The 57671-nt window shown below is 58.1% G+C and carries 48 protein-coding genes (1 of these 48 running past the window's edge); 40 read left to right on the forward strand and 8 right to left on the reverse strand.

What is annotated here, in order from left to right:
* Positions 1-147: 147 nt before the first annotated feature.
* The gene (locus tag JXO48_07575) at positions 148-1389 is read right to left on the reverse strand and encodes a molybdopterin molybdotransferase MoeA (protein ID MBN2283733.1); all 1242 of its coding nucleotides are present in this window, start codon (positions 1387-1389) and stop codon (positions 148-150) included.
* 141 nt (positions 1390-1530) lie between these two features.
* On the opposite strand from JXO48_07575, the gene nadA reads away from it, so the two are divergent.
* From nadA to JXO48_07600, 5 genes are all read left to right on the forward strand, one after another.
* On the forward strand, positions 1531-2442 hold the full coding sequence (nadA, locus tag JXO48_07580) for a quinolinate synthase NadA (GenBank protein ID MBN2283734.1): 912 nt from the start codon (positions 1531-1533) through the stop codon (positions 2440-2442).
* A gap of 74 nt (positions 2443-2516) precedes the next feature.
* Positions 2517-6035 (forward strand): transcription-repair coupling factor, encoded by a 3519-nt coding sequence (gene mfd / locus JXO48_07585; GenBank protein MBN2283735.1) that lies wholly within the window; start codon positions 2517-2519, stop codon positions 6033-6035.
* 153 nt (positions 6036-6188) lie between these two features.
* Positions 6189-7157 (forward strand): SurA N-terminal domain-containing protein, encoded by a 969-nt coding sequence (locus JXO48_07590; GenBank protein MBN2283736.1) that lies wholly within the window; start codon positions 6189-6191, stop codon positions 7155-7157.
* A 38-nt stretch (positions 7158-7195) separates the two neighbouring features.
* Entirely contained in the window at positions 7196-10009 is a 2814-nt protein-coding gene (gene uvrA / locus JXO48_07595) for an excinuclease ABC subunit UvrA (protein MBN2283737.1), read from the forward strand.
* Positions 10010-10093: 84 nt separating this feature from the next.
* The gene (locus tag JXO48_07600) at positions 10094-11524 is read left to right on the forward strand and encodes a CoA-binding protein (protein MBN2283738.1); all 1431 of its coding nucleotides are present in this window, start codon (positions 10094-10096) and stop codon (positions 11522-11524) included.
* Between the two features lie 12 nt (positions 11525-11536).
* Here JXO48_07600 and JXO48_07605 read toward each other — a convergent pair whose 3' ends face one another.
* Complete coding sequence (locus JXO48_07605; GenBank protein MBN2283739.1) at positions 11537-13048, reverse strand: transglutaminase domain-containing protein; 1512 nt, start codon at positions 13046-13048, stop codon at positions 11537-11539.
* A 131-nt stretch (positions 13049-13179) separates the two neighbouring features.
* On the opposite strand from JXO48_07605, the gene JXO48_07610 reads away from it, so the two are divergent.
* The 23 genes from JXO48_07610 to JXO48_07720 all read left to right on the forward strand — a co-directional run bounded on the left by JXO48_07610 (position 13180) and on the right by JXO48_07720 (position 38934).
* On the forward strand, positions 13180-13989 hold the full coding sequence (locus tag JXO48_07610; GenBank protein ID MBN2283740.1) for an NAD-dependent deacylase: 810 nt from the start codon (positions 13180-13182) through the stop codon (positions 13987-13989).
* A gap of 26 nt (positions 13990-14015) precedes the next feature.
* The gene (locus tag JXO48_07615) at positions 14016-14687 is read left to right on the forward strand and encodes a nitroreductase (GenBank protein MBN2283741.1); all 672 of its coding nucleotides are present in this window, start codon (positions 14016-14018) and stop codon (positions 14685-14687) included.
* A gap of 185 nt (positions 14688-14872) precedes the next feature.
* On the forward strand, positions 14873-15985 hold the full coding sequence (locus JXO48_07620) for an ABC transporter substrate-binding protein (GenBank protein ID MBN2283742.1): 1113 nt from the start codon (positions 14873-14875) through the stop codon (positions 15983-15985).
* Positions 15986-16057: 72 nt separating this feature from the next.
* A complete protein-coding gene (locus tag JXO48_07625; GenBank protein ID MBN2283743.1) occupies positions 16058-16930 on the forward strand; it encodes a branched-chain amino acid ABC transporter permease in 873 nt (290 codons plus the stop codon).
* Between the two features lie 3 nt (positions 16931-16933).
* Positions 16934-17806 (forward strand): branched-chain amino acid ABC transporter permease, encoded by an 873-nt coding sequence (locus JXO48_07630; GenBank protein MBN2283744.1) that lies wholly within the window; start codon positions 16934-16936, stop codon positions 17804-17806.
* A gap of 44 nt (positions 17807-17850) precedes the next feature.
* Complete coding sequence (locus tag JXO48_07635; protein ID MBN2283745.1) at positions 17851-18570, forward strand: ABC transporter ATP-binding protein; 720 nt, start codon at positions 17851-17853, stop codon at positions 18568-18570.
* Positions 18563-19267 (forward strand): ABC transporter ATP-binding protein, encoded by a 705-nt coding sequence (locus tag JXO48_07640; GenBank protein MBN2283746.1) that lies wholly within the window; start codon positions 18563-18565, stop codon positions 19265-19267. The genes JXO48_07635 and JXO48_07640 overlap by 8 nt, the downstream gene beginning before the upstream one ends.
* Before the next feature lie 190 nt (positions 19268-19457).
* Positions 19458-21011 carry an ABC transporter substrate-binding protein gene (locus JXO48_07645; GenBank protein ID MBN2283747.1) on the forward strand — a complete coding sequence of 518 codons (1554 nt, stop codon included), beginning with the start codon at positions 19458-19460 and terminating at the stop codon, positions 21009-21011.
* A gap of 127 nt (positions 21012-21138) precedes the next feature.
* Positions 21139-22113, forward strand: a complete 975-nt coding sequence (locus JXO48_07650; GenBank protein ID MBN2283748.1) for an ABC transporter permease — start codon at positions 21139-21141, stop codon at positions 22111-22113.
* Positions 22110-23030: an ABC transporter permease gene (locus JXO48_07655; protein ID MBN2283749.1), complete on the forward strand. Its 921-nt coding sequence runs from the start codon at positions 22110-22112 to the stop codon at positions 23028-23030. Before JXO48_07650 ends, JXO48_07655 begins: the two co-directional genes overlap by 4 nt.
* A 10-nt stretch (positions 23031-23040) precedes the next feature.
* On the forward strand, positions 23041-24033 hold the full coding sequence (locus JXO48_07660; GenBank protein ID MBN2283750.1) for an ABC transporter ATP-binding protein: 993 nt from the start codon (positions 23041-23043) through the stop codon (positions 24031-24033).
* A complete protein-coding gene (locus JXO48_07665) occupies positions 24026-25045 on the forward strand; it encodes an ATP-binding cassette domain-containing protein (protein MBN2283751.1) in 1020 nt (339 codons plus the stop codon). The genes JXO48_07660 and JXO48_07665 overlap by 8 nt, the downstream gene beginning before the upstream one ends.
* A 78-nt stretch (positions 25046-25123) precedes the next feature.
* Complete coding sequence (locus JXO48_07670) at positions 25124-25717, forward strand: flavodoxin family protein (protein ID MBN2283752.1); 594 nt, start codon at positions 25124-25126, stop codon at positions 25715-25717.
* A 267-nt stretch (positions 25718-25984) separates the two neighbouring features.
* A complete protein-coding gene (acs, locus tag JXO48_07675) occupies positions 25985-27958 on the forward strand; it encodes an acetate--CoA ligase (GenBank protein ID MBN2283753.1) in 1974 nt (657 codons plus the stop codon).
* A 247-nt stretch (positions 27959-28205) separates the two neighbouring features.
* A complete protein-coding gene (locus JXO48_07680; GenBank protein MBN2283754.1) occupies positions 28206-28625 on the forward strand; it encodes a prepilin-type N-terminal cleavage/methylation domain-containing protein in 420 nt (139 codons plus the stop codon).
* Between the two features lie 52 nt (positions 28626-28677).
* A complete protein-coding gene (locus JXO48_07685) occupies positions 28678-29307 on the forward strand; it encodes a LysE family translocator (protein MBN2283755.1) in 630 nt (209 codons plus the stop codon).
* Positions 29308-29471: 164 nt separating this feature from the next.
* Positions 29472-30896 (forward strand): diguanylate cyclase, encoded by a 1425-nt coding sequence (locus tag JXO48_07690; protein MBN2283756.1) that lies wholly within the window; start codon positions 29472-29474, stop codon positions 30894-30896.
* An 18-nt stretch (positions 30897-30914) separates the two neighbouring features.
* The gene (locus tag JXO48_07695) at positions 30915-32213 is read left to right on the forward strand and encodes a DUF401 family protein (protein MBN2283757.1); all 1299 of its coding nucleotides are present in this window, start codon (positions 30915-30917) and stop codon (positions 32211-32213) included.
* Between the two features lie 195 nt (positions 32214-32408).
* On the forward strand, positions 32409-33059 hold the full coding sequence (locus tag JXO48_07700) for a TIGR02281 family clan AA aspartic protease (GenBank protein ID MBN2283758.1): 651 nt from the start codon (positions 32409-32411) through the stop codon (positions 33057-33059).
* 161 nt (positions 33060-33220) lie between these two features.
* Positions 33221-34081, forward strand: coding sequence for an RluA family pseudouridine synthase (locus JXO48_07705; protein ID MBN2283759.1), 861 nt, complete (start codon positions 33221-33223; stop codon positions 34079-34081).
* Between the two features lie 143 nt (positions 34082-34224).
* A complete protein-coding gene (locus JXO48_07710; GenBank protein MBN2283760.1) occupies positions 34225-35859 on the forward strand; it encodes a mechanosensitive ion channel family protein in 1635 nt (544 codons plus the stop codon).
* A 305-nt stretch (positions 35860-36164) separates the two neighbouring features.
* Positions 36165-37460 (forward strand): sigma-54-dependent Fis family transcriptional regulator, encoded by a 1296-nt coding sequence (locus JXO48_07715; GenBank protein ID MBN2283761.1) that lies wholly within the window; start codon positions 36165-36167, stop codon positions 37458-37460.
* A gap of 436 nt (positions 37461-37896) precedes the next feature.
* A complete protein-coding gene (locus JXO48_07720) occupies positions 37897-38934 on the forward strand; it encodes a hypothetical protein (protein MBN2283762.1) in 1038 nt (345 codons plus the stop codon).
* 17 nt (positions 38935-38951) lie between these two features.
* Here JXO48_07720 and JXO48_07725 read toward each other — a convergent pair whose 3' ends face one another.
* The 3 genes from JXO48_07725 to JXO48_07735 are packed head-to-tail and all read right to left on the reverse strand — an operon-like array spanning position 38952 to position 44015.
* Positions 38952-40625 (reverse strand): AMP-binding protein, encoded by a 1674-nt coding sequence (locus JXO48_07725; GenBank protein MBN2283763.1) that lies wholly within the window; start codon positions 40623-40625, stop codon positions 38952-38954.
* A gap of 60 nt (positions 40626-40685) precedes the next feature.
* A complete protein-coding gene (locus JXO48_07730) occupies positions 40686-41588 on the reverse strand; it encodes a glycyl-radical enzyme activating protein (protein ID MBN2283764.1) in 903 nt (300 codons plus the stop codon).
* A gap of 27 nt (positions 41589-41615) precedes the next feature.
* On the reverse strand, positions 41616-44015 hold the full coding sequence (locus JXO48_07735) for a hypothetical protein (GenBank protein MBN2283765.1): 2400 nt from the start codon (positions 44013-44015) through the stop codon (positions 41616-41618).
* A 175-nt stretch (positions 44016-44190) separates the two neighbouring features.
* Here JXO48_07735 and JXO48_07740 point away from each other — a divergent pair, with 175 nt between their 5' ends.
* The 9 genes from JXO48_07740 to JXO48_07780 all read left to right on the forward strand — a co-directional run bounded on the left by JXO48_07740 (position 44191) and on the right by JXO48_07780 (position 51772).
* Positions 44191-44829 carry a TetR/AcrR family transcriptional regulator gene (locus JXO48_07740; GenBank protein MBN2283766.1) on the forward strand — a complete coding sequence of 213 codons (639 nt, stop codon included), beginning with the start codon at positions 44191-44193 and terminating at the stop codon, positions 44827-44829.
* Between the two features lie 417 nt (positions 44830-45246).
* Complete coding sequence (locus tag JXO48_07745; GenBank protein ID MBN2283767.1) at positions 45247-45495, forward strand: hypothetical protein; 249 nt, start codon at positions 45247-45249, stop codon at positions 45493-45495.
* Between the two features lie 61 nt (positions 45496-45556).
* Positions 45557-45844 (forward strand): hypothetical protein, encoded by a 288-nt coding sequence (locus tag JXO48_07750; protein ID MBN2283768.1) that lies wholly within the window; start codon positions 45557-45559, stop codon positions 45842-45844.
* 70 nt (positions 45845-45914) lie between these two features.
* On the forward strand, positions 45915-47258 hold the full coding sequence (locus JXO48_07755; GenBank protein ID MBN2283769.1) for a KamA family radical SAM protein: 1344 nt from the start codon (positions 45915-45917) through the stop codon (positions 47256-47258).
* Positions 47255-48247 (forward strand): D-alanine--D-alanine ligase, encoded by a 993-nt coding sequence (locus JXO48_07760; GenBank protein MBN2283770.1) that lies wholly within the window; start codon positions 47255-47257, stop codon positions 48245-48247. Before JXO48_07755 ends, JXO48_07760 begins: the two co-directional genes overlap by 4 nt.
* Before the next feature lie 7 nt (positions 48248-48254).
* On the forward strand, positions 48255-49271 hold the full coding sequence (locus tag JXO48_07765; protein ID MBN2283771.1) for a D-alanine--D-alanine ligase: 1017 nt from the start codon (positions 48255-48257) through the stop codon (positions 49269-49271).
* A complete protein-coding gene (locus JXO48_07770; GenBank protein ID MBN2283772.1) occupies positions 49255-49725 on the forward strand; it encodes a GNAT family N-acetyltransferase in 471 nt (156 codons plus the stop codon). Before JXO48_07765 ends, JXO48_07770 begins: the two co-directional genes overlap by 17 nt.
* 37 nt (positions 49726-49762) lie before the next feature.
* Entirely contained in the window at positions 49763-49972 is a 210-nt protein-coding gene (locus JXO48_07775; protein ID MBN2283773.1) for a zinc-ribbon domain-containing protein, read from the forward strand.
* Between the two features lie 216 nt (positions 49973-50188).
* Complete coding sequence (locus JXO48_07780) at positions 50189-51772, forward strand: AMP-binding protein (protein ID MBN2283774.1); 1584 nt, start codon at positions 50189-50191, stop codon at positions 51770-51772.
* Between the two features lie 8 nt (positions 51773-51780).
* On the opposite strand, the gene JXO48_07785 is transcribed toward JXO48_07780, so the two are convergent.
* Complete coding sequence (locus JXO48_07785; protein ID MBN2283775.1) at positions 51781-52008, reverse strand: hypothetical protein; 228 nt, start codon at positions 52006-52008, stop codon at positions 51781-51783.
* A gap of 361 nt (positions 52009-52369) precedes the next feature.
* On the opposite strand from JXO48_07785, the gene JXO48_07790 reads away from it, so the two are divergent.
* On the forward strand, positions 52370-52618 hold the full coding sequence (locus tag JXO48_07790; protein ID MBN2283776.1) for a hypothetical protein: 249 nt from the start codon (positions 52370-52372) through the stop codon (positions 52616-52618).
* A gap of 13 nt (positions 52619-52631) precedes the next feature.
* Here JXO48_07790 and JXO48_07795 read toward each other — a convergent pair whose 3' ends face one another.
* Both JXO48_07795 and JXO48_07800 read right to left on the reverse strand, forming a co-directional pair.
* Positions 52632-55166, reverse strand: a complete 2535-nt coding sequence (locus JXO48_07795) for a hypothetical protein (protein ID MBN2283777.1) — start codon at positions 55164-55166, stop codon at positions 52632-52634.
* A gap of 64 nt (positions 55167-55230) precedes the next feature.
* The gene (locus JXO48_07800) at positions 55231-56169 is read right to left on the reverse strand and encodes an endonuclease/exonuclease/phosphatase family protein (GenBank protein MBN2283778.1); all 939 of its coding nucleotides are present in this window, start codon (positions 56167-56169) and stop codon (positions 55231-55233) included.
* Between the two features lie 351 nt (positions 56170-56520).
* On the opposite strand from JXO48_07800, the gene JXO48_07805 reads away from it, so the two are divergent.
* Positions 56521-57507 carry a TGS domain-containing protein gene (locus JXO48_07805; GenBank protein MBN2283779.1) on the forward strand — a complete coding sequence of 329 codons (987 nt, stop codon included), beginning with the start codon at positions 56521-56523 and terminating at the stop codon, positions 57505-57507.
* 74 nt (positions 57508-57581) lie between these two features.
* Positions 57582-57671 carry the beginning of an alpha/beta hydrolase gene (locus JXO48_07810; protein MBN2283780.1) on the forward strand. It continues 837 nt past the right edge of the window, so the window shows 90 of its 927 coding nt (coding positions 1-90); its start codon is at positions 57582-57584; its stop codon lies beyond the right edge, outside the window.

Genomic DNA, 57671 nt, shown 5'->3' on the forward strand with positions numbered 1-57671 from the left:
ATGGGAATCGAACCCACCTGGGACGGTTTTAGCGCCCCACACCGGATTTGAAGTCCGGGAGGCCCACCAGTGACCTTGGCACTTCCGCACATGGATGCATAGCTGATTTTCAGGGTGCTGTCAATCGCGCACCATCCGCCGCTTCTCTCACAGGTACGACGGTTCCGCGTCGCAGAAGAGGCTGTTGTCAAGCAGCTGGACGATGACCCTGTCGCCCGCCTTGAGGGCCGTCACCTCTTCGGGGATGACCATGATACCGTTGGCCAGGACCATCGATTTCAGGATGCCCGAGCCCTGTTCCCCCGTCGTCGCCGCCCGGTACTCTCCGTCGGCGTAAGTTACCCGCGCCCGGAAGAAGTAGCGCAGGCCCTTCTTTTTTTCCACGTCCTCCGTCAGGACGGCCGTCACGGTCCGGCGGAAGATGTTCCGGTGCCCCGTCATCTTCAGGATGGCCGGCCTCACGTACTGTTCGAAGGTGATCATGGATGAAACGGGATTGCCCGGCAGGCCGAAGACGAGGGTATTGCCCATTTTTCCGAAGGCCAGCGGTTTGCCCGGGCGCTGCGCCACCTGCCAGAACTCGATGCCGGTCCCTACTTCCTTCATGACGTCCTTGACGAAGTCGTAGTCACCCACGGAAACGCCGCCCGAGGAAAGGATGATGTCGGCCCCGAGGGCAGCTCTGAAATGGGCCAGCAGGTCGTCCCTCGTATCCTTCGCGATTCCCGCGTTCCGGGGAATGCCGCCGCACTCGACGACCTGGGAGTAGAGGGAATAGGTGTTGCTGCTGATGATCTTGCCCTGTTCCGGGTCTTCATCGAGATCGACGATCTCGTCCCCCGTGGCGAGTATGGCCACGACCGGTTTCCGGTACACATAGACGGATGAGCGGCCAACGGAGGCCATCATGCCGATCTCGGCGGGCCGGATGAGTGTCCCCCGTGGGACGACGATCTCTCCCGCCTTCACATCCTCACCCCGGTACCGGACGTGTTCTCCCAGTGGCGCCTCGGCGAAGATCCGGACGACGGAGCCGTCGCTTTCGGTATCCTCCACCTTGACCATCGTATCGGCGCCTTCCGGCAGGGCCGCTCCGGTCATGATACGGGCGGCTTCGCCGGGCCCCACGGCCTTGTCCGACGGGTGGCCGGCGGGGATGTCCTCGGTGACGGTCAGGGCCTTCGGGTTTGCCGCGGACGCGCCGGTGATATCCTCAGCGCGGAGGGCATAGCCGTCCATGGCAGAATTGGTGCGGGGAGGGATATCGCGGGGGGCGCGGACGTCTTCTCCGAGGACCCGGTCCCGCGCGTCGGTGATGGCGGTCTTTTCCAGCCCCAGGAGGGGTACTGTGTTGAGTATATGCTGTAACGCTTCCCGAACGGTTATCATCGGCATGCCGTCCCTTACGAAATGGAGCATGTGTAATATATTAATATTCTTTTGTTGTCAATATTTTACACTTGAATTAAACAGGTCGATGGGATACACATGTCACCTTTGAATGCCGGGTGTGAACGAGACAGTGGCGACATGAGCGACAGGGAAAAACAGGAACGGATCAGGGAGCTTCTGAAGGAGCGCCGGGGTATCCTCCTCGTCCATTACTACCAGCGGGGGGAGATCCAGGATATCGCCGATATCCTGGGGGATTCCCTGGCCCTGAGCATCGAGGCCGCGAAAACCGACGCCGAAGTGATCCTTTTCGCCGGTGTCCGGTTCATGGCCGAAAGCGCCGCGATCCTGTCACCGGATAAAACGGTGCTCCTCCCGTTGCTCGACGCGGGCTGTCCCCTCGCCGACACCATCACGGCCGACGAATTACGGGAGGCGAAGAAGAAATACCCCGATGCCGCCGTGGTGGCCTATGTGAATTCCTCGGCGGAAACAAAGGCCCTCAGCGATATCTGCTGCACCTCGGCGAACGCCGTGCGCATCGTGTCATCGCTGAAAGATGCAAAGCGGATCCTCTTTGTCCCCGACGGGAACCTGGCGCGTTACACGGCCCGGTTCACCGACAAGGAGATCATTCCCTGGAAGGGTTCCTGTTACGTGCACGATACCCTGACCCCGGAGGAAGTGAAGGCGGCGAAAGAGCGGCATCCCGGCGCGGTGGTGGCTGCCCATCCGGAATGCCGGCCCGCGGTGCTCGACCTGGCCGATTTCATCGGAAGCACGGGCGGTATCATCCGGTTCGCCCGTGAGACGGACGCCCGGGAGGTCATCGTCGGCACGGAACTGGGGATCATGCACCAGTTGCGAAAGGAAAACCCTGAAAAAACATTTATCCCTCTCTCCGACACAATGATCTGCCAGGACATGAAAAAGATAACCCTCGATGATGTTCTCGATTCCCTCCTCACCATGCGCCATGTCATACGTGTGCCGGAAGAGATCCGGGTGCCGGCGGGCGAAGCGCTTGAACGGATGCTGAAGGTTTCATGAACAATAAGTCCCGGCCGTGACGGTTCACGCGCGCTTCCGCGGGAGCGAGGCCGGTCGTTATTCCGAATAGTTCCGTGAGAAAGATAACCGAGAAAAAGATACCGTTTCCGGACCCGTCGCTGCGGGCCCTGATCGATGAGGTGCGCCGGGGGGCCCGGCACATCGCGGCCGGCGGCCTTCACGGCGCGGCCCGCCCGCTGATCGCGGCCCTGCTGTCCGAGGCCGTTTCGCGGCCCCTGGTGGTGGTCTGTCCGAGCCCGGATGAGGCGGCCCGGTTCCACGGCGACCTGTCATCTTTTCTTCCCGGCGGCGGTGTGCACCTGTATTCGAGCCGCGAGGCGCTCTGTCCGGAGGACGTGATCGTTCACGACCGTGAGCTCTCCGCCCGGCGGGTCGCCTGCCTGACGGCGCTGATGACCGGGTCCGCGCCGGTCTGCGTCATGTCCCTCGAAGCCCTGGCCCAGGGGGTGCCGCCTGTCCGTATCCCCGGCGATTATCTTGAAACCCTGTCCATGGGCGATTTCCTGGACCGGGACGAATTTCTGGTGAAGCTCGCCGCCGGCGGCTACCGGCGGGTCCCCCTGGTGGAAGAGCAGGGGGAGTTCAGCGTTCGCGGGTACATCATCGACATCTTTCCGCCCACGGCCGCCGTTCCCCTGCGGATGGAGTTCGTGGGGGACGAACTGGAATCCATCAGGGAGTTCGACCTTGCCTCGCAGCGGTCGCGCCGGGAGATAACGGAGTTTCTCCTGTCGCCGGCGATGGAATGCGTCGTCACCGCGGAAGACCGGGCCCGCGCCGTCGCGAACCTGCGTGCCCGCGCCCACGAGCTGGACCTCCAGCGTGCGCACCGCGACGGCCTCATCGACATGCTCGAGAAAGAGCCCGACATCCTGGTGAACCCCCATATTATTCCGCTCCTGTACGGCTCCCCTCACGGCGGCGTGACGGGCAGCGTCTTCGACTATTTCCCCCGCGGCACCGTCATCATGGCCATCGAGTCCCTCGGCATGAAAGGGGGCCTTGAAACCCTCGAGGACCGGACGGCCCGGCTCCTCTACAAGGCCGAGAAAGAGGAGAAGTTCCATCTCGACGGGAGCCGCCTCTACCTCAGTTCCCCGGAGCTGGCGGCCCGGCTGGAGGAATTTCAGCAGGTGTCGGTGGATGAGCTGTTCCCGGAAGGCGACGGGGTCATTCGATTCCATGTGGAGAAGAACGTGGGCCTTCGCCGGGACACCACGCTCCTGGAGCGGGACAGCAGCCTGCTGGCGCCCCTGGCGGAACGCTTGCGCCGGTGGCTCCGTGAGCGGAACCGCATTATCTTCCTGGCCGCCGAGGGCGAGATGCAGCGCGTCGAGTACCTCCTGCGGGGTCACAACTTCCCCGTGATACGGTCCGAGGACTCCTTTCTCACGGAACTGGAACGCCCGGAGAACGGCGGGTTCCTTATCCTCAAGACGGGTGCGCTGTCGGAAGGGTTCACCTACCCGGCTTTGAAGCTGGCCGTCGTCACCGAGGAAGAGATATTCGGCAAGAAGGTTCGCAAGCGCCGGCGCCCCCGTGCCCGCGAGGGGTACTTTCTCAAATCCTTCGGGGAGCTGAAGGAAGGGGACCACGTGGTCCACGTGGACCACGGCATCGGGACCTACCGCGGGCTGAAACGGCTCACGGCGGGCAATATCGAGAACGATTTTCTCCTCATCGAGTATCTCGGCAGTGACAAGCTCTACCTTCCCGTCGACCGCATCGACCAGATCCAGCGCTACATCGGCCCCGACGGCCATGCCCCGCTCCTTGACCGGCTGGGCGGGACCTCCTGGGAAGCGGTCAAGAAAAGGGTGAAGAAGTCGGTCCGGGAAATGGCGGAAGAGCTCGTTTCCGTCTATGCCGCCCGGGAGGTGATGGACGGGCACCGGTTTTCGCCGCCCGACCGGTACTATGAGGAGTTCTGCTCCTTCTTCGAGTTCGAGGAAACCCCCGACCAGGCGCGCGCCATCGAGGAGGTCGACCTCGACCTGGGCGAACCGAAACCGATGGACCGGCTCATCTGCGGCGATGCCGGGTTCGGCAAGACGGAGGTCGCGCTGCGCGCCTCCTTCCGGGTGGCCATGGACGGCAAGCAGGTGGCGATCCTGGTCCCCACGACGATACTGGCGGAGCAGCACTACCAGACGTTCAGAAAACGGTTCGAGAAGTACCCCGTCCGGATCGAGGTCCTCAACCGGTACCGGACGAAGAACCGGCAGAAGGAGATCGTGGAGGACATCGCCCGGGGGCGGGTGGACATCATCATCGGCACCCACCGCCTCCTCCAGAAGGACGTGGTTTTCAAGGACCTTGGCATGCTCATCATCGACGAGGAGCAGCGCTTCGGCGTGACCCACAAGGAGCGACTGAAGAAGCTCCGCGCCCTGGTCGAGGTGATGACCCTCACGGCCACGCCCATCCCCCGGACCCTCCAGCTTTCCCTGGTGGGGCTGCGCGACCTGTCCGTTATCAACACGCCGCCCCAGGAACGGCAGTCCGTGAAGGTCCAGGTCTGCGAGTTCGACGAAGATACCATTCGCGGGGCGCTCCACCGTGAGCTGGAACGCGGAGGCCAGGTGTTTTTCGTGCACGACCGGGTCCGGTCCATTTACAGCATGGCGCGCCTCGTGGAGCGGCTGGCGCCCGACGCGAAGGTTGCCGTGGCCCACGGCCAGATGAAACCCCGCGAGCTGGAAGATGTCATGGTACGCTTCATCAGGAGGGAATTTAACATCCTGGTATGCACCACCATCATCGGTTCCGGCGTGGACATGCCCTCGGTCAACACGATCGTCATCAACCGGGCGGACCGGTTCGGGCTCTCGTCCCTCTATCAGCTCAGGGGCAGGGTGGGGCGGTCCAGCGAAGAGGGGTACGCCTGTCTCCTGATACCGCCGGGCATCACCCTCTCCCGGGACGCGCGGAAGCGGCTGCGCGTCGTACAGGAATTCTCGGAGCCGGGCTCGGGGTTCAAGGTCGCCACCTACGACCTGGAGATCCGGGGGGCCGGGAACCTTCTGGGCTCGTCCCAGTCGGGCCACATATCGGCCGTCGGCTTTGAGCTGTACACGGAACTGATGGAGAAGGCGGTCCGCGACCTGCGTGGCGAGGCGGCGCCGGAAGAGGAGTTCAGCCCCGAGATACGCCTCGGGATACCCGCCTTCATTCCCGACGATTACATCGACGACATGCAGACCCGGCTCATCACCTACAAGAAGATATCGGCGGCCGGGTCCGACGACGACCTGGAAGACCTGCGCAGGGAGCTGCGTGACCGGTACGGTTTTGTCCACGGCAACCTGAAGAACCTGATGGACATCATCGGCGTCCGGAACCTGCTCAGGGAGATGCGGGTAGAAAAGATGGAATACGACGGCAAGCGGATGCTCCTGGTGTTCCACAAGACCGGGTCCATCGACCCGGCACGGATAATGGAGCTGTCACGGAAACGGTACCGGGACCTCAGGCTGACGCCGAAGGGTGAGCTTTTTGTTCCCCTGCCGGGGCTGAAGGAGGAAGACGTGATCGCCGGGGCCCGTGACCTGATAGCCGACCTTAGATCATGAGACCGGGGCAGTTCCATTTCAATGATTGAAGTATGACGGTGAATCTGATAGATTTTAACGCTTGATATCGGTCCTCGGAGCACTTTGTTGCATGGATTCGGGGACATATCCGCGGTGAGACGCGGTGTGATCATGTGGATACAGGGAGCAGGAATGAAATTTCTCAGGCCGTTTATTCTCGTATTGTTCTTTTGTTCAGTCGCCGTCGCGGCGGCACAGACCGATTTCCAGGACCGGATCGTGGCGGTGGTGAACAGCGACGTCATCACCCTCTCGGAGCTGAACGCGCAGACCGAGGAACTGGTCAGGCACATCGATACCATCCCCCCGGGGATGACCAGGGAGGCCGTGGAGGCCCAGACCCGGAAAAACGCCCTCGACCGGCTCATCAACGATTACCTGGTCGAGCAGGAGGCCCGGAAACTGGGCATGGCCGTGACGGATGCCCAGGTGGACCGTTCCATCAACGATCTTCTGGTGGAAAGGCGTATTTCCATGGAGCAGTTCAAACAGGCCCTTGCCCGGGACAGGGACACCCTGGAAGCCTACCGGGACAGTGTCAGGCAGTACCTTCTGAGGGCCCAGCTCATCAATCTGCTGATCCGGCCCAAGGTCACCATCACCGAGGAGGAGATCGGCGACTATTACCGCGCTCACCTGGACCTGTACGAGGGGAAGGAAGCCGTGCGGCTCAGTCAGATACTGCTCCTCTTTCCCCGGGATGCCGGTGAACCGGAAAAAAAGGCCGTCATCGAGAACGCCCGCGCCATCCTGGAACGCCTGAAACGGGGTGAGTCCTTTGAGCTCATGGTGAGCCTCTACTCCCAGGGGCCCGCCGCCCGTGAGGGAGGAGACCTGGGGTTCGTGGAGCGGAACATGATGTTTCCCGCCGTCGATGAGGCCGCCTTCCGGCTCGCCCGGGGGGAGGTCAGCGATGTCATCGTCTCGCCCATCGGCTGCCATATCATCGTGGTCACCGACCGGCGGGGTGCCGGGGTGAAACCCATCGACGCCGTGAGGGACGAGATCATCGCCCGGATACGCGGCACGAAGGTGGAAAGAAAATTCCAGGAATGGCTGGCGGAGGTCCGCGAAAAGGCACATGTGGACATACGGTTGTGATCCGCCGCCGTTCAGAGAGATACCGTGAAACGTGAACCATGGACTATATCAGGGTTCGGGGCGCCTCCCAGCATAACCTGAAGCATATCAACGTCGACATTCCCCGGGACCGGTTCGTCGTCATCACCGGCGTGAGCGGTTCGGGGAAATCATCGCTCGCCTTCAACACCATCTATGCCGAGGGGCAGCGGCGATACGTGGAATCCCTTTCCACGTACGCCCGCCAGTTCATCGGCCAGATGGACAAACCCGAGGTGGAGTCCATCGAGGGATTGTCGCCGGCCATCGCCATCGAACAGCGGACGGCCAGCCAGAATCCACGTTCCACAGTAGGGACCGTGACGGAGATCTATGATTATCTGCGGCTTCTCTTCGCCCGGGTCGGCCTCCCCCACTGCTACCGGTGCGGAAAGGAGATCCGGTCCCAGACCGTGGATTCCATGCTTGACCATATCCTGTCGCTCCCGGAGAAAAGCAAGGTCAACATCCTGTCCCCCATGGCGCGGGGGAAAAAGGGGGAGTACCAGAAAGAACTGAAGAAACTTCGAAAGGACGGCTTTGCCCGCGTCAGGATCGACGGGGAGATGCGCGACCTCGCCGAGGACATCGTTCTCGATAAGAACAAGCGGCACGACATCGATGTGGTCATCGACCGGCTCGTCATCAAGGACGGCATCAGGAAGCGGCTTCGCGATTCCCTGGAAACCGCCCTCGGGCTTTCGGAAGGGATGATCCGGGTGGCGGTGGCCGACGGCGAGGAGACAACCTTCAGCGAGGCCTATGCCTGCCCGGAGTGCGGCATCAGCATGCCGGAGCTGGCCCCCCGGATGTTTTCCTTCAACAGCCCCTACGGTGCCTGCCCGGAATGCGGGGGCCTGGGGACGAAGGTGTATTTCGATGAGAACCTCATCGTGCCCGACCGCGACCTTTCCATTCGGGAGGGTGCCATAGCGCCCTGGGACCGCCGGCACTCGCTCTATTTCTACCAGATGCTCGAGGCGCTTTCGAACCACTACGGCTTCGACATCAATACCCCCTTCAATCAGCTGCCGGAGCGGATCCGCGACGTCCTTCTCTACGGTTCCAACGGCGAGGAGATAGAATTCTATTTTGACCGCCGGGGTCGTCGGTTCTTCTACAAGAAGGCCTTTGAGGGCATCGTTCCCAATATCGACCGCCGCTACCGCGAGGCTGAGTCCAACGAGGCGCGGATGGAACTGATGCGCTACATGAACGTGACCGATTGCCCCGCCTGCGGGGGGGCGCGGTTGCGCAGGGAAAGCCTGTCGGTGACGGTGGGCGGGAAGAACATCCATGAAGTGTCCCAGCTTTCCATCGCCCGGTGCATGGAGTTCTTCACGAGCCTCACCCTGCCGCCGCGTGAGCGGGAGATCGCCGGGCGCGTCATGAAGGAGATCACGGAACGGCTTCAGTTCCTCCTGGATGTGGGCATGAGCTATCTTTCCATCGCCCGGTCGTCGGGCACCCTCTCCGGCGGGGAATGGCAGCGTATCAGGCTGGCGACCCAGATCGGCTCGGGCCTTGTGGGGGTCCTCTACGTCCTGGACGAACCGACCATCGGCCTCCACCCCCGTGACACCCAGCGGCTGATCACGACCCTGAAGCGGCTCCGGGACATGGGGAACACCATCCTCGTCGTCGAGCACGACGCGGAGGTCATCCGGTCCTGTGACGACATCATCGACATGGGCCCCGGCGCCGGGATGCACGGCGGAGAGGTGACCTTCCACGGGACCCCGGCGGACATCTGCACCTCCGAGGTGTCGCTGACGGGGAAGTATCTCTCGGGACGGCTTGCCATTCCCGTTCCCTCGGTCCGCCGCTCCGTGAACAACCGGTATATCGTCATCGAGGGGGCATCGCAGAACAATCTCAAAGACATCGACATCCGAATTCCCGTGGGCCTGCTGACCTGTGTGACGGGCGTGTCCGGTTCCGGCAAGAGCACCATGGTCATCGAGACGCTCTACAAGGTCCTTCGGCGGCGGTTGAACCGCCACAAGGGGAAATCGGGCGCCATTTCACGGGTGAGCGATTTCGGCGGCATCGAGCGGGTGATCGCCATGGACCAGCAGCCCATCGGGCGGACGCCCCGGTCCAACCCGGTCACCTACACGGGGGCCTTCACCCATATCCGGGACCTCTTCGCCCGCCTGCCCGAATCGAGGATGCGGGGCTATAAACCGGGACGGTTCAGCTTCAACGTGAAGGGGGGGCGCTGCGAGTCCTGTCAGGGCGACGGGCTGAAGCGCATCGAGATGCATTTCCTCCCCGATGTGTACATCACCTGCGATGTGTGCCGCGGGAAGCGTTTTAATCCCGATACGCTGGAGATCCGCTACCGGGGGAAGAACATCGCCGACGTCCTCGATATGACCGTCAACCAGGCCCTCGCGTTCTTCGAGGCCATCCCGCTTATCAGGTCAAAGCTGCAGTTGCTCTCCGATGTGGGACTGGGATATATCAGGCTCGGACAGTCGGCCACCACCCTGTCCGGCGGGGAGGCACAGAGAATAAAGCTCGCCCGCGAACTGGGAAAGCGGCAGACCCGTGACACGCTCTACATCCTCGACGAGCCCACCATCGGCCTGCACTTCGATGATATCGAAAAGCTGCTCGGCGTGCTCATGCGGCTCGTCGACATGGGGAACACGGTGGTGGTCATTGAGCACAACCTCGACGTCATCAAGAGCGCCGATTATGTCATCGACCTGGGGCCCGAAGGGGGAGAAGGCGGGGGGTACATCGTGGCGGCGGGGCCGCCCGAGCGGATCGCCGCGGTTGAAAATTCCCTGACGGGCCGGTTTCTGCAGAAGGTGCTGCGGCCCTGAGCGGTTCCGGCACAATGAAAGGAGACTAAACGGCCGCGCGGCCGTCTTTTCCGGTGCATCGAATCTCGTAAGGAGGGAATTGTCGTGAAGCAGGAAGCACATCTGGAACTCTTTCTGAATCCCCGCAGTATCGCCGTTTTCGGAAGCATGACCGAGGAGTGGTTCTTCGGCCCCGGCGTCATTATCAAGGACCTTCTCGCCTGGGATTACACGGGAACGATCTACCCCATTCACCCCGAGGCGGAAAAGGTGTACCGGCTCGATGTCCGCCATGACATCGCCGACATCGGTGAACCCATCGACCTGGCCGTTATCATCACGTCCTGCCGGCGGGTGCCGGAGCTCCTGGAAAAGTGCGGCAGGCAGGGTGTCAGGGCCGCCATTGTCGTGGCCGACGGTTTCGGTGAAACGGGGCCGGAAGGGATGCGGCGGCAGGAGGAACTGCTGCGTATCGCCCGTTCCCACGGCATGCGGCTCATTGGCCCGAATACCCTGGGCACGCTCAATACGGCCGACCGGTTCACGTCCATCCCCTATGAAAAGGGGTACGAGTACGCAAGGACAGGCCCACTTTCTATCATCACCCAGACGGGCATGTACGGGCCCCAGGCGATCGCCCTGAACGAATACGGCTTCGGCGTCAACAAGATCATCGACCTGGGCAACATGTGCGATATCGACGAGGTGGACTGTCTCGAGTACCTGGAGACGGACCCGGGCACGGAGGTCATATCCCTCTACCTGGAGCACACCCGGCGGCCGCGCGAGCTTCTCGAAACGGCACGCCGCGTCTCCCTGCGAAAACCGATCATCTGCCTGAAGGGGGGAAAGACCTCCGCCGCGGCCGAGGCCATGGCTTCTCATACGGGATCGATGGCGGCCGACGACCGCCTCTATGGGGCGCTCTTCAGCCAGAGCGGGATCATCAGGGTGGAGGAATACCGTGACCTCCTCGATCACGCGGCGCCGTTCGTCTTTCAGCCGCTGCCCGGAGGGAACCGCCTGGGCATCATCACCTTTTCCGGGGCCATCGGTATCCAGTGCGTCGATGCCGCCGAAAGTGTCGGCCTTTCCGTGGGCAGCCTGTCCGGGGAAAGCCGGGAAAAACTGCGGGCCACCCATCGCCTGCTCACGGGCCACCCCATTGACCTGGGGCCGGCCTCCGCCGTGGCCGGTCCGGAAGTGTTTTCCTTTTATGAAAAGAGTTTTGAGGTGATGATGGAGGACCAGGGGATCGACTGTGTCTACCTCAATGCCTACGTGAACGAGATCCTCAGGCCCGATTTCTACCGGAACCTTTTGACCCGGATGCGGGACAACAGCGGGAAACCAGTCACCATGTGGGCCTACGGCACCTCGGAACGCCTCATCCATGAGCTGGGGGTTCTTGCCGGGGAGCACGGCATCCCGTTCTTCTCGACCACTCAGAAGGCGATACAGGCCCTGGGAAATCTGAACCGCTACGCCCGGTGGCGGCGCGCGCGGATGGGAGAGGAATCATCCCCGGCACAATGAGAGCCTCCGGGATCAGCAGGGCCCCTCGAAAGTAATGACACGGGCCCTGATGCGCCCAACCACTTTTCCCAGGGTAAGGGTCGATGTCCAGCAGGGCCCCTGGACGAGCTTGATATGGGTGGCGTCGACGCCGACCTGTGCGAGCGTGGGGTCCACGGCGACCCACCCGCCCGCGTAGCACTCCGCCCAGCTGTGATACAGGAACCCCGCGTCCTCCATGTACAGGAGCCCCCCGGCAAGACGGGTGGGGATCCCCGCGGCCCGGGCCAGGGCGGTGAAGAGGAGCGTATGAGCCTGGCACTCGCCGCGCCTGTTTCGCAGCACCTCGAGGGCCGAGAAACTGTCCGTGGCTTCATCGGCCACTTCGTCGGACACCCAGCGTGCCAGTTTTCCTATCTTGTCGAGCGGCTCCGAGGAGTCACCGATGATCTTCTCCGCTGCCGTCCTTATCTCCGGCGCGTCACATTCCATGTGAGAGGTCGCTGCGAGATAGAGGATGCGGTCTCCTTCATCCAGTGTCTCTTCCTGATGGATGAGGGGGCCGGCGGGGTCGCGGGAAAGCCGGAAGCGGGCCGGGGCCGCGGGGTCGTCACCGGAGGCGGTCGCCTCCTGCCCCGGCCCCTGGAGGAGGGGAAGGACGCCCCCGAGCCCCTCCAGTTCGATCTCAAGGACGGTCAGCTCCCGCGGGCAGGGGATGGGCTCTTCCGTCCTGACCAGGCTGAAGTCGAGGACCATGTCCTTTTTGTTAAAGCCCGCCTCGATGAGGTATCGTCGGGCCTGCTCCTCGCTTTCCCGGCAGGTGATAAGGATGCCGCTCATGGCGAGCTCGAAGACGGCCTCGCCCCGCGTGTTGATCCAGGTCGATACCTCCTGGTCATAGAGGCCTGTTCTGATCCGGTATGAGGGCTCGACGACGAGCGCCGTGCTCTCTTCAAAGGACAGGACCGATTGCCGTACCTCCGTGAAAGACTGGGTCTGCGCGTCGAACACGTCGTATCGGTAATCGGCGCCGATCTTCAACCCCTTCATGACGGGATAGAGGTTGATGATACTGGTAGGGTAGAGCGGCGCGTCGAGCCGGTGTTCGATCGTCGTTTCCCGCCTGTCGAGGGTTCGCGTCGCCCGGAACCGTCCCTCCCGCACGCCGCCGTCGATGGTCAGTATTTTTCCGTCGATCACCTGTTCGTAGTGAAAGGAATCCAGGGTCAGGTCCGCGTGGACTATGTCCTCGCTCTTCATGAAAATGTCGCTGCCGGTCCCCAGGAAGAGGATCCTGAGCCGGGCTTCCGATGACAGGGTGTAACGTTCTCCATCGGGAAGGGGGGTGATCCTGAGATAGGTGAAACCGACCTTCTCACCGTTGAATATAAACCCCTGCCACAGTTCCCGGTAGGGGAGCCGATCGAGGCCGTCGATGCGGCAGACCTCGGCCGGCGGTTCCAGGCGGCTGAAATAGAGTGACGCGCAGGCATTACAGAAAAGGAGGCCCAGGCACAGGGCCCCGGTGATGATGTTCCGTTTCATTCCTCGTTCCCCTCACTGCCGCAACTGTAAACGGATTCACGGGAGATTTCAACGGGGAAGTCGCCCTTTTCCGTTGCACTTTTGCCGGCATATTCCTTACAATGATACTCATCAGTGAAAGGATGGGAAACATGGAAGAACAAGACCCGAGGGCTTCGATCGACGCGATAGCCGCCCTGGTCGCCGGCGCGAGCCATGTGGTGGCCTTTACGGGGGCGGGGGTCAGCACCGAGTCGGGCATACCGGATTTCCGGAGCCCCGGCGGCATCTGGGAAAAATTCAACCCCGCCGATTTCACCTTTGACAAATATTGCGTGAACCCCGAGGTGCGGAAACTGACCTGGCTGCGCTACCGCATGATGAAGCTTTCCGACATTGAACCCAACGCCGCCCATTACGCCCTGGCACAGATGGAGCGAATGGGGAAACTCGACTGTGTCATCACCCAGAACATCGACGGCCTGCATCTAAAGGCGGGGAATTCGGCGGAACGGATCATCGAACTGCACGGGACGGCCCGCCTGGTGCGCTGCCTCGACTGCGGCAAGGAATGGCCTTTTGAGGAGATAGCCGGGTGGTTCGAGCGGGGGATCGAGGACCCCCACTGTGACGAATGCGGCGGTATCCTCAAGGCCGCGACGATATCTTTCGGCCAAGCGATGCCCGTCGAGGAAATGGCGCGGGCGGAACGGCACTCCCGCGGGTGCGATCTCTTTATCGTCATCGGTTCGTCGCTGGTGGTCTATCCCGCCGCCTACATGCCCGTTTACGCCCTGGAAGGCGGGGCGCCGCTCGTCATCATCAACCGCGATGAAACGCCCATGGACCATCTAGCGGCCGTCGTCGTCCGGGAAAGCGCGGGGAAAACCATGGCCGGGGTGATGGCCCGGATAGGTCCGGACGGGGAAAGGACCGTTGCGTCTGAAGAAACCGCAGAGTGATCCCGATCACGAACAGGAGGAACGATATGGATATCATCCAGGCTGTCAGGAGCAGAAAGAGCATCAGGAAGTACAAACCGGACCCGGTGCCGCGGCATGTCATCGAGGACGTTCTCGCGGCGGCCCAGCGGGCGCCGTCGGCAATGAACACGCAGCCCTGGGAATTCGCCGTCCTTGCCGGCGAGGTGCTGGAGAGGGTGAAGGCGGGGAACGTGGCGAAACTGCGGGCGGGGGAACCGCTCTCACCGGAGCACTGGGTCGTGGGCTGGTCCATGGACAGTGTGTACCGGACCCGACAGGTAACGCTGGCGAAGGAACTGTTCCGGCTCATGGATATCCCCCGGGAGGATAAGGAAAAGAGGGCCGACTGGCTGGAGCGGGGGTTCCGTTACTTTGACGCGCCGGCGGCGATCATCGTGATGACCGACAGGACCCTCAGTGACGGGGGCCCCCTGATCGATATCGGCACCGTCTGCCAGACCATCTGCCTGGCGGCCCTGGCGCACGGGCTCGGTACCTGCATCGAGGACCAGGGCGTCATGTATCCGGCGGTCCTTCATGAGCAGGCCGGCATTCCCGCGTCGAAACGGACCCTCATGTCTATCGCGATCGGGTATCCCGACCCGGATTTTCCCGCGAACCGGATCGAGAGTACCCGCGAGCCGCTGGAAGCCGTCACAACCTGGTACGGGTTCTGAATATGCGGGGATGAGCGACCCCGATAAAATCCTTGACAAATACCCCAAGGGTGGATAGAGCTTGAGCGGTTTCGCGGTGACCGGTGGTCGCTTTATAATAAACCGGATTTACGTGATATTTGAGATTCCGGGATGCCTTCAGGCGCCGGGGTCGACAACTGTTGAAGGATGAAAGGGAGGGTGCGGTGAAAAAGTATATCCTGTTGCTGGCAGCGTTTTGTTTTGTCTGGTGCGGGGCTCCGGTGTGGGCTCAGTCGCCGGAGGTCGTGGTGGGTTCCGTAACGCCCCTGACGGGCAAGCTTTCGGTCTATGGCGAGGGATTTCAGCAGGCCATGAACCTGGCCCTCGATGAGGTCAATGCCGAAGGCGGCATCAATGGAAAACCCATGAAGATATTCTTCGAGGATAACAATTCCACGTCCAAGGGGTCCGTTTCGGCCATCCAGAAGCTCATTACGGTCAACAAGTTTCCCCTTATCTTCGGTCCCGCGGCCAGCTCGAATTTTCTGGCCGTCTGTCCCATCGCCCAGCAGAACCGGACGATCCTGATCGGCGCGGAAAGCGCGGCGGCGGATATCACGAAGTGCGGCTCTTACGTGTTCCGGGTCTTTCCCTCGGACCTCCTCCAGGGGATCGGGGTCGCCGAACTGGCCGAGTCGCTCGGATACAAGGAAGTGGTGCTGACCTATGTGAACAACGACTGGGGCGTCGGCCTGGCCGATGTGTTCAAGGAAAAATTCACTGCCAAAGGCGGCACGATCATCGATGAGTTTCCCCACGACGAGGGAAAGACCGACTACCGGAGCGAGATCCTGAGGATCAAGAAGGCCAACCCGAAGGCCGTCGTCAATCTCACCTATATCAAGGAAGGCGCCATGCTGCTCCGCCAGGCCTATGAGGCCAACGTGACCGTCCAGTGGCTGATGGGGTCCGCCTCGAAGTCTCCCAAGCTGGTGGAACTTGCCGGCGGCGCCGCGGAAGGGGTGATCGGTACCTATCCCACCTTTTCCCAGGAAACACCGGCATACCAGGCCTACAAGAGCGCCTGGGAAGCGAAGTATCCCGACAAGAAAATGCCCATCTTCGGTGAATACAACTATGATATGGTAAAGCTCACGGCCCGAGCACTGCGGCTGGCGAAGTCCATGGACCCCGACGACATTCGTGCGGCCCTCTTCGAGGCGGGCAAGGGGTATGTGGGCGTCACCGGTGACAAGACCTTTGATGAGAATGGAGACGTGGGTGCCGTGTACGGCCGCTGGACCGTAAAGGACGGTGCCATCACCGATTATAAGTAGCGAACAGGAATCTCTTGCGGAGAGGGGATCGGTGGGTCCCCTCTTTCTGTTTTCAGAGGAGAACGTCCCCCCATGACCTATTATGCGCAGCTCCTTCTCAACGGGATCATCGCGGGGTCCGTCTATGCGCTCTTTGCCGTCGGTCTCACCATGGTGTACGGGGTCTTCCGGTTCATCAATTTCGCCCACGGGGAGCTGATCGCCTTCGGGGCCTACTTTGTTCTCTTCTTCATCGGCGCTCCCTTCTCACTGCCGCTCTACGCCGCCGTCGCACCCGCGCTGACCCTGACCATCATCGTCGGCCTCACCCAGGACCGTTTTGTATACAAACCGCTGAGGCACCGAAGTCATATCACGCTGCTCATTGCCTCCATCGGCCTGTCGTTCCTTCTGAGAAACATCATCCGGCTCATATGGGGCTCGGACCTGCAAACCTACGGCGTCGCGCTGACCCGGGGGGTGACCTTCTTCGGTCTGAGCCTGACCTGGATACAGATCGTCATGATGGCGACGGCCGTCGTGTTTCTCGGCTTCCTTTACGTTCTTCTCACCCGCACCATGCTGGGCAAATCCCTCCGGGCCGTTTCCGACAACATGCTTCTTGCCGATATCATGGGGATCAGCATGAAAAAGGTGGGCCGGACCGTGTGGGTCCTCGCCTCCATCTTTGCCGGTACGGGAGGCATTCTCATGGCCGTTGATACCAATCTCGAACCCCTGATGGGGTTGACCAACCTCATCAAGGCCTTCGCCGCTGTTCTCCTGGGCGGTGCCGGGAACGTCTGGGGGGCGCTCATCGGCGGGCTCTTCATCGGCGTGGCCGAAAACCTGGGCGTGGCGTTCTTTTCACCAGGCTACAAGGACTTCATATCATTTTCCATTATTATCATCATGCTGCTCTTCAAGCCGCGGGGTATCTTCGGCATCGCGGGAGGCGTCAGGTAACCGATGGATTATGTCCTGCACATACTGATCCTCATGTCGATCTATTCGATCTTTTCCATCTCCCTGAACCTGGAGCTCGGCTACACGGGGCTGTATAATTTTGGCCACGTGGCCTTTTTCGGGATCGGCGCCTACACCTCGGCGCTTCTCAGCATCGCGGGGTATCCCGTCACGATGAGCATGGCCTTCGGCATGGCCGTGGCGGGGGTTGCCGGGGCCCTCCTTGCCGTTCCGGCACTGCGCCTTACGGGTGATTATTTCGGCGTGGCGACGCTGGTGTTCGCGGAGATGGTCCGGCTCTTCTTTCTCAATGAACGGTGGCTGACCAAGGGCCCCATGGGGTTGCCCGGAATTCCCCGCCCCTCATGGATCGGTGAGGGTGTCGCCGGGATGCCGCTCTATCTTCTCTTCTGCCTGGTCCTGACCGCCGTTGTGTTCCTCCTCGTCCGCCGCGTTACGAAGAGCCCCTTCGGGCGCGCCCTGAAGGTGGTCAGGGAGGATGAGTACGTGGCGCAGGCCCTGGGAAAGAACGTGTTCGTCCTGAAGATCAAGTCCGTGACGATGGGGTCCGTTCTGGCCGGTCTTGCCGGCGCGCTCTGGGCCCACTATATCAGCTTCATCAGCCCCGGCGATTTCACCCTGAACGAAACGATACTCGTGCTCCTCTGCGTCGTTCTCGGGGGAAGGGGCACCAACTGGGGGCCCGTCATGGGCGCGTTCATAGTGGTGTTTTTCGGCGAGGCCGTGCGCTTTCTTCCCATACCCGCCGAATTCGGGAGGTTCGTCGCTCCTCTCCAGGGAATGGTGTACGGCATCGTTCTGATCGCGATGATGCTCAAGCGGCCTGAGGGTCTCGTCCCGGAATACCGGAGGTAGCCGTGCTGCGTGTCGAGCAGGTGACAAAAAGTTTCGGCGGCCTCATGGCGGTCAATGACGTCAGTCTTGAGATCGGCGATGAGGGCGTCACGGGGCTCATCGGCCCGAACGGCAGTGGGAAGACGACCCTCTTTCACCTCATCACGGGGTTTTACGAACTGGATGAGGGCAGGATATTCTTCGGCGGCAGGGAGATCAGCGGCCTCGAACCCTACCGGATCAGCAGGCGCGGGCTTATCCGCACCTTTCAGCAGACCCGTATCCTTCCCTTCATGACGGCGCTTGACAATCTTCTCGCCGCCGTCCCGGACCAGGCGGGGGAGCGGTTTCTTCCGCTCTTTCTGAAACCGGGCGGTGTCAGCCGCGAGGAGAGGGAGAACCGGCACCATGCCGAGGACATCCTGAAGATCATCACCCTGTCGCACATGAAGGACGAGCTGGCGGGCCGTCTGAGCTTCGGCCAGCAGAAGCTGCTGGAGCTGGGCAGGGTCCTCATGGGAAGGCCCCGGATGATCCTCCTGGACGAGCCCACGGCGGGCATCAATCCGACCCTGGTCCGCGCGCTGTCCGACATCATCAGGGACCTGAACGACCGGGGGATCCGCATTTTCCTGATCGAGCACAATATCCCCTTCGTGGCCCGCCTGTGCCGGCGGATCTTCGTCATGGATTCGGGAAGCCTGATATGTTCGGGAACGCCCCGGGAGGTGCAGGAGAACGAGCGGGTCATCGAGGCCTATCTCGGAAGGAGGGAGCATGCTTGAAGCGCGGAAACTGACGGCGGGATACGGCCCCGTGGTAGTGCTCCATGGAGTGGATATAACGGTCATGGAAGGTGAGATCGTCTGCATCATCGGTCCGAACGGGGCGGGAAAATCAACGGTGCTTCGGGCCGTGGCGGGGCAGATCACCCCCCTGGAAGGCAGGGTGCTCTTCGGGGGGCGTGACGTAACGAAGTGGAGCATCGCCGACAAGGGAAGAGAAGGACTGATCTTCATTCCACAGGGGGAAAACGTTTTTCCGAACCTGACGGTCTACGAAAATCTTGAAATAGCCGGTTCCCTCGTCGCGGACCGGGGACGCCTTCACCGGGCCATTGAATCGGTCTACGAGACGTTCCCCATCATCGCGGAGAACCGGAACCGCCCGGCCAGGGTCCTTTCGGGAGGCGAGCGCCAGATGCTGGCCCTGGGCCGGGTGCTGATCATACAGCCGCGCCTGGTCCTGCTTGACGAACCTTCGCTGGGCCTGTCACCCCTCGTCGTGGACCTCATATTCGACAAGATCCTCGAGATGAACCGGCAGGGCGTTTCCTTTCTGCTGGTTGAACAGAACGCCCGCAAGGGCCTCTCCGTTTCCCACCGGGGCTATGTCCTCGAGCTGGGAAGGAACCGCATGACCGGAACGGGCGCGGAGCTCCTCGATAATCCACAGCTTCAGAAACTGTACCTGGGCGGGTGATCCCCGGTCCTCGTAGAGTCGCGTTTCCGGCGGCCGTAAGAAAACCCGGGATGGATATAGCAGAATTTACAGCTATTTCTGTCTTGACCCGGGGCTGATTCTCAATTATAAATACCTTTTATCGGCTTTAATCGTTTCCGGGGACATTACAGGAACAAGGGTGGTATTCAACGAGAGGGAGGGAATCGTTATGAAGAAGTTGGTAACCGTTTTTCTGGTTTTGGTGGTGGCTCTGACCTTCGGCACCGTCGCGGGCGCGAAGACATTGAAGCTTGCCATGGACGCCGACCCGGTGTCACTGGACCCGCATGTACAGCTTTCGGGCGGCATGCTGCAGTATTCCCACATGGCCTTTGACCCGCTGCTGCGATGGACGAAGGACATGAAGTTCGAACCCCGCCTGGCGACGAAGTGGGAGCGGATCGACGACAACACGATGCGCTTTTATCTTCGGAAAGGCGTCAAGTTCCACAGCGGTAACATCTTCACGGCCAAGGACGTCAAGTGGACCATGGAACGCCTGAAAGAGAGCCAGGACTTCAAGGGCCTTTTCGAGCCCTTTGAGGGAGTGAAGATCATCGACGATTACACAGTCGATATCGTTACGAAAAAACCCTATTCGCTGCTTCTCAACATGGCAACCTATATTTTTCCCATGGACAGTGATTTCTACACGGGGACCGACGAGAGCGGCCAGCCCAAGGACGCCATCGTGAAGATCGGTCCTTCCTTCGCCCTGACCCATGAATCGGGGACCGGTCCCTATCGCGTCACCTACCGGGAACAGGGCGTCAAGACCGTGTTCGAGAGATTCGCCGATTACTGGGACAAGGGATCACCGGGAAACGTGGATACCATCACTCTGACACCCATCAAGAATGACGCCACGCGGGTCGCCGCGTTGCTGTCGGGCGACGTCGATTTCATCATGCCCGTTCCGCCCCAGGACTACGAACGGATCGGAAAAGATAAGAACTCGCAGCTGATCACCATGTCGGGAAGCCGTGTCATCACCGTTCAGCTGAACCAGAACCGCCGTCCCGAGTTCAAGGACAAACGGGTCCGCCAGGCCATCGTCTACGCGACGAACAACGTGGGGATCGTCGATAAGATAATGAAGGGTACGGCGACGGCGGCAGCCCAGCAGGCGCCGGAAGGGTTCGCCGGGTACGATCCCTCCCTGAAGCCGCGGTTCGACCTGAAGAAGGCGAAGGAACTGATGAAGGAAGCGGGGCTTGAAAAAGGCTTCGAATGCACCATGATCTCGCCCAATAACCGCTATGTGAACGATGAAAAGATCGCCGAGGCCTTTGTGGCCATGATGGCCAAGATCAACATCAAGGTCAACCTGAAGACCATGCCCAAGGCACAGTACTGGGACCAGTTCGATGCCCAGGTGGCCGACATCCAGTTGATCGGGTGGCACCCGGATACGGAGGATTCTGCCAATTACTCGGAATTCCTCGTTATGTGCCCCAACAAGGAAACGGGATACGGTCAGTACAACAGCGGGAATTACTGCAATCCGCGGGTTGACGAGCTCGTTCTCGCCTCACAGACGGAAACGGACCTGAAAAAGCGCTCCGAAATGCTCCGGGAAGTCGAACGCATCCTGTACGATGACGCGGCCTACGTCCCGTTCCACTGGCAGAACCTCTCATGGGCGGGAAAGAACAATGTCCGCCTTGAGCCCATAGTGAACGTCATGAACTTCCCCTATTTCGGTGATCTTGTCGTCGAGTAGGGATCGAGGGAAAGGAACGGCATTTTATAAGGTTCCTTATATAATGAAACGCTTCGGGGGGCAGCGCCTGTTGCCGGCGGTGGCAGCACTGCCCCCCCTATTTTGTTGAAGGAATGTCTCCCGAAACATGTTCGCCTTTATTGTTCGTCGTGTCACACAGGCGGTCGTCGTCATGCTCGTCATCAGCTTGATCGGCTTCGCCGTAAAGCATCAGATCGGCGACCCCGTCAGGGACATTGTGGGCATATCCGTTTCCGTGGCGGAACGGGAAGCCCTGCGTGACAAACTCGGCCTGAACGATCCCTTCCTCGTACAATATGTACGTTTTGTGAAGAATGTCCTCAGGGGGGACCTGGGCCATTCATTCTTTTTCAAAAAACCGACCCTTGAGGTGATACTGGCAAAGGCCCCGGCGACCCTCGAGCTGGTCTTCGCGAGCAGTCTCATCATCATATTCATTTCCATTCCCATCGGTATCTACGCGGCGATCCGCCCGCGCAACTGGTTTTCACGACTGACCATGGGGATGAGCATCGTCGGTGTCTCCATCCCCGTGTTCCTGACGGCCATCCTTCTCATTTATATTTTCTCCGTGGAACTGCAGTGGCTCCCTTCTTACGGCCGGGGGGAAACGGTCAACATACACGGCTGGGATAGCGGTCTTCTGACCCTGAACGGGTTGAAACATCTGCTCCTCCCGAGCATTGCCCTGTCCTCGATCATGCTTCCCCTGTTCATACGGCTGATCAGGGCCGAGATGATGGAGGTGCTGGAAACGGAATACATCAAATACGGCTGGGCAAAAGGCCTGTCGAAATGGCGGATATGGTTTCTTCACGCCTTCAAGAACACACTCCTCCCGGTCATCACCGTCGGCGGCGTGCAGCTCGGCATACTGATCGCCTATACGATCCTGACGGAGACCGTCTTCCAGTGGCAGGGAATGGGGTTCATGTTCCTCGAGGCGGTCGAGCGTTCGGATACGTCGTTGCTCGTGGCCTACATGATAGCGGTGGGGGCGCTCTTTGTGGTCGTCAACACCATCGTCGATATCATTTACGGCCTGGTGAATCCCACGGTCAGGATCACGGGGAAGAAATGAAGAAACACTGGGAGCGCTTCAGAAAATCATATTTTCTATACAGCTTCAAGCGCGACCGGGTGGCCATGGTCAGTTTCGGCATCCTCATGACCCTGGTCGTCCTCAGTCTCGCGGCGCCCCTGATCGCTCCCTCCAATCCCTATGACACCTCTTCCATTGATGTGATGGATGCCGAGATACCGCCTTCCTGGATGGAGGGCGGCCAGGAACGGTTTCCGCTGGGGACGGACATCCAGGGGCGTGACCTCCTCAGCACCATGCTGTACGGGATGCGCCTTTCCGTGTTCATCGGCTGCGGGGCCGTCGTGCTCCAGGCGTTCATCGGTATCGTCGTCGGCCTGATATCGGGATACCTGGGCGGCAAGACGGATGCCTTTCTCATGCGCCTTGCCGACGTCCAGCTTTCCTTCTCCACCATGATGGTGGCCATTATTATCAGCGCCATTTTCCAGGTCGCCTTCGGCGTTGGGCGTTATGAGGACCTGGCGTTGCCGCTTCTCATCATCATCATCGGGCTTGCCGAATGGCCCCAGTACGCCCGGACGGTCCGTGCCTCCGTGCTGGGCGAAAAGTCAAAGGAGTATGTCGAGGCGGCACGCGTCATCGGACTGAGCGCCCGCCGGATCAGGTGGCGGCACATCCTCCCCAACACCCTGTCACCGGTCCTGGTCATTTCGACCATACAGGTGGCGAATGCCGTGATGAGCGAGGCGGCCCTCTCTTTTCTCGGGCTGGGCATGCCTATTACGAAGCCCTCGCTGGGGTCGCTCATCAATTCCGGTTTTGAGTACATATTCAGTGGTTCCTGGTGGATAACCTTTTTCCCGGGGATCCTGCTTGTCGTTTTTATCCTGGTCGTCAATCTCCTGGGCGACTGGCTGCGGGATGTGATGAACCCGAAATTATACAAGGGATAACGGTGGAACCGTGAGCACGCACCACTTACTGGATGTCAGAGACCTCGAGGTGACCTTCGCCCTGAGAACGGGCAGCCTGATCGCGATCAATCGTGTCAGCTTTACCGTGGACCGCGGTGAGCGGGTCGGCCTGGTGGGTGAAAGTGGTGCGGGCAAGTCCGTGACCGGCTTTGCCATCTTAAAGCTCATCAGCAAACCGGGATTTATTTCAAACGGCCACATCTTCTTTGACGGCCGCGACCTGGCGACGCTCAGCGACGAGGAGATGCGGCAGGTCCGGGGCAACGGGATTAGCATGATATTCCAGGATCCCATGATGACGCTCAATCCCGTTCTTACGATCGGGACCCAGATGGTGGAAACCCTCCAGGCCCACCGGGACATCTCGCGGCGGGAGGCGGAAGCGGTCGCTTTGGACCGGCTGCGCCGGGTGCACATCCCGTCTCCGGAGAAGCGTCTGAAGCAGTATCCCCATGAGTTCTCCGGCGGCATGCGACAGCGGATCGTCATCGCCATCGCCCTCATCACCGATCCCGCGCTGATCATCGCCGACGAACCGACCACCGCCCTGGACGTGACCATCCAGGCCGAGATCATGGACCTCCTCCTGGAATTGTGCGAGTCCGAGAGAACGGGGCTCATCCTGATCACCCACGACCTGGGCGTCGTTTCGCAGGTGACGGAAAAGATCGTCGTCATGTATGCCGGGGATATCGTGGAAATGGGCTCCACGGAACGCATCATCGAGAACCCCCGCCACCCCTATACGAAGGGCCTGATCAAGGCCCTGCCCGACCAGGATACGCCCGGCGGGCGCCTGAACCAGATACCGGGGGTCATGCCCACGCTGATGGATATTCCGCCGGGATGTTCTTTTCATCCCCGGTGCACCATCAGCGAGCCTGTCTGCCGCAGCGAATTACCCCGGCTGGCCGCCGTCGACGATCCGGGCCACCTTGTGGCCTGTCATGTGGTGACCCGGAAAGGAGGGCGCCATGCCTGATGCCGCGGCGGGACTTCTGAAGGTGGAGAACCTTGTCAAGCATTTCGATATCTCCGGCGGATACCTGGAGCAGTTGTCCCATGAAGGGTTGCGTATCGTCCGGAGGCGTACCATCGTGCAGGCCGTCAACGGCGTGAGCTTCACCATCTATCCCGGGGAAACGCTCAGCGTTGTCGGTGAGAGCGGGTGCGGCAAATCAACCCTCGCCAGGGCCGTTCTCAACCTGTACCCCCCGGACAGCGGCCGCATCTACTACCGGGACCGGCGGATCGATAATCTGACACCGGAGAAAATGCTGCCCTACCGGGCCAGGATGCAGATGATCTTTCAAGACCCTTACGCGTCGCTGAACCCCCGGATGACGGTCCAGCAGGCGCTCAACGAGCCGGTCAAATTTCACTTCCGGTCCATCACGGAGAGTGAAGTGCGCGAGCGGGTCGTGACGGTCATGGAGCAGGTCGGGGTCGATCCCAAGTGGGTCGACCGGTATCCCCACGAATTTTCCGGCGGGCAGCGGCAGCGGATCAGCATCGCCCGGGCGCTCATGGTGGACCCCGAATTCATCGTTGCCGATGAACCTGTCTCCGCCCTCGATGTCTCGATCCAGGCACAGATACTGAACCTTCTCATGGACGCCCAGGAGAAGCGGGGGCTGACCTACATGTTCATCACCCACGACCTTTCCGTGGTCCGCCACATCAGCAGCCGGGTGGCTGTCATGTACCTGGGGCGGGTCTGCGAGCTGGCGAGAACGGCCGAGCTCTTTCACAGCCCGCGCCATCCCTATACCAGGGCACTTCTGAGCGCCATCCCGGATATCCGGAAGCGGCGGGAAAAGCATATCAAGCTCAAGGGAGAGGTCCCGACACCGATAGATCTTCCATCGGGATGTGTTTTTCACAGCCGGTGTGCCTTCGCGAACGAGCGATGCGTCCGTGAGATCCCTCCGCTGATCCCGCTTCCCTCGGGGACCTTCATCGCCTGCCACGGTGTGGAGGAGGGGCGGCTGTGAGCATGCATGTTCCCTGTCATGGAACGGGGATTCTCAATGGCATAACGATATGACGGTACACGTTAAAGGAATGAGCTCATGAGAACGAAGATCCTGGGTGTCGGTGGAAGCCCCCGGCGGGGCGGCAACACGGATATCCTGCTGAAGCGTATCCTCTCGGGCGCGGAAGCCGCGGGAATGGACACGAAAACGATCCTGCTCCGCGATGTGGCGTTCTCATCCTGCATCGGATGTGAGCGCTGCCGGAAGGACAAGATCTGTACCGGCATCACCGACGAACTGACGCCGTTCTATCAGGACATCATTTCTTCCCGCGGCCTGGTGCTGGTCTCGCCCTGTTATAATTACAACGTTACGGCCCTGATGAAGGCCTTTATAGACCGTCTCTATTGTTTCTATGACTTCACGGACGACCACCCGCGTCAATACTCCAGCCGCCTCGCCGGCCAGGGACGGACGGCTGTCATCGCGGTCGTCGGTGAACAGACAGACCCCCGGGATATGGGATACGCCGTCGAAATGCTGCGCATGCCCCTGGAGGCGTTAGGTTACGCGGTAATACGGGAATTGCCCGTGTACGGTTATTTTCACGCCGGGAAAGTGGCGGAATCGGGGGACGTCATGGACCGTGCGGAAGAACTGGGAAGGGCTCTCGCTTCATCACTGATGTAACAGCATCTCCTGCCTCATCATTTCACCCACCGACTTTTCAGGTATTTCCACCGGTCGAATCAGGGATTCCCTGATATGAAATCCGGACCGGGGCCATGTAGAAAAAACACTGCATGCGATGCGCCTGCGCGCGTCGTCAAATATCTCTTCTTTTCTGTCTTGGCACCTTCATGACTGTTTGCCGGGTCACGCACAAGATGCGTGGCCCGGAAAACAGGAATCGAGCAGGGGCCCTCAGAAAGCGAGCGTCAAGGAGGAATGTGAACAATGGCCGTGAGTGAACAGGAATTCTATGAAAAGGTGTTTCCCGTACCCGATCACGTCAGGGGAAAATCCTACATAAAAAGCAGGGAAGAATATGAAAAAATGTACCGTGAATCGGTGGAAACCCCCGATGTTTTCTGGGCCCGCGAAGCCGAGAAACGGTTGAGCTGGATGAAACCCTTTGATCAGAACCGGGTGAGCGACTGGTCCTTTGACAAGGACGAGCTCCATGTGAAGTGGTTTGAGGGTGGAAAACTGAATGTGAGTTACAACTGCCTTGACCGGCACCTGGCGACGAAAAAGAACAAGGCAGCCATCATTTTTGAGGGAAACGACCCCAACGACTGGAAGACCTTTACCTATTTCGACATGTACCGTGAAGTGAACAAGTTCGCCAATGTATTGAAGAAACTGGGAATCGGAAAGGGGGACCGGGTATCCATCTATCTTCCCATGATCCCGGAACTGGTGATCACCATGATGGCCTGCACCCGCGTGGGAGCGGTTCACTCCATCGTGTTCGGCGGCTTTTCGGCGGAGGCCCTTCGGGACCGTATCAACGACTGCGGCGCGAAGCTTCTCATAACCTGTGACGGAACATTTCGCGGCGCGAAGGCGGTCCCCCAGAAATCGAACGCTGACAAGGCTGTCGCCCAGTGCCCGTCGATCGAAAAACAGATCGTCGTCAAGAGAACCGGTATCGAAGTTCCCATGAAGGAGGGGATGGACCTCTGGTACGAGGAACTGATGGCCGACGCACCCCTCTATTGCGAGCCCGAGGAGATGGACGCGGAGGACCCCCTCTTTGTTCTTTACACGTCGGGATCGACAGGGAAACCCAAGGGCGTCGTGCATACCACGGGAGGGTATCTCCTGTACGCCGCTATTACCCATCAGCTTGCCTTTGACGTGCATGATGAGGATATCTTCTGGTGCACCGCCGATATCGGGTGGGTTACCGGCCACACCTACTGTGTCTACGGGCCGCTGTGCAACGGTTCGACGAGCATCATCTTCGAAGGTGTCCCCAGTTACCCCGCCTACGACCGTTTCTGGGCGATCGTGGAAAAATACAATGTCAATATCTTCTATACGGCGCCGACGGCGATCCGCGCCATTGCGAAGGAAGGCGACGCGTGGGTCGACAAGCATGACATTTCATCGCTGCGGGTGCTCGGTTCCGTCGGGGAACCGCTGAACCCCGAAGCATGGCTCTGGTACTACAATAAGATCGGCGCGGGCCGCTGCACGATCGTCGATACCTGGTGGCAGTCGGAGACAGGCGGGCACATGATCCTTCCTCTCCCGGGCGCCATTGATATCAAACCGGCCAAGGCAATGGTTCCCTTCTTCGGTGTCGTCCCCGTCCTGCTTGATGATGAGGGCAAGGAGATCGAAGGGCCGGCCAGGGGCTCGCTGTGCATCAAGACCGCCTGGCCCGGCATGCTCCGTGGCGTCTGGGGAGACCCGGAGAAGTTCAGGGAAAATTATTTCGTCCAGGCAAACGGCTATTATTTCACCGGTGACGGCGCGGAACGCGATGAGGACGGCGATATCCAGATCACCGGCCGGGTGGATGACGTTATCAATGTGTCGGGTCATCGCATGGGCACCGCCGAGATCGAAGCGGCCCTTGCCGCCTATCCCGATGTGGCGGAGGCCGCCGTCGTGGGATTCCCCCATGATCTGAAGGGGCAGGGCATCTTTGCCTATGTGACGTTGAAAAATGACGTGGAGAAGACCGATGAGCTCCGGAAAGCCCTCGTACAGCATGTAAGGGCTGAGATCGGTCCCATTGCCTCGCCCGACTTCATCCAGTGGGCCGACGGGCTTCCCAAGACACGGAGCGGCAAGATTATGCGACGGATCCTGCGAAAGGTCGCCGCCAAAGATTTTACGGAATTCGGCGATACCTCGACGCTTGCCGAACCGGGTGTTGTGGGTGAGCTCGTAGAAGCACGCAAAAAGCTCGGCTGATCGAAACATCACGACCGATCTATAAAAAAGGGCCCGGGAGAGCATTCTTCCGGGCCCCTTTGTTTCCGATGACTGCACATGCCGGTGTCTTTGGTACATTCACATCAACTTGATTTTTCTTGATTATCACTTGCTGGAATGGTAAAAAAAAACAACTTCTCAGGTCGCTCTCCGCTTTCATGTCTTCCTTTGGAGCTTTTAGTATCTTGCATGTCTTGCAAAAGACCTGAACCACGAAATGTTGAATATGAAAAAGGAGAAACAAACGATGAAAAACGAAAAGGGTTTCACGCTCATAGAGATCATCGCGGTCCTTATCATTCTGGGTATCCTTGCAGCGACAGCCATTCCCAAATACTTCGACATGCAGGCAGAGGCGGAAATCAAGAGCCTCCATATCGCGTTGAACGATATGAAGAGCCGGGCCGTCACGGCCTACGCGAAATCCATGATTGTAAACAACGGAGTGGCACAAACGATCGGCGCCTTTTCCGTTCTGGGATTTACGTCGACCCTTGACGTGACCGATGCCTATCAGGATTTTGCGGGAACCTGGAACTTTGCGAGTAATACCCAGATCAATTATGACGGCAAGAATTTCGATTCGGCCACCTTCACCCTGACCGCCGGGACCCCTCCGACGATCGATCTGTCCGTTACGAGATAGAAAAGCTGGCCCATTACGGCGGCCATGTTCTGCGGGCGAGGGAAATTGACCGATGATGGAAGCCATTCTGGCCGGGTTTGTATTGGGACTCCCGGCGGGGCTGGCGCCGGGACCGCTTCTCGCCTTCGTGCTTGCCCAGACGATAAAGCATGGTCCGATCGAGGGAATCAAGAGTTCTTTGGCCCCGCTTGTCACCGATGTTCCCATAATTATACTTTCTCTTGTTCTCATGAAACATGTGGCCCGTTTCGGCCCGCTCTTCGGCATCGTTTCCCTTGCGGGCGGGCTCTACCTGATCTATCTGGCCTATGACTGTGCGCGGGTACCGGTTCAGAGTGAGGGACTGCTCGCTGAATATCCCCGGTCGCTCCGAAAGGCCGTTCTCATCAACTTCCTGAACCCTCACCCCTATCTCTTCTGGGCGACCGTCGGGGCGCCGCTGATCATTCGGTTTGCCGGGAAGAGCTCGGCGGTGGCTGTTCTGTTCCTTATTTTTTTCTATATCGGCCTTGTGGGTTCAAAAGTTCTTCTCGCCCTCGTGGGTGGGCGATACCGGACCGTGCTTACGGGACGTGGATATCGGTATATACTGCGCGTCCTTTCCGGGGCGCTTGTGCTCTTCGCCGTCTTTCTGCTGAAAGAGGCCTGGCGGTATCTCGGTTCCGGAGGGACCTTCCTGTAAGGGGAAATTGCTTGACTTATTCGCGGTTCTCAGTATGGTTCCACATGCATTGTTGTTTCACTGGGGCGAGGGCCGCCAGGGGGTGGTTCTGTGGCTGCGGCGTGTGCGGGGGACCATGCCGGTGACCCGGGGGGGTGTTCCAGCATGCCAAGGACGGGGTTACTATGAAATTTCAGTGGACGATCAGAAAAAAGCTGTTCTTCAGCCATTTCCTGGCCATTATACTGGTATCGGGAAGCATCGGCACTTACTTCTATTTCAGTTCTGTCACGAGCCTCATGGAAAGTCTCCAGGACCGGCTGCGGTACAGCGCCGCCCTGATCAGCAGGACCATAGACGCCGCCGAGCTTCACGGTATCGATGATGAATCGGATACATCAGACCCCGCCTACCTGAAGACACTCTCCGAACTGCGCATGTACCGCCGCATGAACCAGGACATCGCCTATCTCTATATCATGCACCGGGTCGGCGAAAAGGTATACTTCGTCGTTGATTCCGATGAGACGGAAGCTCAGGCGCTGCCTGGCAGGGAATATGAGGAAACCGTTCCCACACTCATGGCGGGCTTTACAGGCATTTCCGTGGACGACCGGATATACAGTGATGAATGGGGCTCCTTTCTTTCAGGATACGCTCCCATCAAGAACGGCATGGGCGAGTACCTCGTGGGAATCGACATGCGGGCCACGGAGGTGCAGAAAAAATTTCAGGCCCTGCGGATATCGGGCATTGTCTCACTGGCCTGTTCCGTTCTGCTGGCGATGATATTCAGCACGCTTCTGGCGTCCCGCCTGACCGTTCCCATCAGTATGCTCATCTCACGCTGCCGGGCCATTGCCGACGGCCGTCTGGACCAGCAGATCGATGTGCGAACGAATGATGAACTGAACGATCTCATAGACGCATTCAACGGCATGTCGCAGAACCTGTCGGATTCGGAATTGAAAAAGCAGCATGCCTATGATGCCCTCGAGCGTGCCCGTGACGAGCTTGAGATCCGCGTTGAGCAGCGGACCAGGGACCTGAAGGAAGTGAATGAACAACTGAGCCAGGAGGTGACAGATCGCATCCGCGCTGAAAAGGCGCTTGAACAGGCTGCTATGACCGATCCCCTGACAGGGTTGCTCAATCGCCGGGCCATGACAGGATATCTGCGGCATGAAATGGCGCGTAACAAGCGAATCGGTGCCCCCTTTGCGATCCTCCTGGCCGATCTGGACCATTTCAAGGATATCAATGACATGAAGGGACACGATGTGGGCGACGAGGTGCTCATCGAAACGGCGAGACGGCTGAGAAACATTATCCGCGGCCAGGATACGGTATCGCGGTGGGGTGGGGAGGAGTTCCTCCTCCTGCTGCCCGATACGGACCTCTCGGGCGGCATGATCGTCGCGGAAAAGATCCGTGGGCGGGTGGCGGATGAAACGTACCTCGCGAGCGGAAAGATCGTCACCGCGACGATCAGTATCGGAGCGGCTCAGTACCAGGCAGGTCAAAGTATCGACGATTGTATAAAAGCCGCTGATATCGCCCTGTACAATGCAAAAACGCGCGGTCGCAACCGGGCGGAATCTCAGGAATAGAGGACGGTTCGACCACCGATGACGGAAATGGTTCAACATATTCCGGCGATCATACGGGTCGTCATCGCTTTTTTCGTCATCCTGGCCGCCATCCGGGGAAGATTATCCCTCGGCAACGCTTTTCTCCTCGGTGCCCTCTGCCTGGGGGTCCTCTTCGGACTGGACGCCCGCTCCATGGCCGGGACCCTGTTGCGGTCTGTCATCTATCCCAAAACACTTTTCCTGGCCATTGTCGTCTCCCTTATCCTTGTCCTCAGCAGCAGCATGGAGCTCGCAGGGCAGATGAACCGGCTTCTCTCCCGTTTCCGGGGCCTGATATCGAAACCAAGGATCACTCTTGTCATCTTTCCCGCATTGATCGGTCTCCTTCCAATGCCGGGCGGGGCCGTTTTTTCGGCCCCCATGGTGAAGGAACTGGGCGGGCGGACCGGGTTGGGTCCTGACCATCTGAGTTACATCAATTACTGGTTTCGCCATATCTGGGAATACTGGTGGCCTTTGTATCCCGGCGTGCTACTGGCCACCAGTCTTTCAGGCATCGATCTCTGGACTTTCGCGGTTTCCATGATCCCTCTTACCCTGGCGGCCTTTGCATTTGGATATCTGCCCCTCAGGAATCTGCACCTGCCTGCCGGTGAGGGTCAGGCGGGACGGCGCCCGTCCCTGGTCCCGTTTCTTCGGGAACTGTCGCCGATCGCGCTGGTGATCGCCGGCGGACTTGGCCTGGGAATGGTATTCTCTCACTTTTTTCCGGAGAGCAATGTTGCCAAGGAATCGGGGTTGATCATCGCTCTGTGCATTGCCATTGTCTGGGTCTGGTACGATAACCGGCTGGGCCCGGTGAAGATCAGAAGGGTGCTCACCGACCCTCACATCCTAAGCATGTTGTACATGGTGTTGGCCATTTTCGCATTCAAGGGAATTCTTGAAGGAAGTCAAGCGATTACGTTGATCAATGACGAGATCGCCAGGCTCCATGTCCCCCTCACCGCCGTTGTGGTGCTCCTTCCTTTTTTCGTGGGGGCCGTCGTGGGAATTACCGTTGCTTTTGTGGGAAGTACCTTTCCCATCATAATATCTCTCGTGGTGTCCTTCGACGGGACGTCGTCGCTGATGCCCTACATCATGCTTGCCATGGGATGCGGGTTCCTGGGGGTCATGCTCACCCCCCTGCATCTCTGTTTCATGCTCTCCAATCAGTATTTTAAAACGGGGATCACAGCCGTATACCGGCATATGGTTCTGCCCTGCCTGTGTTTTTTCCTTGTCTGCCTGTCCTACTTCTTTATTTTACGACGGTTGTTCGACTCACTGTAAGGAAAGTGAATGTTCGAACGCTCTGAAAGCAGGTTGCCGGCGAAGGGACCGCTGAACAGAGCGATGACATATAGCAGTTGCCGGGATGGGCTTTTTTCGTGTATAAAAGATAACACCTTCGTAAAAGGTCCATATGTTTCGTTATGCTTCATCCCGATGCAGCAGCCGCTGCAGCAGGGGATGGAGGGGTGATCTATGGAAAAAAACAGGGGATATTTCATGCACGGACATCGGGCCCATGTCGTCATCACGATGATCATCTTCGTTGTGGCGGCTCTCGCTGTGATATGTTCACCGGCAGGTGCTGAGAAGGTCTACAAATGGATCGATGATGATGGTGTTATCCACCTTTCTGACAGTCCTCCCCGTAAATCGGAGAGTGCAAAAAATTCTGTGGAAGTCATCCGTGTGCCCATGAGCAGAAACCGTGGTGCTTCCGATTCGGTGTCCGATGAAGGGGGAATCACAATACCTCTTACAGCCACGAATCAGGGATATCTGGTAGATGTCCTTTTTAACGATTCCGTGAAGGCAACGCTGGTACTCGATACTGGTGCGAGTCTGGTGGTAATTTCGGAAAATCTCTTTCGACGGTTGGGACAGAAGAAACTTCGAGGTGCGCCGAAAGTGAAGCTTATAACAGCAAACGGCCTTATTGAAGCGGACCCGTCAATAATCAGAAAAATACAGGTCGGTACGGTTTTTAAGGAAAATGTACCGACAGCGGTGACGCCGGACAGCGTCATGTATGAGAACTGTGACGGTCTTTTGGGACTGAGCTTTCTCCGTGATTTTCACATGACCATCGATCATGAGAAAAAAACGATCGTATTAAAAGAACGGTAATTTCCCTTTTCCCGGTCCGCCCCGGCAAAACGCCCGCCGGGCACCCCGAAGATTTTTTCAAGTGCCCTGTTCATTTTCTCCATGCGATAGACATGATGTTATGAGTTATTCCGAAACGACCGGTGAACCGGGAGGGGATCACCCGGGCGGAAGGACGGGTGATGAACGGCAGAAATAAAAGAATGACATTGTCATGGACCGTGGTTGACGGTTCATCCCCGCGGGCCTGTGAATTCGTGGCACGTGAAACGGGGCTTCCGAAAGGCCGCGTCAAGGACGCCATGAGCAAGGGCGCCCTGTGGGTCCGCAGGAAAGGCTCACCGGGAAGGCGGCTGCGGCGGGCCACGACGGTGCTCAAAAAGGGCGATATCGTGGAGTTCTATTACGATGAAGCCCTGCTGGCCCGTGAACCGCCGCGCGGCCTGTGCCTGGAGGATTTTGAGAACTACAGCCTGTGGTACAAACCTTCAGGGTTGATGGCGCAGGGGACGAAGTTCGGAGACCATTGCTCGCTTCTTCGCCAGGCGGAGCTCTTCTTCGGTGGTGAGCGTGGCGTGTTCCCCGTTCACCGTCTTGACCGGGAAACGGCGGGCCTTGTTCTGACAGCTCACACCCGGGCGGCGGCGGCGAAGCTTTCCCGCCTGTTTCGTGAAGGCCTGGTCATCAAGCGATACCGTGCCGAGGTCTCCGGAAACCTTGCGAACTGGAAAAGATCGGGTGCCATGGAGGGGCCGGTACAGGGCAGGGAGGCCCGCACGGAATTTACATTCAGGGAGTACCGGATCGAAACGGATTCGTCCCTCGTCGATATCACGCTCGGGACGGGGCGAACGCACCAGATACGCCGCCATTTCGCCGCTGCGGGTTTCCCCCTGGTCGGGGACCCACGGTACGGCAGAGGGAACAAGAACCGGGAGGGGATGATGCTGTGTGCCCGGGAACTTGTGTTCGAGTGCCCTTTCGGCGGGGGTCGCCGTTCTTTCTGCGTGGATCGGTACCCCGATATATGCGGGTCTCTGTGAGAGAACGATACAAAACATCATTCCCGGTTTTTCACTCGAATTCTTGAGCCCGGGCCCCCTGGATCCCGAAAAATACAGTACCTTTTCGGAGGTGAGCTGAAAAGTTATAACGTTTTCAAACATAGACAGGAAGGAGAGGAGACATGGAGGGTTTTCGATCACTGATGGGTCAGTTGAACGCGCTCATTGCGGGTGCGATAGCGGGCAATGAGGTGTGGAGATTTGTCGCGTCACTTGTCATTATCGTTGGAGGATTTTCCCTGCTCGAGGTCCTGTGGCGGCGAGCGAACCGGTGGGTCGAGGACGTTATGGATAAAAAGCAGTACCGGAAATGGCTGCCGCACCTGTCGGGCTTCCTTCCCGCTGCGCGCGTAGCCGCCGCAGCGGTCCTGTTACGCCTTTCCGAAGTGCCCCTTTTCCTGCCGGAGCGGTTGCTCGCGCTTCTACACGGCCTTGAAGCCTTTCTTCTGGCCCTTGCGCTGATGATCTTTCTGTTTCAATGTATCAGGCTGCTTGACCTCGTGTCGATCATACTTCCCGGACGCTATCGCCGGAAATTTACTGAGGACATACTGAAGGGTCTCAAGGGAATTCTCAGGATAGCCGGTGTCCTTCTCACGGCCGCCGCCTTTATCTATACACAGAAGTCGATCCTTCCCGCCTGGCTTGTCGAATCATCGGCCTGGCGGTACCTTTCTCTGATGTTCGTCGTCCTGATCCTTTTCCTGGGAGGGCGGTTCTTTAATTCTTTTCTGCAGACCGTCACGACGGCTCTCAAAGATTCCACGGAGCGGGCGCGGTTGCGTCTCGTCATGCAGGCTTCCCTGTGGCCGGTCCGGCTGCTCCTGGCGATGATCATCATCTTCGCCGTCCAGGAAATTCTCGTTCTGTCTCCCGGCGCGGAGCGTATTGCGGAAATACTGGCGGAGAGCCTGGGAGTGCTGGTGGTTGTCGTCTTCCTTTACAAATTGCTCGATCTCGTTGATTATGAACTGATCCGGTTCGTGAAACGCGAGGATAACGATTACGATATGAACCTGGTGCAGTTCGTCCGTATCGCTGCCAAGGTCCTTATCGTTGTTTTCGGTGTTGTCTTTCTCATGAAGACCGTAACGGGAAAACCCATGACCACGCTCCTGGCCGGTCTCGGTATCGGCGGCCTCGCGGTGGCCCTGGCCGCCCAGGATACGCTGAAAAATCTTTTCGGCAGCTTCATGCTCATGATAGACAAACCATTTGCCGTGGGGGATTGGGTCAAGGTTGAAGGGACCGATGCCATCGTCGAGGAGATCGGCTTCCGGTGCACCCGCCTCAGGAGTTTCTGGGGGAACCTTATCTCGATACCGAATGAGAAAATGGCTTCCATGAGTATTGAAAACGTGCAGCGGCGGCCGTACATCAGGCGCTGGATGAACCTGACCATTACCTATGACACACCCCCGAAGAAGGTGGAACGGGCCGTGGCTATCGTCAAGGATATCCTTTCAAGTCGGCCCGAACTGGATCCGGCCTATCCGCCCCGGGTCCATTTCAACAATTTTAATGACGCGTCGCTGAACATTCTTGTCGTGTACTGGTATCGTATCAATAATTACTGGGAATCGATGGTGTTCAACGAAAAGATAAACTTCGAGGTGCTCCGGGCCTTCAATGAGGAGGGGATCGAATTCGCTTTCCCGACCACCACCACCTACCTGGCCCATGATGAGCGGAGGCCGCTCACGTTTACCCTTGCCGGGTCACCGGGGGTACTGCCGGAGGGGACGCGGACGAATTGAAAAAAACCGGAAGATGTCGGACCGTTGCGGCATCACCTCTTGAAAAAATATCTTGAATAGAGTGTGAAAGGAGCATAAAGAAACAAACAATACGAAGCCGTTACGGGAAGCAATGCCGGCGGCGAAACCCATCACGGAATGAGAACGTGAAAACAGAGGTGGATACAACACTTGCGGGTTCAAAAAGGGGCGGGAGGGCCGTTCTCGTGCTGACCCGCAACCATGACGACGCGCGGAAGCTCTCCCCCTGTTTCCGGGGTGGCAGGTCCATCGATGAAACTGATACCGTGGCATCGGCCCTTGAGATGCTCCGCAGGAAGCACTACGATTTTGTCTTTGCGGACATTGAGATCCTTCGAGAAAAACTGGCGGGAAATGGATACAAGACAGTCCTCCAGCCCTTCTGGCTCGCTTCTTCAGGCGTGGAGATCATCGTCATGGCCCCCCAGGAAATGATCAGGGAGGCCGTCATGGCCGTCAAGGCCGGCGCCAGCAACTATCTGACCTATCCCCTGAATCCCGATGAAGTGAAGTTCGTCACCGACAGCATCTATGAATCGGTCGTCATGCAGTCGGAATTCGAATACCTGCGCGACAAGTTCTGGGAGAAAGATTCACTCGAAGCGGCTCAGACCCGGAGCCCCCTCATGAAGAAGGTCTTCGAAAAGCTGAAAATGGTATCCTCCACGAAAAGCACCGTTCTCCTCAGTGGTGAAACGGGAACGGGTAAGGGGGTCCTTGCCCGCCTGATACACAGCCACAGTAACCGCAGTGAGGGGCCGTTCATCGGCCTGCACTGCGGCGCCATTCCGGATACACTGCTGGAAAGCGAGCTTTTCGGTCACGAGAAGGGGGCCTTCACGGGTGCCGTGAAGCGACAGATGGGAAAATTCGAGATTGCCAAGGGTGGGACCATCTTTCTTGATGAGATCGCCACGATAACACCGCCGGCCCAGATCAAACTGCTTCAGGTTCTCCAGGACGAAGTGTTCCAGCGTGTCGGTGGCGAGGAGGTCATCGAGGCCGATGTGCGGGTCATCGCCGCGACCAACACGGACCTGAAATACATGACCGATGTCGGCCAGTTCAGAAGGGACCTGTATTATCGTCTGAACGTGTTCCCCATAGAGATCCCGCCTCTGCGGGAGCGTCCCGAGGACATTCCCCTCTTTATCGATATCTTTCTGAAGAAGCTGAACAAGTTTTCCACCAAGGAGATATACGGCGTCCATCCCGATGTCATCAAGGCATTTCGGAAATACTCATGGCCGGGCAACATAAGGGAACTTCAGAACCTGATCGAACGGGCCTATATCATAGAGGAATCATCCGTGTTGACACCTGAGAGCTTCCCCTCGGAACTCTTTGCGGATGATCTCTGTGTCGGGGGCGTGATGGTCGATACATCACTGACCCTGCGCGAGTTGCGCCAGTCGGGAATAGAGCAGCTTGAGCGGCTCTACGTGAAAGACCTCCTCAGGGAGAAGAAGGGCAGTATAAAAGATACGGCCGCCGCCGCGGGGATCACCACCCGCCACCTCTTCAAGCTGATGAAAAAATACGACCTCCACAAGGAAGACTTTAAAAGCAAAGGCGGTTGACCATACAACATCAACAGCCTGTTACCCTGATGTGTATCCCTTTTGAAGCGGGTTTTACGGGGTTTAAAAGTTTTTCTCCTCCCTTTGTAAAGGGAGGCCGGGAGGGATTTTTGTATGTAAAATCCCCCTTGATCCCCCTTTGCCAAAGGGGGAACTAAAGGAACACTTGATATCTCGCGTTTTACGATTTTCACTCTGTCGCTCTGTCGCTTTGCCCCTTTGTCGCTTTGCCTTTTTCCCACCGAAACGTTTGCTTGATAACTTTTATCAATTATGCAAAATTAAACACATATCATCATCTATGTTCTGAGGATTGCCGAAGGCCGGCACGGTTGTTTTCGGATCGCCGGAAGTGATCCGGCGCGGTGCCGGCGGTTTTCAGGCGGCGTGATCGGGCATACCGATCACCGGGGACGGCAAGAGTGGGGGGCTGGTCGTGACATCCATGGACGTTTCTGAACGCGAGTATACTGAGCACCAGATCCGTGAACGCATAAAAGAGTTGCAGGCGTTTTACAATCTGTCAGAACTGGTCGCGAGGGAAGACATCAGCCTGGATGAACTGTTTCAGGAATATGCGAATATCCTGCCGAGAAGCTGGCAATACCCCGCAATCGCCTGTGCCAGGATAAAGGTCGATGGAAGCGAGTTCCGTTCGGATAACTTCAGGGAATCCGAATGGATACTGTCTGAGCCGCTCAAGGTACACGGCTCGGTTGCGGGGAAGATCGAAGTTGCGTACCTTGAAGAGATGCCGGATAGTGACGTGGGGCCGTTCCTGAAGGAGGAAAGGCAGCTCTTGAAGGCCATCGCCGAGCGGCTGGGGCACATCATCGAGCGCAAACGTGGCGAGGAGGAAGTACGAAAACTTCTCTCGGAAAAGGAACTCCTCCTCAGGGAAGTGCACCATCGTATCAAGAACAACATGTCAACGGTTATGGGCATGCTGTCACTCCAGGCGGATGCTTTGAATGACCCATCATGTGCCTCTTCTCTCGCTGATGCGCGAAGCCGTATCCAGAGCATGATGGTTTTGTATGACAGGTTGTACCGGTCTTCTGATTTCAGGGCGATATCGACGGAGGAATACATTGCATCCCTGATCGATGAGATCGTCGGTAATTTCCCCAACCATAGATCGGTCAGAATAGAAAAACGGATAGATGATCGGGTCCTCGACGCGAAGACCTTATCCCCTGTGGGTATCATTCTCAATGAGTTGCTCACGAACGCGATGAAACACGCCTTTGCCGGCAGGGAAGAAGGGTTGATAGGCGTGACCTTTTCGTTCCGGGACGGCCATGCGATCCTCGATATTTACGATGATGGCGTGGGTATTCCGGAAGACTTCGATATCAAGGCCTCCACCGGGTTCGGGATGCAGCTCGTCGACATGCTCACGGAACAGCTTGGAGGGACCCTTCGGGTCGAACGGCGGCAGGGGACACGGTTCATCATCGAATTTGACGTATAACCTGTCCCCGGGGCGCTTCACTCTTCCGTGCCGGACCGTTCCCGCAGTTTCCTGCGCAGGACCTTGCCGATCGCGCTCTTCGGCAGCATATCGATGAACTCGACGATTCTCGGCCGTTTGTACGTGGCCATTTTCTCTTTGCAGAACTCAAGGATATCTTCTTCCGTGGTTTTGCCCCTGAATTCTTCCTTCAATACCACACACGCCTTGACGGTCTCTCCCCGATATTCGTCGGGAACGCCGATAACGGCGACCTCCATGACCGCCGGGTGCTGCATTATATCCGATTCCACATCGAAGGGCGAGATATTGTAGCCGGAGGCGATGATCAGGTCCTTGATGCGATCGACAAAGAAGATGAACCCTTCCTCGTCCATGTAGCAGGCGTCTCCCGTGTGAAGCCAGCCATCGGTCTGGAAGGTTTCCTTCGTATCTTCCGGTTTGTTCCAGTATCCCTTGGCGACCTGGAGACCCCGGTACATCAGTTCACCCGTTTCTCCTCTCGGGAGGATTTCCCCCGTTTCGGGGTTGACGATCTTTGCCTCGCCGGCTACGGGAACCCCGATCGAATCGGGGTTCGAGCGGTTGGGGAGGTTCACGATCGCTCCCGCGTTGCATTCCGTCATACCCCAGCCCTGACTGAGCTTTATTCCCGTGTTTTCGTGCCAGCGTTTCTGCAGTTCCGAGGGTACCGGCGCGCCCGCTGCGATGCAGACCTTCAGGTTGCCGAGGTCATGGCTTTTCAGATCGGGCTGTCCCAAAAGCGCGATATACACCGTGGGTATCGCCACAAGCGAATCGACCTTCCATGTATCGATCAGACGCAGGTATTCCGCGGCGTCGAACATGGGCATGAGGACCACGGTCCCGCCCTTGTAAAGCATGGGATGGAGCATGAGGTAGTAACCGCCGATGTGAAACATGGGAAGTATCTGGAGGTTGACGAAGTCATGATCGCAGCCGACGGTGTGACATTGCGCGAGGCAGGCGTTTATCATGCTGTAGTGTGTTTCCATGACGCCCTTCGGCGGTCCCGTGGTTCCCGCGGTATAGATGATCAGTGCCGTGTCTTCCTTGGAATTCACCGTAACTGCCGGCGGCGTGGGTGGATAGGATTCCAGCAGTTCCATGAAATCGACGGTGCCCGGGATGGACTGCTTTTCGCTCGTCAGGATCGGCGGCACCCATCCGTCGGGTCCGGAGAAGTCGCGGATATATACGCTGATGACATGTCGAAGCCCTGTCCGGCCTTTGATACGATCGATCAACGGGCAGAGGAGGTCAAGGCAGATCACCGTCTGGGCGCCGGAATCGTTGAGAATATAGGACATTTCATTATCCTGGAACATGACGTTGCAGGGAACGGAGATGGCCCCGAGCTTGATGACGGCGTGAAAGGCGAGGACCGCCTGTATGGACAGGGGCAGGACCACGGCGATACGGTCACCTTTTCTCACGCCCATGGCGACCAGCGCCGTCGCGAGCCGGTCCGAGAGTTCATCCATTTCCCTGTACGTGACCTCGCGACCCATAAAGACCAGGGCCGTTTTCAGGGGAAACCGGTAAACGGATTCCTTTACGAGATCGTAAAAATTTCCCTCGGGGGCGGGCGGTACCGGTTCGGCACCCCAGCCCGGGTCATGCCTGACATACGAAAAATGTTCAAAAATATTTGGAAAATCCTTCTTCATGGTCCCCTCCTTTTTCCGATTTCATGCATATCGTATTGTTGTTTTACGCGACCCGGCCCATCAGTTTCCGATGGTCACCGCGAGGCCCGCGTCATTCACGATGCGTTTCAGAAGGGATATGTGAGCGTCAGAGGGTTGTTTCGCTTCGGGCATCTCATACACCGTGCCGATCTGTGCGCACTTGCTCATGCCGCCTTCGTGGTAGGGCAGAAATGAGACCTTCTCCACATTCAGGGTCTTCCCCAGCGTGGCGATACGACCGATCTCGTCGGGGTCATCGTTCACCCCCGCAATGAGCGGAATGCGAAGCCAGGTCCTTACACACCCTGCGATGTGTTCGAAATTGGACAGGATCAGTTCGTTGCCGACACCCGTAAAGGCGCGATGGATATCATCATCAAGTGTCTTGATGTCGTACAGTACCAGATCGAGGCAGGGGAGGATCTCGTCGAAGGCCAATTTCTGCGCGTACCCGGTCGTGTCCAGGGCGACGGAGAGACCTCGTTCCTTCAGGGCCGCTGCAAGCTCCGCGGCAAACCGATGCTGCATGAGCGGTTCGCCTCCGGAGAGGGTTACCCCTCCGCCGGAGTTATGGTAAAAGGGCAGGTCTCTTTCAACTTCTTCAATGATCTCATCACGGTCCATATAGGTGCCGGACACCTGGAGCGACCGGGAAGGGCAGGCGTCAAAACATTCCAGGCACTGGCGGCATGCATCCCAGTCGATCACCCTGCCCGTATCGGGTATCATATGGATAGCGTTGTGCGGGCATGCCTCCGCGCACCTCCCGCAGGCGGTGCATCGTATGTCCCTGGCTATCAACTGAGGCTGCATTCGCTGCGATTCCGGGTTGCTGCACCATTTGCAGGACAGGGGGCATCCCTTGAAGAATACCGTGGTCCTGATACCCGGTCCGTCATGGAGACTGAATCGCTGAATGTTGAATATGACGCCCTTTGTCATGGTTCCCCGGGGCCGCTCCCCCCTGGATTACCGGAATGACTGCTCCGTTCTGGCGATGATAGAATCCTGCAGCCCTTTGCTCAGGTCTACAAAGTAGGCACTGTATCCCGCCACCCGAACGATCAGGTCCTGGTAATTTTCGGGGTGTTTCTGGGCCTTCACATAGGTCTCTTTATCCGCCACGTTGAACTGGATATGACTGATCCCGAGATCGCCCCAGGTCCTCAGGTAGCTGATGAACAACTGTTTCATATCCCCGTCGAGCGCCGATGGGGGAAATTTCTGGTTCAGCAGGTGGTTGTAGGTTTTTGTCGTGCTTATCTTCGATGCCGATTTCAGCACGGCCGTAGGGCCTTTGAAGTCCGCTCCCTGAACCGGTGAAAGCGTGGCATCGGCAAAGGGGTCGCCGTCCCTGCGTCCGTCGGGTGTGGCCGGTGTGCTGATCCCCGATGCATAGGTTCCGGAAACGCCGCTTCCGTCGCCCCTGCAGGGGTAGCCGAAGCGGTCGGTGAATTCGGCCATCACCTCCGCAGTCCTGTGATGTATGAGCGAGGCGATGTCATCGGCATAGTCGTCATCGTTGCCGTACTTCGGTGCGTGAAGCACCCGCTGCCGGAGTTCGTCGTGTCCCTCCCAGTTCTTGTCCATGGCTTCGATCAGCTCTCCCATGGAGACCGTCCCGTCGTCGAAGACGAGTTTCTTGATGGCCGCGATACCATCGACGACGTTCGTGGTGCCGATGATGACGCAGAAATCATGCACCCGCGAAGGATAGATCCACCGGCGGCAGTCCTTTCCCTTTTTGATGCACCCTTCGAGGACTGCCGAATAAAACGGTCGCGGCAGGTATTTCTCGTATATGGTCCTGCAGGTGTTCTCGATCCTGTTCTGCCTGCCGAAAAAGTGGCGCACCTGTTCGAGGTAGGCCTCAATGACGTTGTTGATCGACGTGAAATCCGCCGGGTCGGGCGTCGGGGCGCCCCACTGTTCACCGGTTTCAGGATTGATACCCCGGTGCAGGGCCCACCACAGGCATTTCGGGAGTATAAGCCCGCCCAGGGCCCGCCGGGCGATGTTCTTTCCGGGGAGTTCGATGTAGACACATCCCGTTACGGCGTAGTCGCGGGCGTCTTCGAGGGGAACGTCCCATTCCAGCAGGGTGGGTAGCAACGTCATATCATTAAAAAATGACGGATACCCGATCCCCGTGCGCAGCACTTCGGTGACCCGTGAGAGAAGTTCGTCGGGCGTGCCGTCGTGATACCGGAGGGCGATGCTCGGTTCGAGACTGCGCATGATCCCGGCGGCTTCGAGCACCAGATAGGTCATTTCATTCGTGACGTCGTTACCGTCCTTATCGACACCGCCTATCGTAATGGCCTGGAGAGAGGCAACACCCCCATAGATCGCGCTCAGGATCGGCGAGTAGATCAGGCCCAGTTCATGGAATTTGACCCAGAGGAGCAGCAACAGTTCGAGGGCCCCCTCCCTGGTGATCTCCCCGCTCGCGAGATCTCTTTCCAGGTAAGGGCCGAAGACCTTGTCGAAGCGGACCCCGATCCCCAGTGTTGAGTATTCCAGGTATCTCATGACATGGATGAAGAAAAATGACTGGAGGGCTTCCTGAAGGGTCCGGGGTGGATGTTCGGGGACCCGCTCGCAGATCTCGGCGATCTTCAGGAGTCGCCCGCGGTCCTTCTCTTCCGTTGCCTCTTCCGCCTTCATACGGGCCAGGTCCGCGTATCGATGGGCATATGCTATGGCGGCCTTCAGGGTGATCAGGACCGCTTCGAGGAACTCCTTTTGTTCGATGTAATCGGCGGGGACCTCCCTGTCGATCGCCGCAAGTCGTTCCTGTGCCTCTTCCATGATGCCTTTCAGGCCGATCCTGAATATCTTTTCATAGTCGGGGATGCCCAGCTCCGACCAGTGTGTCCAGAGAAAGGTGCCCTCATAGACCCAGTATTTCAGGATGTCCCCCGTGAACGCTTTCTGCTGGATGTCACTGATGGACCTGCCTTTCCAGTATTCGACCATTTCAGACAGTTCCCGGCGCCCCTCGTCGTCGAGGAGTGCCTGTCCTTCCTGCCCGGTGACGACCCTCTTGACGGAACGCCAGTTCATGTCGATGCCGAAATAGAGGCCTTCCGGCGTTGCGGCGGCGTTTCCCACGAGCCGTTCCCAATCCTGAATATACAGGTCCATCTTGTTCAAAATATTTTCGAAGGCCTTTGCCCTCCGCAGAACCATGGGGAGACCGTCCGTTTCCCTGTACGATTCCGTGAGATAGCGTGACCGCTGAAGGTCGAGCCTGATATCGGGGCGGTACATGCCTCGTGCGGAATCCTCGTCCTGATATCCCCTCCGCACGTTCCGAACAGCCTTGATGACCAGTTTGTCTTTGATATGTTCCGCGGCGAGATCCATAAGACCCTCCTGTAAAATAAATTGCGTTCATGATACTAAATGGCATTCAATGAGTCAATCGTCATTTTACTTTTTCTGCGATTTGTGTCACAGTGAGGTTCGTGAATTCGCGTGGCATTGAGGAACGCTTTATTGTAAAGAGATAAACAGGAATATCGAGCGGGGAGCTTACACAGTGGAAAAATCGACCTTCAGCGATCTCAAGTTGCAGGAACGGGAAACCCGGAAGAATTTGATAATCGATGCGGCGGAGCGAGTATTCGCCGTCAAACAGTTCGATCAGGTGAGCATGAAAGAGATTGCGAGGGAAGCCGGCATTTCGGCGGCGTCGATATATACCTACTTTACCGATCAGGAGCATCTTTTTGTCGAGGCCTTTCTCAGGGAAACGACGTCCCTTGTGGATACGCTCAAGGCCAACATATGCGACCGGGAAGAGGTGGACATGGAAGCCGTTATCAATGTCTTTCTCGAATATTTCAGCGAACATGACGCCTATTTCAGGATGATGGCCCACTTCATGCTGTACGGAAAGATCGGATCCGAAGCGCTGGAAAAATTGAATCACACGGCGCGCGGGGTCGTGGACCTGTTCGATACGATATTCATAAAGATGAAATATGAAGGGGACGATGTACGGCTCATGTCGCATACGTTCTTTGCGGCATTGAATGGGATAATGATAAATTTTCGAAGATACCCGGGGAGAAGTGAAGAAGAGATCCTGTCTCACATGAAACGGCTTGGAAAGATCGTGGCGGAGCTCTTCGGGACGTACCTGAAGCAAAAGGCGGGATCAGGTCCGGCAATATAACATAGAAAGGGTCAACGGTAGACTTGACCCCTTTATTCTTTATTTGTGATTCGTGATTCGGAAAGTTTTTTTCTTAACGCTTCACGTTTTACGTCTCACGCTGTTTATCTTTCTTGTCGTTTTTCCTTCCTTTTTTTCCTCTCAAACAGGATATCGGAATTTGCAGTACCTGTTTCAGGCATATCGGAACTACTGGTTCCGATATGCTAAAATGTCTTATGATATCGAAAGGATATCATAATTTCTTCATGCTGCAACCGGAGACGCTGATGAAAATCGGAACTGCCGGTTCCGACCAACGACACCATCATTCCAGATATATCATTTAATATCATATAGTTGCGTCGCTGGTACGCCTTTTGCGATTTGTGCCGCATAGTGAGGAACGGTTCATTGGTGACAAGAGGAATTATTGCGGTGAAGAAGGGTGACGTCATGTTGAAAGGGATCGTGATTCCCATAGAGTGGGATGAGAACGGCTGTGTGACCGCCGTGGCCCTCTCCACCCACACCGAAGACAGTTATGTGATCGAGCGGTTCGGCAAGGGACGTGACCTTTTTGAGTATCTCCAGTCCGAGGTCGCGGTGAATGGTGTCGTGCGGAGGGTTTCCGGGGCGAAGCACCTGCGGGTGACGGATTTCCGGTTGACGAAAGCATGGGATTGAAGGCCTGTGACAGTGAACGGGGGTATTTCCCCTGAAACATGCCTGTAAGGAGGAGATGTATATGGTGAGGCGAAGAAATCGGGGTATTATCGGCATAGTGATCATTATTGCCTGCGTCGGGCTTTTTTTCAGTGTTTCCGGGGCCGGTGAGCTGATGACCATCACCGGCCAGGTTACTGAGGATTTTCAAATCCTTTCCGATGACGGTATCCCCTATGAGATACTTATCAATGATATGGGCGCGGAGATCGTTGACCATATCGGAGAGCGGGTGAAGGTCACCGGCATTGTTGAGGAAGACGAAGGCTACAAGGTCATTGATGTTCAGTCATATACCGTTCTGGAATAAAGAACCGGTGCAGAGGACACCGTAGTAAGATTGAAAAATTAACGACATGATGGAAGGGAGAGTGAACAGCATGGAAAAGGAAATTTCGGCTCACGAGGAGATCGAGCCTCCCGGTTCGGGGGGCGTTGGCGGGCTCTTGTGGCGTGAGCCGGGGGAGGCTCTTCAGCCGGACCCGGTTCCATGGAATCAGGGAAACAGGAAAAAGAAAAGGATCGCCGTTTCGAAAAAGGCGTCCCACGGGGGATGCGTCACCAGTGAGAAAGCGGTGCTGTTCATGCGGCGCCATTTTCCGGGTGTAACGGTCCGGGAGTGGAGTGACTGGCAGTGGCAGTTGCAGCACTGTATTTCAAGCTCCTTCGAGCTGGATCGAATGCTCAGGCTCAGTGAAGATGAACGTAACGCCCTGGCACGATACGGAACGTCACTACCGGTGGCAATAACACCGTATTACGCGAGCCTCATCGATCCCGATGATCCCGGACAGCCGATCCGCAGAACGGTGATCCCCGTTACCGCTGAAATGAACTGGAGCACGGGGGAAAGCGAAGACCCCCTCAATGAAGACGATGACAGTCCTGTTCCGGGGCTGGTTCACCGATACCCGGACAGGGTCCTTTTCCTGGTGACTGATTTCTGTTCGACCTATTGTCGCTATTGCACCCGCTCGAGACGGGTCGGAAAACCCTCGGGCTGCCTGACGGGAACGAAGCGGTGGGAACAGGCCATCGCGTACATTGAGTCCACCCCGTCCATCCGTGACGTGCTGGTTTCCGGCGGCGACCCCCTGACACTTTCCGACGACCGGATCGAGTGGCTCCTTGAGAGACTGCGGCGTATTCCTCATGTGGAAGTGCTGAGGATCGGCACGAAGGCCCCCATGGTCCTTCCCCAGAGGATCACGCCAGCCCTGGTGCGGATGCTCAAGCGGTATCACCCCCTGTGGATCAGCATTCATTGCACGCATCCCGACGAGCTGACCGAAGAAACGCAGCAGGCCTGCCGGCGTCTCGCCGATGCCGGGATACCCCTTCAGAGCCAGACGGTGCTCCTCTCGGGGATCAATGACGATGTTGCGACCCTGACGAAGCTTTTTCACGGGCTGGTGCGCAGCCGGGTCCGTCCCTACTATCTCTTCCAGTGTGACCCGATCCCGGGTTCCGGGCATTTCCGGACGCCCGTCGCCAAGGGGATCGAGCTCATGCGGGGGATCAGGGGATTCACCAGCGGCTTCGCCGTGCCAACTTTCGTTATCGACTGTCCCGGCGGCGGCGGCAAGGTCCCCATCGGATTCGATTACACGGCCGGTCATGACGGTGAAGACCTGGTACTGCGGAACTACCAGGGAAATACGTACCGGTATCCCGATACCGGTGCTGATCGGTACCGGGGTCACAGGGAGGTGCCCGGCAGATGAAGATCGGCATGACCTATGACCTGAAAGATGATTACCTCAAGGCCGGGTTCGGTGCCGAGGAAACGGCGGAATTCGATAAATCGGAAACGATCGATTCGATCGAGGAGTGCCTGCACGGCCTGGGCCATGATGTTGAGCGCATCGGGAACGTGAAGGCCCTCGTGGCGAAGCTTCATGACGGTAAGCGGTGGGACCTCGTGTTCAATATAGCCGAGGGGCTGCGGGGATTCGGTCGGGAGGCCCAGGTCCCGGCCATACTTGACGCTTTCGATATCCCCTATACCTTCTCCGATCCACTGGTGCTGACCCTGACGCTCCACAAGGGAATGGCGAAGCACGTTGTCCGTGACCTCGGTATTCCCACGCCCGATTTTGTCGTCGTGGAGGCGGCATCCGACCTTCCGGCGGTGTCGCTTCCCTATCCGTTATTCGCAAAGCCCGTCGCGGAAGGGACCAGCAAGGGGATCGACGGGACCTCGCGGATCGAGGACGCCGCGTCGCTGGGGAACGTATGCCGGCGCCTGATGGCCGAATACGATCAACCCGTGCTGGTGGAGACCTATCTGCCCGGCCGGGAGTTTACCGTGGGGATCGTGGGAACGGGACGCGCGGCCCGCGCCATCGGGGCGGTGGAAATTCTTCTGAGGGGCGACGCGGAACCCGGAGCGTATTCCTATGTGAACAAGGAGAATTACAAGAAGCTGGTGGAATACCGCCTGGCGGAAGACGAAGCGGCGACCCGCGCCTCGGAAACCGCCCTTGCCGTGTGGCGCGGCCTCGGCTGCCGCGACGCGGGACGGGTCGATATCCGCCTTGACGCCGGCGGTGTGCCGAATTTTATCGAGGTGAACCCGCTGGCCGGGCTTCACCCCGAGAATTCCGATATCTGCATCATCGCCAACCAGGTTGGAATGGGTTACAGAAACCTCATTGCCGAGATCGTGGGATCGGCACTGCATCGACTGAACGGCGGGGGAAGGGTCCGGTAGGCGGTCCATGGGCAAATCTCTGATCGGTATCGTCCACAATGTTCCCCGCGCTGAAGGATATGATTTCACCGATTCTTCGCAGGATGTCCTCGTTCAGGTGGGATCCGTTGAAAAAGCCCTCGGTGAGCTCGGGTATTCATCCCGGCGGATCCCCTTCACGAGAGATGTGGACAGGTTTGTCGGCGATGTGCGCAGAGAAAAGATCGGTCTGGCCTTCAACCTCTGCGAGACCGTTGACGAGGAGCCCCTCTTCGCGGGTCACGCGGCGGCCGTCATGGAGCTTCTCGATATCGCCTTCACGGGGTCTCCCTCGATGGCGATCATGAACACCACCGATAAGGTCATGACCAAGCGGATATTGAAAGCCTGCGGGATCAGGACCCCGGAATACCTTATCTACGAAGGTTCGGGGCATTTCAATCCGGGGTGCCTGCGGTTTCCCCTTATCGTCAAACCACGGTTCGAGGACGCCAGTGTCGGTATCGACCAGGAATCCATATTCAGCGGGGAAAAGAAATTGAAGGAGAAACTCCCCGTGCTTTTCAAACGGTTCGGTCCCCTGCTGGTCGAGGAGTACATCGAGGGAGATGAATATAATGTATCGCTTTTCGGACATCCCGTCCCCCGCGTGATGCCCGTGGCGGAAATAGATTTCTCGGCCTTTCCCGGGGAACTGCACCGCATTGTCGGCTACCGGGCAAAATGGGATGAAACGTCCTTTGAATTTCATCATACGCCGCGACGATTTCCTGATGACCTGAGCCCGTCGCTGCGGAACAATCTCGAAGCGACGGCCCTTGAGTGTTTCCACATTTTCATGCTGCGTGATTACGGGCGTGTCGATATCCGGGTGGACCGGAACCAGCGGCCCCATGTACTTGAAGTGAACGCGAACCCCTGCATAAGCCCCGACGCGGGATTCCCGGCATCCCTGGCACAGGCCGGGATATCGTACCGTGACATGATCAGCCATTTCATCACGTTCGCCGCACGGCGCTCATCAGCCCATGATCAGACCCGTTAATCCTTCCGACAGAGAACAGATCCTGAGCATCCTTGGCGGGTGGGACGCCTTCAACGAAGAGGAGGTCCTGGTCGCCATGGAGCTTGTCGACGATGTTCTTTCAAAAGGGAAGAACAGCGATTACCTGATCTTTTGCGATGTTGACGGCAGGGAGCGTGTGGAAGGCTATATCTGTTTCGGTCGGATCCCCCTCACCGATTTCTGCTATGACCTGTACTGGATAGCCGTGGACCGGAGCAGCGCCCGGCGGGGCGTGGGGAGGAGACTCCTTACGTTCATGGAGGAAGATGTTCGTCACCGGGGCGGCAGGAAGGTCTATATTGACACATCGTCCACGTCCGGATACGGGCCGGCCAGAGATTTTTATGAACACCACGGGTATCGGGTCGTCTGCACGATCAGGGACTTTTATCGGGATGGAGACCACAAGGTATTGTATTGTAAAGAGATATGAAACACGAAAATCCACACATGCAAGGAGCAGGTCAGGTATGGAAGACATTTTGATCAAATGCGTTCAGTGTAACCGGGAGTTTGTCTTTTCGGCGGGCGAACAGAGTTTTTACCAGAGCAGGAATTTCACCTATCCGAAGCGCTGTCCCGAGTGCCGGAAGAAACGGTCTGATGAGAAAACCTCGGGCGGGAACACCAGAGAACGTCGAGCGAGCGGTCCTCGCGGTCGGGACCCGCTCTCCGTCTAAGAATAGTCACCCGGATGCGGACCCGTTGGGTCGATCGCCGGGGGCGACATTCGACGGGTGAGTCCGTTCTTGACTTTCCGTGCCGATTTTCCTAAACCTTTTTCATCAGCGATCTTCATGCCGGGCACATCTGTGTCCCGTTCACGGAAGGGAAAATGACGCCGTTCGGCGGGGGTGGAGGTGTGTCCGCCCTCGTCGCGGCAGAAGGAGGGAAGGATGAGTGAACTGTCACGATCGCAGGTGGTATGGAAGGTGCTTCGGGATGCGGCGGAAACAATGCCCGAAAAGATCGGGTATATCTGTCAGGGACGGGAGATCAGCTTCCGGGAGATGGATGAGATAACCGATCGAGTCGCGTCGGGTCTTTTACAGATGGGGTTCAAAAAGGGTGACCGGATCGGGATCATCGGGTTGAACCAGCTCGAGTGGCTCTATACCTATTTTGCCGCCGCGAAGATCGGTGCCGCCATAGTAGGCCTCAGCATCCGATACCGGGACATGGAGCTCGATTACATGATCAATCACTCCCAGGCGCGGGCGATCGTGACGATACCCGAGTTCTTCGTGACCGATTATGTCAAGTTCTTCGATGAGTTCCGGGGAAAAATACCCTCCGTCACGGAATTCGTGTTCATCGGGAAAACGGGATTTCCCGGGAGCTTTACCTTTGACCGGCTTCTCAATGCCGATGTGGATCGGGATGCCCTTGAGAAGTCCAAGGAGGCGGTGCGGCCCGATGACCTGATGATCATCATCTATACCTCGGGGACGACGGGAAAACCCAAGGGTGCCGCCATCTCTCACAAGAGCCAGCTTGCCGCGGCGCGGGCCCAGGCCGAACATATCAGGGTAACGCCGGATGACCTGATCCTGCTGCCCCTTCCCTTCAATCACGTGGGCGGTATCACCTGCGGCATCTGCTCCCTGCTGCTCGGACGCGGGTGCTGTGTCCTGATCCCCATGTTCACGCCCGATGAAATGATCGACCTTGCCGTTCAGTACAGGCCGACGGCCTTTGCCGGAGTGCCGACGATCCACACGCTTCTCCTGATGAACGAGAAATTCAAGGGGTGGGATAAGAGCAGCGTCAGGCTCGTCATCACCGGCGGGTCGAACGCGGAACCGGAGCTGCTTCGGCAGCTTTCCGAGGCCTTTTCCAACGCGCTCCTGATGAACCTCTACGGCCTGAGCGAGGCTTCCGGCGCCGTTATCATGAGTCCCGAGGACAGCGATTTCGAGCATACGGTCCTGAGCATCGGTAAAACCATCGGTGATTTCCGGGCGCGGGTCATCGATATGGACGGAACGGTCCTGCCAGCCGGCGAGATAGGCGAACTCTGCATTGCCGGTGACTGTGTCGTGGGCGGGTACTTCCGGATGCCCGAGGAGACGGCCGAGACCATTGACCGTGAGGGATGGCTTCATACGGGTGATATGGCATCCATCGATGAAGAGGGATACGTGGTCCTGAAGGGCCGGAAAAAAGAGATGTACATCACGGGCGGCTTCAATGTCTATCCCGTCGAGGTGGAGAATCTCCTGTCGAAACACCCGAAGGTGATGATGGTTGCCGGGATCGGTGTTCCCGATCCCGTTCTCGGTGAGGTGGGACGATATTACATCGTTCCCCATCCGGGCACGGAGCCGACGGCTGAGGAGATCAAGGAATTCTGCAGGCAGAACCTGGCCGACTACAAGGTGCCGAAGCAGGTCGTCTTTCGGGAGCAACTCCCCCTGACGCCGCTTGGAAAGATCATGAAATCACAGTTGAAAGAGAATTTTATCGCCACGGGCGAATAGGGGGCGCCTCACTCCAGCATTTCCCAGCCGCCGATATCCGGCGGCGCGTCCTGTGATGGGAGGGTGTCCCAGTCGGGCCAGCTCGTGTTCTGCCGGAAGACGGCGTTCGCCGCCTCATCGACCGTTTCAAAGGAGGCGAGCCATATCCCGCCGATGCAGAGCTTTATCATGTCGAACGCCGTTTCATCGGGTTCGATGGAAAAGGTGCCCACCGGTGTTCTCAGTATCAGGATCATCGATCACCCCTGCTGTTGACTTTTGCGGTGAGAAGGAGTATATTGCGCCAACGAAATTCGCGGAAGCGGGTTTCACACAACAATACACAAAAGGAGTTGTTCGTGGAAGCGTCTGACAATCCGCTCGGTTATGGGTAACCAGGGCCCGTGACTGTCCCCGCCGTTGATTATCATGTAATCATGGGTCTTCTCACCCGTAACCTTTAAAGCTTATTACCACATTTCCGGAACCGAAAGAACGGACGGTATGCCGTCTTCCCTGATCGGTCTGCCTCGTGGCAGGGACCGGTTTCATCGGTGCCGGATCGGACACGCTTGTGTCCGCAGGCGACACGAACCGCCCCTGCGAAGGAGGTTCGCTGTGATTCTCAAGTTAATTCTTATATTTGCCTCGGGTATTGTCGTCGATCTTCTCCTGACGAGATATACCAGCGCCGTGGCCCAGAAAAAGATCGCCTGGGCGACGATCCTGAGCGGCACCATCACGATCGTGAATTTTACCCTGCTGACCCTCATTCTCAAGGACAGCGCCACGAACGGGATGTTCAACATCATGGCCTTTGCCGGGGGAAACACCCTCGGTACTTACATAGCCCTGAAAAAGGCGTGACCCCCGAACCGCGTCACAGCATCTTTCTGACAGCCGCCGCGATCTTGTCCGGCGACGGCAGCATGGCCGTTTCAAGAACTTTTGCATACGGAATGGGGCATTCCGGTGCGGCGATCCGGACCGGGGCCGTCCTCAGCACCCCGAACCCGGCCGAAGCCACCCGCGCGAGCACCTCTGCGCCGATACCGCCCGTGCAGGGCCCTTCCTCAACCGTTACAAGCCGCCCCGTTTTCTTGACGGATCGCAGGATCGTCTCGCCGTCCAGGGGGTAGAGGGTGCACAGGTCGATGACCTCAACGGCGATCCCCTCTCTTTCGAGGAGTTCGGCCGCCTCGAGAGATACTCCCACGCCCAGCAGATGCGTTACGATCGTTACATCATCCCCGGATCGCCGGATCAGGGCTTTCCCGAGGGGGAGCGTGTATTCCCGGTCCGGTATCCTGCATGTTTCAGCATACATCAGTTTGTGTTCGAAGAAGATGACGGGATTGTTGATGCGTATGGCCGATTTCAAAAGGCCCTTGGCGGTGTAAGCGTCGGAAGGGGCCACCACCATCAGTCCCGGGACCCCGAAGAGATGTTTTTCCATGGACTGGGAGTGCTGGGCGGCCATGCCGATCCCGCTGCCCAGGGGTGTCCGGATCGTCAGCGGTATCGAGACCTGTCCCCCTGTCATGTAGCGCAGTTTTGCCGCCTGGTTGATGATCGGGTCCATGCAGCAGGTGAGAAAATCCCCGAAGAGGATCTCGGCTATGGGTCTCATGCCGGTCATGGCCGCACCCACGGCACCGCCGACAATCCCGTATTCGCTGATGGGTGTGTCGATGATGCGTTCCGTCCCGAACCGTTCGATCAGACCCTCGGTCACGTTGAAGTATCCGCCCAGGGTCACATCTTCCCCCCAGAGAAAGACGCCGTCGTCGTGATCCATTTCTTCGGCGATGGCCTCGTTGATCGCCTGTGAGAGCGAGACCTCTCGGTCCCCGTCGCCGGGGAAGGGTATGGATCCCGTAAAGAAACGTTCATCCTCCGGAGTATAGACGTCATCAAAAAGGGCCTCGACCGGCGGGTCCTCCTCTCCCTGCGCGAAGGCGACGGCACTGTCGACGGCCTCGGCGGCTTCTTTCCGAATTGCTTCGATCTCCGTTTCCGTTGCCGTCCCGCCCTCGATCATTTCCTTTATCAGGCGGGGGATCGGGTCCTGCTGCCGGTACCGTTCCTTTTCCGATTCGTCACGGTACAGCTCGGGGTCGCCCTCCATGTGTCCGTGCCAGCGGTAGGTCATGAGCTCCACCAGCCGCGGCTTGCCGTCACGCCGCATGTCACGGATGACGTCACCCACCTTTTCATAGACCTCGCGCACGTTGTTGCCGTCGAACCTCAGGGCTTCGATCCCGTAGGACTGGGCCCTCCGGTACAGCTCCGTCACGCCCGAATGACGTTCCAGAGAGGTGAACTCCCCGTAGAAATTGTTCTCCACCACGACGAGAACGGGCAGGCCGAAGACGGAGACCATGTTCATGGCTTCGTGGAACATGCCCTGGTTCACACTGCCGTCCCCGGCGATAACAACGGAAATATCGTCTCGTTTCCGGTATTTGATGGTCATGCCGGCACCCATGGCAAGAAGATACCCGGCCCCCACGATCCCATTCGCACCGAGCACACCCCGCGTTCCGTCGGTGACGTGCATGGAGCCGCCCTTTCCCGCGCAGAGCCCCTTTTTCTTTCCGTACAGTTCGGCCATCATCGCTTTCAGGTCGGCGCCCTTCGCGATGATATGGCCGTGTCCGCGGTGGGTGGTGTTCAGATAATCCGATTCCCTGAGGTTCAGGCACACGCCGGCCGCGACCGCTTCCTGCCCGGTGGAAAGATGGATGGCCTCCGTGGGGATCTTTCCTTCCTTGAACGATCCGGCCAGGTGTTCCTCGAAGGCGCGTATGATGCACATGGTTCTGAGAAGCTCCCTGTCGCCCGCCCGGGCCGGTTCTTCATTGTTCAGGACGGGGGCCGCGGGGGCGCCGCCGGTTGTGAGCACTATGGGGAACCGCGGCAGGACGTCCGGTCTGATCTCTTTTTTTCTGAAGAGATCGGAAAGACCGAAGGCCGACTTTTTTCTCTTCACCTTCGCCGTTTTCCCGAGGAGGTCCGTCCGATCGAATTCCCGCAAGACTTCCGGATACATGGCAAAGGCCGGTTTCAAGGCCGGTATGAGCTTCAGCGCCTTTTGCACCGAACCCTTGGGAATGATCTTCCGGCCGGCGATCGCCATGGGGACGTTGAGGTCTTCCATCCAGAATTTATGGCTTGTTTCGGAAGAAAGGATCATTTCCACATCGGCCTTGATGTCTTCCTCCGGGTTCCAGTAATAGCGGGGCGCCTCGCCGGTGTTGTCGATATACAGCACCGACGGATAATCGGTATACCGGAACTTGGCTATGATCCGGACCCCCCCGATGGATGCAACGATCTCCGGTGACAGCAGTATCTTGTCCCATAACCGCGACAGGATCGCCTCGAACTCTTCCTGGTCCTTATAGGGTGCCATGGTTCCCTCCTTGAGATTATTCCCCCTGAAATTAAATAGATACAACCATTATGGTGCGGTTTTGTCAATAAGGAGAAGACGGCTGTGTCAGAACGATCTCCGAGACAACGGCGAAATGGTCCGATATAACGTCGTCGACGACGGCATGGGAAAGAAATTCAAGCTCCCGGGAAATGAGTATCCAGTCAAGCCGCATGAACAGGTCCGGAAAGGTATGCAGACCGGCGGCATCCGGCCGGTACGGCCTGAGATTCAGTATCTCGGAAAGACGTCGAAGCGGCGAGTTCCAGGATGACCATTCACAATTGAAATCGCCCATGACGATCAGGGGTCCCTGTCGCCATGACAGGTTGTCTATGATCTCCGAAACCTGCCTGTGGCGGACCGACTTTCGTGAGAAATCCAGGTGGACCGATGCCACATGAGCGTTGGTGCCGGGAACTCCCGGCCAGGGGACGGTGCAGATAGTCGCCCCCTTCGACGGCGTGGGTGGAGAGGGAGGAAAGGTAATCGCCAGGGGGTTCGTAAGGTCAAGTTTTGAAAGAAGAGCGGTGCCGTAGGAGACGACCCGCTTTTGAACGTGTTGTGCCAGGACGGAAAAGGGGTAGTCGGACATCCGGGCCAGGTAGGCGACGTGATCGAAATGCCCGCTCCACCGGGATGGAGCATCCGCTTCCTGAAGAGCGATGACATGGGGCTGCTCCCTCATGAAGACCCGCACGATGTCGTTCAGGTTCACCTGTATCGATGATCTTTTCTGCAGGATCTGATGAAATCCGTTTTTCCTGCCGTGGGCGACGTTGATGGTCATCACCTTGAGCGTCGAAGGCTGAATGATTTCAGACATTTCAGCGGCACCAAGATGGTTCGACCCGATGGATACGGGAGGACGAAAGACCCGGGCCCGTGATCGGAGCTGGGGGAAACGGTATCCGTTACCCCCGGTGTTCGGTTCGTATGGATATGAGAATAGTTTTAACGATCTCACTGTTTCACTCTTCATGATAACGACTTCCGAGGGCTTCCTGTTTCACATATACCGGGAATCGTCCATGGTGTTTGATTGTTCAGGGAACCTGGTGACCGCACTTTCTCATTGACGCGTGCGAGGTGAAAAGATGTAACATGGCGGTTATCAAAGAAATCCGGTTTGTTTTTTCATGTCCTGCGGCGAGGTTCACACGTTAACGAAACCTAATACCGTAAAACGGGGTTCACTTCAACATATATTCCACTCCCTGTCATAACCGGTTGAACTGCGGCCCTGTTTTGTGTATGTATGAACCGTTGCCCGTTCAGGGTAAAGCCGTTCCCGAGGGGATCGCGGAACGATCTGCTGGAGGATGGAACATCCATGCCGGCCAATTTGCCGCCAGATTATTTTGTCGCCGAACAACAGTACCGTGAAGCGAAGACGCCCGAGGGCAAGATAGAGGCCCTGGAGGAAATGCTCGCCATCATGCCCAAGCACAAGGGCACGGACAAGCTGCGGGCCGACCTCAGGCGCCGCCTTGCCAAGCACCGGGAGCAATCGCAGAAAAAGAAGGGGAGTGCCAAACATAAGACGGTGTATTCGATCGACAGGGAGGGTGCGGCACAGGTTGTCATCGTCGGTGCTCCGAACACGGGAAAATCATCCCTGGTCGACCGGCTCACGAACGCGGCGCCGGAAGTCGCCGACTTCCCCCACTCGACGCACAAGCCGATGCCCGGCATGGCCCTGTACGAGAATGTCCAGTTTCAACTGGTCGATACACCACCCGTTACCACCGAATATGTGGATCCCCTTATGGCGGACCTGATCCGTCGGGCCGACATCGTGGCGGTCCTGGTAGACCTGTGGGCGGATCCGCTTGAGCAGTTCGAGGAGGTCATGGCCATCCTCGAGGGGTTCCGCATCTTTCCCGAGGGATCTTCCGTTCCCGAGAACATCCTGAAGCAGCCCGTATTCAAGAAGGTCCTGGTGGTTGCCAACAAGATGGACGGTCCCGGAGAGGAAGAGGATTTCAAGATATTTCTGGAGTTGACGGAAATGAAGCTCCCCTGCCTCGGGATTTCCGTGAAGACCGGCAGAAACCTGGGTGAATTTCTGAAGACACTGTATCATATTGCCGATATTATCCGCGTCTACACAAAAATGCCGGGAAAGGAACCGGACCTGAACGAACCCTTTATCATTCCCCGCCGGAGCACCCTGAGCGAACTGGCCGCGAAGATCCACAAGGATTTTGTCGTCAATCTGAAGTACGCAAAGGTGTGGGGTTCTACAGTTCATGACGGGCAGATGGTACAGCGGGACTACGTCATGCAGGATGGTGACATCGTCGAGATCCACACCTGACGTGACACATGCTGTTTCCGACGAAAAGACCCGCCGGTGATGCCTCCCCGGTGCCGGCCGACAGGGTGTGAACCATGTATCATGATCGGTACAATCAGGAACCATCGTTCGCCCGGGTGAACGGGATTGAGATCGCCTACGACACCTTCGGGGACCCCGGCGAT

This window comes from Deltaproteobacteria bacterium (genome assembly GCA_016933965.1).
In the GTDB taxonomy this organism is placed as follows: Bacteria; Desulfobacterota; Syntrophia; order Syntrophales; family UBA2210; genus JAFGTS01.

Excerpts from the sequence above, each read along its gene's own strand:
- JXO48_07575 (MBN2283733.1), bottom strand. The coding sequence starts at position 1,389 with ATGATAACCGTTCGGGAAGCGTTACAGCATATACTCAACACAGTACCC.
- nadA (MBN2283734.1), top strand. The coding sequence starts at position 1,531 with ATGAGCGACAGGGAAAAACAGGAACGGATCAGGGAGCTTCTGAAGGAG.
- JXO48_07590 (MBN2283736.1), top strand. The coding sequence starts at position 6,189 with ATGAAATTTCTCAGGCCGTTTATTCTCGTATTGTTCTTTTGTTCAGTC.
- uvrA (MBN2283737.1), top strand. The coding sequence starts at position 7,196 with ATGGACTATATCAGGGTTCGGGGCGCCTCCCAGCATAACCTGAAGCAT.
- JXO48_07605 (MBN2283739.1), bottom strand. The coding sequence starts at position 13,048 with ATGAAACGGAACATCATCACCGGGGCCCTGTGCCTGGGCCTCCTTTTC.
- JXO48_07610 (MBN2283740.1), top strand. The coding sequence starts at position 13,180 with ATGGAAGAACAAGACCCGAGGGCTTCGATCGACGCGATAGCCGCCCTG.
- JXO48_07615 (MBN2283741.1), top strand. The coding sequence starts at position 14,016 with ATGGATATCATCCAGGCTGTCAGGAGCAGAAAGAGCATCAGGAAGTAC.
- JXO48_07625 (MBN2283743.1), top strand. The coding sequence starts at position 16,058 with ATGACCTATTATGCGCAGCTCCTTCTCAACGGGATCATCGCGGGGTCC.
- JXO48_07630 (MBN2283744.1), top strand. The coding sequence starts at position 16,934 with ATGGATTATGTCCTGCACATACTGATCCTCATGTCGATCTATTCGATC.
- JXO48_07635 (MBN2283745.1), top strand. The coding sequence starts at position 17,851 with ATGGCGGTCAATGACGTCAGTCTTGAGATCGGCGATGAGGGCGTCACG.
- JXO48_07640 (MBN2283746.1), top strand. The coding sequence starts at position 18,563 with ATGCTTGAAGCGCGGAAACTGACGGCGGGATACGGCCCCGTGGTAGTG.
- JXO48_07645 (MBN2283747.1), top strand. The coding sequence starts at position 19,458 with ATGAAGAAGTTGGTAACCGTTTTTCTGGTTTTGGTGGTGGCTCTGACC.
- JXO48_07650 (MBN2283748.1), top strand. The coding sequence starts at position 21,139 with ATGTTCGCCTTTATTGTTCGTCGTGTCACACAGGCGGTCGTCGTCATG.
- JXO48_07655 (MBN2283749.1), top strand. The coding sequence starts at position 22,110 with ATGAAGAAACACTGGGAGCGCTTCAGAAAATCATATTTTCTATACAGC.
- JXO48_07665 (MBN2283751.1), top strand. The coding sequence starts at position 24,026 with ATGCCTGATGCCGCGGCGGGACTTCTGAAGGTGGAGAACCTTGTCAAG.
- JXO48_07670 (MBN2283752.1), top strand. The coding sequence starts at position 25,124 with ATGAGAACGAAGATCCTGGGTGTCGGTGGAAGCCCCCGGCGGGGCGGC.
- acs (MBN2283753.1), top strand. The coding sequence starts at position 25,985 with ATGGCCGTGAGTGAACAGGAATTCTATGAAAAGGTGTTTCCCGTACCC.
- JXO48_07680 (MBN2283754.1), top strand. The coding sequence starts at position 28,206 with ATGAAAAAGGAGAAACAAACGATGAAAAACGAAAAGGGTTTCACGCTC.
- JXO48_07685 (MBN2283755.1), top strand. The coding sequence starts at position 28,678 with ATGATGGAAGCCATTCTGGCCGGGTTTGTATTGGGACTCCCGGCGGGG.
- JXO48_07690 (MBN2283756.1), top strand. The coding sequence starts at position 29,472 with ATGAAATTTCAGTGGACGATCAGAAAAAAGCTGTTCTTCAGCCATTTC.
- JXO48_07695 (MBN2283757.1), top strand. The coding sequence starts at position 30,915 with ATGACGGAAATGGTTCAACATATTCCGGCGATCATACGGGTCGTCATC.
- JXO48_07700 (MBN2283758.1), top strand. The coding sequence starts at position 32,409 with ATGGAAAAAAACAGGGGATATTTCATGCACGGACATCGGGCCCATGTC.
- JXO48_07705 (MBN2283759.1), top strand. The coding sequence starts at position 33,221 with ATGAACGGCAGAAATAAAAGAATGACATTGTCATGGACCGTGGTTGAC.
- JXO48_07710 (MBN2283760.1), top strand. The coding sequence starts at position 34,225 with ATGGAGGGTTTTCGATCACTGATGGGTCAGTTGAACGCGCTCATTGCG.
- JXO48_07715 (MBN2283761.1), top strand. The coding sequence starts at position 36,165 with ATGCTCCGCAGGAAGCACTACGATTTTGTCTTTGCGGACATTGAGATC.
- JXO48_07725 (MBN2283763.1), bottom strand. The coding sequence starts at position 40,625 with ATGAAGAAGGATTTTCCAAATATTTTTGAACATTTTTCGTATGTCAGG.
- JXO48_07730 (MBN2283764.1), bottom strand. The coding sequence starts at position 41,588 with ATGACAAAGGGCGTCATATTCAACATTCAGCGATTCAGTCTCCATGAC.
- JXO48_07735 (MBN2283765.1), bottom strand. The coding sequence starts at position 44,015 with ATGGATCTCGCCGCGGAACATATCAAAGACAAACTGGTCATCAAGGCT.
- JXO48_07750 (MBN2283768.1), top strand. The coding sequence starts at position 45,557 with ATGGTGAGGCGAAGAAATCGGGGTATTATCGGCATAGTGATCATTATT.
- JXO48_07755 (MBN2283769.1), top strand. The coding sequence starts at position 45,915 with ATGGAAAAGGAAATTTCGGCTCACGAGGAGATCGAGCCTCCCGGTTCG.
- JXO48_07760 (MBN2283770.1), top strand. The coding sequence starts at position 47,255 with ATGAAGATCGGCATGACCTATGACCTGAAAGATGATTACCTCAAGGCC.
- JXO48_07765 (MBN2283771.1), top strand. The coding sequence starts at position 48,255 with ATGGGCAAATCTCTGATCGGTATCGTCCACAATGTTCCCCGCGCTGAA.
- JXO48_07770 (MBN2283772.1), top strand. The coding sequence starts at position 49,255 with ATGATCAGACCCGTTAATCCTTCCGACAGAGAACAGATCCTGAGCATC.
- JXO48_07775 (MBN2283773.1), top strand. The coding sequence starts at position 49,763 with ATGGAAGACATTTTGATCAAATGCGTTCAGTGTAACCGGGAGTTTGTC.
- JXO48_07780 (MBN2283774.1), top strand. The coding sequence starts at position 50,189 with ATGAGTGAACTGTCACGATCGCAGGTGGTATGGAAGGTGCTTCGGGAT.
- JXO48_07785 (MBN2283775.1), bottom strand. The coding sequence starts at position 52,008 with ATGATCCTGATACTGAGAACACCGGTGGGCACCTTTTCCATCGAACCC.
- JXO48_07795 (MBN2283777.1), bottom strand. The coding sequence starts at position 55,166 with ATGGCACCCTATAAGGACCAGGAAGAGTTCGAGGCGATCCTGTCGCGG.
- JXO48_07800 (MBN2283778.1), bottom strand. The coding sequence starts at position 56,169 with ATGAAGAGTGAAACAGTGAGATCGTTAAAACTATTCTCATATCCATAC.
- JXO48_07805 (MBN2283779.1), top strand. The coding sequence starts at position 56,521 with ATGCCGGCCAATTTGCCGCCAGATTATTTTGTCGCCGAACAACAGTAC.